34 protein-coding genes (2 of these 34 running past the window's edge) are annotated in these 57,671 nt (G+C 72.5%); 11 read left to right on the plus strand and 23 right to left on the minus strand.

The features are described 5' to 3' along the window. The 3 genes in view from ACIOD2_RS04445 to ACIOD2_RS04455 are tightly spaced (at most 49 nt apart) and all read right to left on the minus strand, a layout consistent with a single transcriptional unit that may run on beyond the window. A protein-coding gene (locus ACIOD2_RS04445; RefSeq protein WP_400534303.1) for a DNA topology modulation protein FlaR crosses the window boundary here: on the minus strand, positions 1-241 show its 5' portion. 215 nt of this gene lie to the left of the window's left edge; 241 of the gene's 456 nt are visible here — the first part of the coding sequence; it begins with the start codon at positions 239-241; its stop codon lies off the left edge, out of view. A 7-nt stretch (positions 242-248) separates the two neighbouring features. Beyond that, on the minus strand, positions 249-893 hold the full coding sequence (locus tag ACIOD2_RS04450) for a DUF1345 domain-containing protein (protein WP_400534305.1): 645 nt from the start codon (positions 891-893) through the stop codon (positions 249-251). A gap of 49 nt (positions 894-942) precedes the next feature. Further along, positions 943-1,500, minus strand: a complete 558-nt coding sequence (locus tag ACIOD2_RS04455) for a helix-turn-helix domain-containing protein (protein ID WP_400534308.1) — start codon at positions 1,498-1,500, stop codon at positions 943-945. Between the two features lie 42 nt (positions 1,501-1,542). Here ACIOD2_RS04455 and ACIOD2_RS04460 point away from each other — a divergent pair, with 42 nt between their 5' ends. Then, entirely contained in the window at positions 1,543-2,058 is a 516-nt protein-coding gene (locus ACIOD2_RS04460; RefSeq protein ID WP_400534311.1) for a GNAT family N-acetyltransferase, read from the plus strand. Positions 2,059-2,616: 558 nt separating this feature from the next. Continuing rightward, entirely contained in the window at positions 2,617-3,579 is a 963-nt protein-coding gene (locus tag ACIOD2_RS04465; RefSeq protein WP_323328175.1) for a tyrosine-type recombinase/integrase, read from the plus strand. A 28-nt stretch (positions 3,580-3,607) separates the two neighbouring features. On the opposite strand, the gene ACIOD2_RS04470 is transcribed toward ACIOD2_RS04465, so the two are convergent. Continuing rightward, positions 3,608-3,994, minus strand: a complete 387-nt coding sequence (locus ACIOD2_RS04470; RefSeq protein ID WP_400534314.1) for a hypothetical protein — start codon at positions 3,992-3,994, stop codon at positions 3,608-3,610. A 66-nt stretch (positions 3,995-4,060) separates the two neighbouring features. Here ACIOD2_RS04470 and ACIOD2_RS04475 point away from each other — a divergent pair, with 66 nt between their 5' ends. After that, the gene (locus ACIOD2_RS04475; protein WP_400534317.1) at positions 4,061-4,843 is read left to right on the plus strand and encodes a glycerophosphodiester phosphodiesterase; all 783 of its coding nucleotides are present in this window, start codon (positions 4,061-4,063) and stop codon (positions 4,841-4,843) included. A gap of 12 nt (positions 4,844-4,855) precedes the next feature. Here ACIOD2_RS04475 and ACIOD2_RS04480 read toward each other — a convergent pair whose 3' ends face one another. Beyond that, positions 4,856-5,524, minus strand: a complete 669-nt coding sequence (locus ACIOD2_RS04480; RefSeq protein ID WP_400534320.1) for a transglycosylase family protein — start codon at positions 5,522-5,524, stop codon at positions 4,856-4,858. Positions 5,525-5,768: 244 nt separating this feature from the next. Here ACIOD2_RS04480 and ACIOD2_RS04485 point away from each other — a divergent pair, with 244 nt between their 5' ends. From ACIOD2_RS04485 to ACIOD2_RS04495, 3 genes are all read left to right on the plus strand, one after another. Then, the gene (locus ACIOD2_RS04485) at positions 5,769-7,169 is read left to right on the plus strand and encodes an MFS transporter (protein WP_400534323.1); all 1,401 of its coding nucleotides are present in this window, start codon (positions 5,769-5,771) and stop codon (positions 7,167-7,169) included. A gap of 22 nt (positions 7,170-7,191) precedes the next feature. Further along, positions 7,192-7,956, plus strand: coding sequence for a thymidine kinase (locus ACIOD2_RS04490; protein ID WP_400534325.1), 765 nt, complete (start codon positions 7,192-7,194; stop codon positions 7,954-7,956). Positions 7,957-8,182: 226 nt separating this feature from the next. Then, positions 8,183-8,530 (plus strand): RNA polymerase-binding protein RbpA, encoded by a 348-nt coding sequence (locus ACIOD2_RS04495; protein WP_003081521.1) that lies wholly within the window; start codon positions 8,183-8,185, stop codon positions 8,528-8,530. Positions 8,531-8,782: 252 nt separating this feature from the next. Here ACIOD2_RS04495 and ACIOD2_RS04500 read toward each other — a convergent pair whose 3' ends face one another. Beyond that, positions 8,783-9,451, minus strand: a complete 669-nt coding sequence (locus tag ACIOD2_RS04500; protein ID WP_400534330.1) for an NUDIX domain-containing protein — start codon at positions 9,449-9,451, stop codon at positions 8,783-8,785. A 48-nt stretch (positions 9,452-9,499) separates the two neighbouring features. On the opposite strand from ACIOD2_RS04500, the gene ACIOD2_RS04505 reads away from it, so the two are divergent. Together ACIOD2_RS04505 and ACIOD2_RS04510 are read left to right on the plus strand one after the other, a co-directional pair. Next, on the plus strand, positions 9,500-10,255 hold the full coding sequence (locus ACIOD2_RS04505) for a DeoR/GlpR family DNA-binding transcription regulator (protein WP_400534333.1): 756 nt from the start codon (positions 9,500-9,502) through the stop codon (positions 10,253-10,255). Between the two features lie 8 nt (positions 10,256-10,263). Next, positions 10,264-11,013 carry a class I SAM-dependent methyltransferase gene (locus ACIOD2_RS04510; RefSeq protein ID WP_400534335.1) on the plus strand — a complete coding sequence of 250 codons (750 nt, stop codon included), beginning with the start codon at positions 10,264-10,266 and terminating at the stop codon, positions 11,011-11,013. On the opposite strand, the gene ACIOD2_RS04515 is transcribed toward ACIOD2_RS04510, so the two are convergent. The 3 genes from ACIOD2_RS04515 to ACIOD2_RS04525 are packed head-to-tail and all read right to left on the minus strand — an operon-like array spanning position 11,000 to position 15,038. Beyond that, entirely contained in the window at positions 11,000-11,767 is a 768-nt protein-coding gene (locus ACIOD2_RS04515) for a polyprenol monophosphomannose synthase (RefSeq protein WP_400534338.1), read from the minus strand. The two genes, ACIOD2_RS04510 and ACIOD2_RS04515, sit on opposite strands and share 14 nt — an antisense overlap. Positions 11,768-11,793: 26 nt before the next feature. Continuing rightward, positions 11,794-13,422 carry an apolipoprotein N-acyltransferase gene (gene lnt, locus ACIOD2_RS04520; protein ID WP_400534340.1) on the minus strand — a complete coding sequence of 543 codons (1,629 nt, stop codon included), beginning with the start codon at positions 13,420-13,422 and terminating at the stop codon, positions 11,794-11,796. 11 nt (positions 13,423-13,433) lie between these two features. Beyond that, on the minus strand, positions 13,434-15,038 hold the full coding sequence (locus ACIOD2_RS04525) for an amidohydrolase (protein WP_400534343.1): 1,605 nt from the start codon (positions 15,036-15,038) through the stop codon (positions 13,434-13,436). Between the two features lie 132 nt (positions 15,039-15,170). On the opposite strand from ACIOD2_RS04525, the gene ACIOD2_RS04530 reads away from it, so the two are divergent. Then, the gene (locus ACIOD2_RS04530) at positions 15,171-16,553 is read left to right on the plus strand and encodes a KamA family radical SAM protein (RefSeq protein WP_400534346.1); all 1,383 of its coding nucleotides are present in this window, start codon (positions 15,171-15,173) and stop codon (positions 16,551-16,553) included. A 176-nt stretch (positions 16,554-16,729) separates the two neighbouring features. Here the strand turns inward: ACIOD2_RS04530 and ACIOD2_RS04535 are convergent, their stop codons facing one another. From ACIOD2_RS04535 to ACIOD2_RS04545, 3 genes are read right to left on the minus strand one after another with little or no spacing between them, the layout of a single operon-like run. Then, positions 16,730-17,344, minus strand: coding sequence for a hypothetical protein (locus tag ACIOD2_RS04535; protein ID WP_400534349.1), 615 nt, complete (start codon positions 17,342-17,344; stop codon positions 16,730-16,732). 7 nt (positions 17,345-17,351) lie between these two features. Beyond that, positions 17,352-18,128: a hypothetical protein gene (locus tag ACIOD2_RS04540; RefSeq protein WP_400534352.1), complete on the minus strand. Its 777-nt coding sequence runs from the start codon at positions 18,126-18,128 to the stop codon at positions 17,352-17,354. 32 nt (positions 18,129-18,160) lie between these two features. After that, positions 18,161-18,646, minus strand: a complete 486-nt coding sequence (locus tag ACIOD2_RS04545; protein WP_400534355.1) for a nucleoside 2-deoxyribosyltransferase domain-containing protein — start codon at positions 18,644-18,646, stop codon at positions 18,161-18,163. A gap of 194 nt (positions 18,647-18,840) precedes the next feature. Here ACIOD2_RS04545 and ACIOD2_RS04550 point away from each other — a divergent pair, with 194 nt between their 5' ends. Together ACIOD2_RS04550 and ACIOD2_RS04555 are read left to right on the plus strand one after the other, a co-directional pair. Further along, a complete protein-coding gene (locus tag ACIOD2_RS04550; protein ID WP_400534358.1) occupies positions 18,841-23,076 on the plus strand; it encodes a glycoside hydrolase family 3 C-terminal domain-containing protein in 4,236 nt (1,411 codons plus the stop codon). Beyond that, the gene (locus tag ACIOD2_RS04555) at positions 23,073-25,958 is read left to right on the plus strand and encodes a family 78 glycoside hydrolase catalytic domain (protein WP_400534361.1); all 2,886 of its coding nucleotides are present in this window, start codon (positions 23,073-23,075) and stop codon (positions 25,956-25,958) included. Before ACIOD2_RS04550 ends, ACIOD2_RS04555 begins: the two co-directional genes overlap by 4 nt. A 27-nt stretch (positions 25,959-25,985) precedes the next feature. On the opposite strand, the gene ACIOD2_RS04560 is transcribed toward ACIOD2_RS04555, so the two are convergent. The 11 genes from ACIOD2_RS04560 to ACIOD2_RS04610 form a co-directional block, all read right to left on the minus strand. Then, complete coding sequence (locus tag ACIOD2_RS04560; RefSeq protein WP_400534364.1) at positions 25,986-26,486, minus strand: carboxymuconolactone decarboxylase family protein; 501 nt, start codon at positions 26,484-26,486, stop codon at positions 25,986-25,988. A 604-nt stretch (positions 26,487-27,090) separates the two neighbouring features. Next, entirely contained in the window at positions 27,091-28,206 is a 1,116-nt protein-coding gene (locus tag ACIOD2_RS04565) for a GntG family PLP-dependent aldolase (RefSeq protein WP_400534366.1), read from the minus strand. Positions 28,207-28,217: 11 nt separating this feature from the next. Beyond that, positions 28,218-29,705 (minus strand): argininosuccinate lyase, encoded by a 1,488-nt coding sequence (argH, locus tag ACIOD2_RS04570; RefSeq protein WP_400534369.1) that lies wholly within the window; start codon positions 29,703-29,705, stop codon positions 28,218-28,220. Next, a complete protein-coding gene (locus ACIOD2_RS04575; protein WP_400534371.1) occupies positions 29,702-29,830 on the minus strand; it encodes a hypothetical protein in 129 nt (42 codons plus the stop codon). The genes argH and ACIOD2_RS04575 overlap by 4 nt, the downstream gene beginning before the upstream one ends. After that, positions 29,827-31,026 carry an ATP-grasp domain-containing protein gene (locus ACIOD2_RS04580; RefSeq protein ID WP_400535402.1) on the minus strand — a complete coding sequence of 400 codons (1,200 nt, stop codon included), beginning with the start codon at positions 31,024-31,026 and terminating at the stop codon, positions 29,827-29,829. The genes ACIOD2_RS04575 and ACIOD2_RS04580 overlap by 4 nt, the downstream gene beginning before the upstream one ends. Beyond that, on the minus strand, positions 31,026-32,054 hold the full coding sequence (locus ACIOD2_RS04585) for a pyridoxal-phosphate dependent enzyme (RefSeq protein ID WP_400534374.1): 1,029 nt from the start codon (positions 32,052-32,054) through the stop codon (positions 31,026-31,028). The genes ACIOD2_RS04580 and ACIOD2_RS04585 overlap by 1 nt, the downstream gene beginning before the upstream one ends. A 5-nt stretch (positions 32,055-32,059) precedes the next feature. Beyond that, positions 32,060-32,992: a kinase gene (locus ACIOD2_RS04590; protein ID WP_400534377.1), complete on the minus strand. Its 933-nt coding sequence runs from the start codon at positions 32,990-32,992 to the stop codon at positions 32,060-32,062. A gap of 11 nt (positions 32,993-33,003) precedes the next feature. Next, complete coding sequence (locus ACIOD2_RS04595; protein ID WP_400534380.1) at positions 33,004-36,993, minus strand: amino acid adenylation domain-containing protein; 3,990 nt, start codon at positions 36,991-36,993, stop codon at positions 33,004-33,006. Beyond that, entirely contained in the window at positions 36,990-57,023 is a 20,034-nt protein-coding gene (locus ACIOD2_RS04600) for a non-ribosomal peptide synthase/polyketide synthase (protein ID WP_400535404.1), read from the minus strand. Before ACIOD2_RS04600 ends, ACIOD2_RS04595 begins: the two co-directional genes overlap by 4 nt. Before the next feature lie 25 nt (positions 57,024-57,048). Continuing rightward, positions 57,049-57,255: an MbtH family protein gene (locus ACIOD2_RS04605; RefSeq protein WP_400534383.1), complete on the minus strand. Its 207-nt coding sequence runs from the start codon at positions 57,253-57,255 to the stop codon at positions 57,049-57,051. After that, positions 57,252-57,671 carry the 3' portion of an MFS transporter gene (locus ACIOD2_RS04610; protein WP_400534386.1) on the minus strand. The gene runs 1,050 nt beyond the window's last position, so only the last 420 of its 1,470 coding nucleotides appear in the window; its start codon lies off the right edge, out of view; its stop codon occupies positions 57,252-57,254. Before ACIOD2_RS04610 ends, ACIOD2_RS04605 begins: the two co-directional genes overlap by 4 nt.

A 57,671-nucleotide genomic window follows, 5' to 3' on the forward strand; every position in this document is an offset into this window, starting at 1 on the left:
CCGCACCGAGCCGGACCTCCAGCACGTCGTACGGCCCCAGGTCGCCGTCCAGCACCCACCGCGGACCCGCCACCAGCTCCCGCTGCCGCGCCACCCACTCCGCCCGCGACAACCCCGCGAGCCCGGCCGCCCAGAACACCGCGTCCAGCTCCACCACCGGCGCCCCGATCACCACACCGAGCCGCCGCGCGAACACCGACTTCCCGGCCCCACCACGCCCCAGCACCAGTACCCGATCCACCCCGCCATCATTTCCCGGTGATGACGCCCACCGCGATACCCAGGATCGCCGTGTTGTAGACGAACGACAGCACGCTGTGCGTCAGCACCGTGTACCGGATCGGCCGCGCCCGGACCTCCACATCGGACGTCGCGAACGACGTCCCCACCGTGAACGCGAAATACGCGAAGTCCAGCAGGTTCGGCCGCTCGGTCGCCGGGAACCGCAACCCCGGCCCGGGAGCAGCCTGGTAGTGCAGGTGCGCATAACGGTCCGCGTACCCGAAGTGCAGCAGGATCCACGCCGCCAGCACCGCCGGCACCCCGCTGATCTGCAGCACGGACGCCATCTCGTCGTCCTCTTCGGCGATCGTGTTCGCCACCAGGATCAGCCCACCCGCCGTCATCCCGACCACGCTCACCACCAGCGTCGCCGCGAAATTCCACCGGCGCCCCAGAAGACTGTGCAGCCACGACGGCTCGGCCTCGTCCGCCACCAGCCGGTACCGCCGGATCCGCACCCACCGCGCCACGATCGCCACCAGCGCGAACACGTCCCACGCCAGCAGGAAAACCACGTCCAGCCCGGTGTTCGGCGCGATCAGCCACCCCAGGCCCAGCAGCACCAGCAGGAACTCCGCACCCTGGATCCAGACCCTCCGCAGACGCCGCATCGCGCGAAGCTAGCGGCCCCGCGCGCCGACGGCACCCGGGATCACCTGGTCAGGTGGCCCGGGGGACCAGCGCCACCAGGTACCGGCAGGGGAGCGACCCCGGGTTCGCGAACACCCGGTCCCGCGCGGACCCCAGCACCAGGCAGTCCCCGACGTCCAGCTCGTGCACCTCGGCACCCTCACGCATCCGCAGCCGCCCGTCCAGCACCCAGATCTGCTGGTGCAGGAACGTGCTCGCCAGCAACGGCACCTCCGCACCCGCCGGCAGCTCGATCTCCACCAGCTCCAACGGCCGCCCGGACGCGGGGGAGAGCGACCGCCGCCGGTACCCGCTGTCCGGATCCACCCACACCGGCTGCTCCGCCGCCCGCACCACCCGCCGCTCGTCACCCTCGGCGCGCGCGATCAGCTCCGACAACGTCAGCCCCAGCGCGGACGACAGCTTCGCCAGCAACGCGGCCGTCGGCTGGACGTCACCCCGTTCGATTTTCCCGATCATCGCCCGGGACACCCCGGAATTCTCGGCCAAGGCGGCGGAGGAGAGGCCTCGCGACGTCCGCGCGGCGTGCACGGTCGCCGCCAGGCGAACGGTTAAGGGATCAGTCATGGGGTTGATACTATACGACTATCTATGGCTACCATATGAGCCATGAAGATTCGAGACGCCACCGAAGACGACGCGGCCGCCTGCGCCGCCATCTACGCGCCGTACGTCACCGACACCGCCATTTCCTTCGAAACCGAACCACCGGACACCGACGAGATGGCCCGCCGCATCGCCGACGCCCACGCCTGGTTCGTCCTCGAAGAAGACGGACAGGTAGCGGGGTTCGCCTACGCGCGCCCGTTCGCCGAGCGCGCCGCGTACCGGTGGTCGTGCACGACGAGCATCTACCTGGAAGCCGGCCGACGCCGTACCGGCGCGGGTCGTGCGTTGTACGAGACGTTGTTCGAGAGACTGCGGGAGCGCGGGCTCCGGCAAGCACTGGCCGGGATGACGTTGCCGAACGACGCGAGCGCCGGACTCCACCGCGCACTGGGCTTCGAACCCGCGGGCGTCTACCGCAGGGTCGGCTGGAAGCACGGAGCCTGGCGAGACGTCGCCTGGGTCCAGAAGGACCTCTCGGACGACGAGGGAGCCCCGGATCCCGATTGCTTGACATAATGTACATTATCGGCACTAAGGCACACGCTGCGAAGATCACCCAAGAGGGGTGAAAGATCCGGAGTGCGCGGGAGTTCTTCGTCAGGACGGCTTCTCCCGGGAGAACACTCGGGAGCGGACGCGTCGCCCGGGCGCATCGCAGGACGGGAACCCTCAGGGAGCCAGGCCAGGAGGCTGACGGAGGTCCCGGAGAACATCCCCTGGAGCTGCGGATTCGAGGTCCTACCACTCGACCTCAATACGTCACGGTGACGAAACTAGATGGTGCAAGATGCGCCGAACGCGAGCCGACAGAGCTTCGACGCCGCCACCACACGACGCCTCAGCTTCCGGCCCGCCTGGAGTCGTCCTAGGTAGCCACTCGAACATGTGTGCGCATGCCCCGCCGCGCGCCGGTTGGACACCCAAAGGCCTCAAATGGCCGTCAGGCGGGATCCCGGATCCCCCGGGAGTGGATTCCCGGCGATTCCGACATTTCATGCATAATTGCCATTATGCATGAAACCGGCCGGTACCCGGTGAACGGAATTGTCGGTGCCGTACGGTACAAGATCCACCATGAAGGTTTCCGAGGCCCAGCAAGCCTTCTTCGCCGCGCGCCGGCCGCGCAAGGACTCGCCGCACACCACTGACGCCTACCGGCGGGATCTGGCCGGGATCACCACTCTCCTGGTTTCGGAGCTCGGGCGTCCGGCCGAGGATCTGGAGGTGGCGGAGCTGACCGGGCAGGCGCTGCGGTCGGTGTTCGGGGTGTTCGCGGACGGGCACGCGAAGAGCTCGGTGCTGCGGGCCTGGTCGACGTGGAACCAGTTCCTGACGTTCTGCGTGGCGGACGGGCTGCTGGCGGGCAATCCGATGGGTGCGGTGGCGCGGCCGCGGACGCCGGCGTTGACGCCGAAGCCGTTGCGGGGTGAAGAGACGCCGGAGCAGCTGCTGTCGGCGGCGGCCGCGGGCTCGCGGAAGGCGCGGGACCCGTGGCCGGAGCGGGACGTGCTGGTGATCGCGCTGGGGCTGGTGGCGGGGTTGCGGGCGGCGGAGATGCGGGCGCTGACGCCGCGGTCGCTGGTGGGGCGCGCGGGTGAGCTGCGGTTGCACGTGAAGGGGAAGGGCAGCCGAGATCGGTCGATTCCGGTGCAGCAGGTGCTGGCGGAGCTGATCGAGCGGTACCGGGAGTCGTGCCGGGTGCGGTTCCCGAGTGTGCGCTTCTCCCCTGGTTCGCCGTTGCTGCTGGATCGGTCGGGTGAGCCGATCGGGCGGGGTGCGCTGGAGTACCTGGTGAAGTCGTGTTACCGGGGTGCGGGGTTGCACGACCGGGTGCCGGCGGGGGCGAACCTGCACGCGTTGCGGCACACGTTCGCGACGCGGCTGGCGGAGGACGGGGCGACGGCGTCGGAGATCATGGCGTTGCTGGGGCACGCGAGCTTGGCGACGAGCCAGAACTACATCGAGGCGACGGGGCGGGAGCAGCGGGCGGCGGCGGCGAGCAACCGGACGTACCGGGCGCTGGACGGGCTGGGGTGAGCGGGGTCGCGTGCGACTTCGGTCACGGTCAGCGGAGTTGTTCGAGGTCCTTGGCGGCGCGGGCGATGTCGTCGGCGAGGCCGCGCAGCTCGGCCGGGTCGGCTCCGTCGTCGGCGGCGGTGACGATGTCTTCGGCGGCGCAGCGGAGCTGGAAGAGGCGGTCCTGGAGGGCGGCGATCTCGGTGTCGGAGAGGACGACGGCGTCTTCGGGGAGGCCGCTGCGCTGCAGGGCGGTGCGTCGTTCGTAGGCGCGCTGGCGGCAGGACTGGCCGCAGTAGCGGCGGCGGCGGCCGACGTTGCCGCCTTCGGGGAGGCGGCGGCCGCACCAGCCGCAGTGCTTGGGTGCGCCGCGGCGGGCCGGGACGAGGTCCTCGGCGGGCGGTGCTGGCTGGGCTAGTTCGGCGGCTTCCCTCACCCGGGAGACCCTAGCTGGCCACCGCTTGCTCATGCCGGGGCCATGCCGGGCGTGCACACTTGGGGCATGGGCTCGTCTTTTCCGTATCTCGCCGATCCGCTCCCCCGTGCGTTCGCCCACCGTGGGTGGCACCTGGACGAGCTGGCCGGGCTGGAGAACTCGTTGCCGGCGTTCCGGCGGGCGTTCGCGGAGGGGTACCGGTACATCGAGACGGATGTGCACGCGACGGCGGACGGTGTCGTGGTGGTGCACCACGACACGCACCTGGACCGGACGACGGACGGGTCGGGGGCGATCGCGTCGCAGACGTGGGAGCAGCTGAAGGGCGTCAAGATCGGCGGGAAGGCCGCGCTTTCGCGGCTGGAGGACGTCCTCGAGGAGCTGCCGGAGGCGCGGTTCAACATCGACGTGAAGGCCGATCAGGCGACGGCGCCGTTCGTGGAGGTGCTGGAGCGGACGGGGGCGCACGACCGGGTGGCGGCGGCGTCGTTCTCGGACGCGCGGCTGGCGCGGTTGCGGAAGCTGGCGGGGCCGAAGCTGGTGACGGCGGTCGGGCCGCGGTCGGTGCTGGCGCTGTGGGCGCGCGGGAAGCTGCCGGTGCTGCCGTTGCGGCGGCTGGTGGCGGGGGTGATGGCGCAGGTGCCGGTGCGCCAGGGTGCGTTGCGGGTGGTGGACAAGGCGTTCGTGTCGATCGCGGGGCGGTCCGGGATCGAGGTGCACACGTGGACGATCGACGACCCGGCGGAGATGCGGGCGCTGCTGGACCTCGGGGTGCACGGGATCGTGACGGACCGGCCGGACCTGCTGCGCGAGGTGCTGATCGAGCGGGGCACCTGGCAGCAGGCCTGACGGGCCGGTGGGTCAGCGGGGTGGTTTGCCGCTCCAGGCGGCTTCCCAGGTCTTGGGGCCGAGGAGGCCGCTGTCCTTGATGCCGTTGGCGCGCTGGAGGGCGAGGACGGCTTCCTTGGTCTTCTCGAGGTAGCAGCCGGTGCCGGTGAAGCCGTAGCCGAAGGCGTTCATGCGGAGCTGGAACGTCTTGAGCGGGGCGGCGCAGTCGCCGTAGGCGTAGACGACGCCGGGCCACGGCGGTTTGCCGCTCGGGGGCGGCGGGGTGGGTGCGGGGGCCGGTCCCCCGCCGATGTAGGCGGATTCGGCGTAGGTGGGGACGCGCTTGCTGCGGGCGTCGCCGTCGCCGGAGAGCTTGAGCATGCCGGCGCATTGCCAGGGCTGCCAGCCGCGCATCCGGTAGAGGTAGAGGGCGCGGTAGTCCTGTTCGCGGGGCGCGGCCTGGTCGGGGCGGCCGGCGCCGCCGACGCTGCGCCAGGTGGAGAGGTCGAACTGGTAGGCGCCGTAGTAGCCGTTGCCGGTGTTGGTGGCGTAGCGGCCGCTCGACTCGCACATGCGGAGCTTGGCCCAGGCCGTCGTCGCGGGGTCCGCGGAGGCGACGGCGGGGACGGTCAGCTGCAGACCCAAAGCGGCGATGGCGAGGAGCAGGAGCCTCGCGACGGTACGTCTCCGGTTGTGGATCATGCGAGCACAGTAGGAGTGCGTCCCTCTGACCACAAGAGACACACTGCGCGCTCCAGTCTCACACGAAACACTGTTCACGCTTGTCAGCGACACGCGGCGAGAACGTGAACCGTGATTGACCACGGAAGTGGCGGATGACCACGATGCGACAAACCGGACAGTTTCGGTGTTGCGGTGATCGTCGGCGCCTCCTCCCCGTAGTCTCCGCGCTGACCTGGACGTTCTTGACCTCGAGGAGCCGTGGATGACGCTGGCCGGGACGCGCTCGACGAAGCGCGAGCGCTGGGGCTGGTATTTCTACGACTGGGCGAATTCGCCGTTCTATTCGTCGACGACGACGGTGTTCGGCGCGCTCTCGATGAGCACCATCGCGGCCTCGGACGCGAAGTCGAACATCACCCTTAACGGGGACCGTGCGTGTCTCGACGCGTCGGGTGCGGCGGACACCCTCCACCACTGCGACGTGACGTTGTTCGGGCTGCACTTCCCGGCCGGGTCGGTGTGGGGTTACCTGCTGTCGGTCGCGACGGTCGTGCAGGTGCTGGTGCTGCCGATCGCCGGCGCGGTGGCCGACCGCAGCCGCAACAAGCGGCGGATCCTGGGCGGGTTCGCGTTCCTGGGCGCGGCCGCGGCGGCGGCGATGTTCTTCTTCGCCGGGTCGGACTGGCAGCTGGGTGTGGTGCTGTTCATCGTGGCGAACATCGGTTACGGCGGTTCGCTGGTCGTCTACTACTCGTTCCTGGTCGACATCGGCGGGCCGGACGAGCGGGACGACATCTCGGCGAAGGGCTGGGCGTTCGGGTACCTGGGCGGCGGGCTGGCGCTGGCGTTGCAGCTGGGGTTCTACCTCGGCCACGACGCGTTCGGCGTGTCGAAGGGCCTGGCGGTGCAGATCTGCTTCCTGACCTCGGGACTGTGGTGGGCGCTGTTCACGTTCCCGGCGGTGCGGGCGCTCCCCCGCGACCACACGCCGGTGGACGTGGCGCCGGGGAGGTCGGTGCTGCGGGCGGGGTTCGGCGAGCTGCGGCAGACGATCGTCGCGGCGAAGGCGTATCCGTTGACGCTGGCCTTCCTGGGCAGCTACCTGGTCTTCACCGACGGCATCAACACGGTGGTGACGGTGTCGGCGCAGTACGGCAAGGACGAGCTGAAGTTCGGCGACGAAATCCTGATCGTCACGATCCTGGTGATCCAGTTCGTGGCCTACCTGGGCGGGACGCTGCACGGGATGGTGGCGCGGCGGATCGGGGCGAAGCGGACGATCCTGGGCAGCCTGGTGCTGTGGATCGTGGTGCTCGTGGGGGCGTACTTCGTCCAGCCGAAGCAGATCGTGCAGTTCCTGGCGGTGGCCGTCGGGATCGGGCTGGTGCTGGGCGGGACGAACGCGCTGTCGCGGTCGCTGTTCAGCCAGATGATCCCGGAGGGCAAGGACGCGCAGTACTACTCGCTCTACGTCGTGGGCGAGCGCGGGACGTCGTGGCTGGGGCCGCTGCTGTTCGCCGGGGTCGGGCAGGCGACGGGGTCGTTCCGGCTGGCGATCGTGGCGCTGGTGATCTTCTTCGTGGCGGGTCTGGTGCTGGTCCGGCTGGTCCCGGTGCGGCGGGCGATCGAGGCGGCGGGCAACCGTCCGCCCGCGGTGCTGTAGCTCCCCGATAGGGTCGGCGGTCGTGACCTTGCTGAACGACCGGGCCGCCGGCCCCGACCCCACCGATGCGCTCTCGTCGGTCCCCGCGGCCGGCTCGCGCCGCGGTACGCCGCCGGTGGGCAAGCTGAAGTTCTGCTACGGGCCGATGGACTGCGGGAAGTCGACGCTGGCGCTGCAGATCGACCACAACCACGCGCGCCAGGGCAGACGGGGACTGGTGCTGGTGCGCCACGACCGCTCGGGCGCGCCGCAGATCTCCAGCCGGATCGGGCTGAGCCGGCAGGCGGTGGAGGTCGGCGAGGAGACCGACGTCCGGGACCTCGTGCGCCAGGAGTGGTCGCGCGGGCAGCACGTGGACTACGTGGTGGTGGACGAAGCGCAGTTCCTCTCCCCCGGGCAGGTCGACCAGCTGGCCGAACTGGCCGACGAGGTCGAGATCGACGTCTACTGCTTCGGGATCGCGACGGACTTCCGCAGCCGGCTCTTCCCCGGAGCCGCTCGTCTGTTCGAACTGGCGGACGAGCTGCAGCCGGTTCAGGTGGAGGTGCTGTGCTGGTGCGGACTGTCCGGGCGGTTCAACGCACGGGTGCTCGACGGCGAGGTTGTGCGCGAAGGCGATACGGTGGTCGTCGCAGATACCGAACAATCCGTAGTTGAAACTTCAGCTTCAGCACGTTTTGAGGCCGAATCTGCTACTTTGCGTTATCAGGTATTGTGTCGCCGCCACTATCGAGCGGGTGACCTGGGGCCCGTTACGGCTCATCACGGTCAGTTACGGTTGACCTGAGCGAGGCGCGAGTAGCCCATCCGGGGGATATCAGCACTAAGAAGGCCGTATTGACGTCACGCCGGAGCGCGAAACGCCTCCTACTAGAGGAAGCTGATCCCGGCGGGTGACGCAGCTCATCGTGAGCAACGACATGGTGAACCGGGAATCCCCGGAGCCCCTGAGTCGTTGCATAGGGTGAGCACCACCCTGGCTCCACCCCGGAGCTGACTGAAAGGACCCCATCATGGCCGACCGTGTTCTTCGTGGAAGCCGGCTGGGAGCGGTCAGCTACGAGACCGACCGCAACCACGACCTCGCCCCGCGACGCACCGTGCGCTACGCCTGCCCCAAGAACCACGAGTTCGAGGTGCCGTTCTCCGACGACGCCGAGATCCCGACGGTGTGGGAATGCCGGCTGCACGGCAGCGAGTCCGAGATCGTCGATGGCGGGCAGCCCGAGCAGAAGAAGGTCAAGCCGCCGCGGACCCACTGGGACATGCTGCTTGAGCGGCGCACCATTCCCGAGCTCGAGGACCTGCTGAACGAACGTCTCGCCGAGCTGAAGGGCCGCCGGACCTCCCGGTCCGCGTGACCCCTTCGGGACTCGGCTCGTAGCCAAGCTCCCACCACAACGGAAAGGCCCCCGCGACCTCCCCCCGCGGGGGCCTTTCGTATGCCCTCACTCCGCTGCCCGGCCTTCGCCGGTCGTGAGGGGCACCCTCATGCCTTTTAGGACCATGAGGGTGCCCCTCACGACACCGGTGCCCCTCCTCGGCCGCCTGCGCGCCGCCGGGTTGGCCGACAGCTCACCTGACGTCCTGAGGATGCCCCTCACGGCGTACGGCTATCGGCTGAACGGGCCCTCCAGGGCCGCCCACTGCAGCAGCATGATGGTCTTGGCGTCGGCGATCTCCCCCGTGCTCACCATGGCCAGGGCCTTCTTGAACGGCAGCTCGACCACATCGATGTCCTCCCCCTCCTCCGCGAGCCCGCCGCCCGCGCCGCGCTCGGACGGGCGGTAGGGCGCGGCGTAGCAGTGGAGGCGCTCGGTGACCGAGCCCGGGCTCATGAAGACGTCGAACACGTGCTCCAGCTCCCCGATGCGGACGCCGGTCTCCTCCTCGGCCTCGCGGCGGATGGCCGTCTCCGGGTCCTGGTCGTCCAGGAGCCCGGCCGCGGCTTCCAGCAGCATCCCGTCGGGGTGGTCGTTGACGTAGACCGGGTAGCGGAACTGCCGGGTCAGCAGCACTGTTTCGCCCTCCAGGTCGTAGAGCAGCACGGTGGCGCCGTTGCCGCGGTCGTAGGTCTCGCGCTGCTCGGTGGTCCACTGCCCGTCGCCGTGCTCGTAGTCGAACGTCGTGCGGCGCAGCACGTGCCACCCGGCCGCCAGCAGCTCGACGCCGGTGACGCGCACCCGCGGGTTCCGGTCCAGGTCGTGGCCGGCCCGGTCGAGGCCGGTGCGGCCGCGGTGGTCCGGGACGTCGATCCCGGGAACGCTTGTCGAAGTGGTCATGCCGCGACCATAATGTGCACGACTCGGCAGAAACAAGGAGGACCGTGCATGCTGGTCGGGGAACGACGGGAACTGCTACTCGGCCGCCTGGCCGCCGAGGGCAAGGTGCTGGCGAAGGACGTCGCGGCCGAGCTCGGCGTCTCCGAGGACAGCATCCGCCGCGACCTGCGGGACCTCGCCGCGGCCGGCCTCTGCCAGCGCGTCTACGGCGGGGCGCTGCCCGTCTCCCCCGCGGTCGCCGACTACACGAGCCGGACCTCGATCGCGGTCGGTGGCAAGGACCGGGTGGCTGCCCTGGCCGCCGGGCTGGTCCGGCCCGGGTCCACCGTCATCCTCGACGGCGGGACCACCACCCTCGCCGTCACGAAGGCCCTGCCCCGCGACCTGGAGGCGACCGTCGTGACGCACAGCCCGACCGTCGCCGCCGCGCTGCTGGACCACCACGGCATCGACGTCTTCCTGCTGGGCGGACGCCTGTTCCGCCACTCCGCGGTCACCTGCGGCGCCGCCGCGGCCGAAGCCGCCCAGGCGATCAGCGCCGACGTCTTCCTGCTCGGCGTCACCGGCGTCCACCCCGAGGCCGGCCTGACCACCGGCGACGCCGACGAAGCCGCCATGAAACGCACGCTGGCCCGCCGTGCGGCCGACACGTACGTGCTCGCGAGCGCGGAGAAGATCGGCGCGGCCTCCCGCTTCACGGTGTTGCCCTTCACCGGCGTCGCCGGAATCATCACCGATGCCGACGAGCGCGACCCGATCGTGCAGAAACTTGCAGGCATGGGGGTCGACCTGCGAACCGGCTGAGGAGGGGCATGAGCGAGCACCGGGTCAAGTTCGCGGCGTTGTTCGACGCCGAGGTCCGCCCGCACAACGAGCGGTTCCGGGTCGCCGCGGCGATCACGCGGGGCGAGGACGTGCTGGACGTCGGCTGCGGCACCGGGGAGTCCACCCGAGAGGCGGCGCTGGCGTCGGAGACCGGGCACGTCCTAGGGGTCGACGTCTCGGGGGCGGCCATCACCCGGGCGCGCGAGCTGGGTGGCGCGGCGTTCGAGGTCGCCGACGCGCAGACCCACCCGTTCCCGGCACGAGGGTTCGACGTCGTGCTCAGCCGGTTCGGGGCGATGTTCTTCGCCGACGCGCCGGCCGCCTTCACCAGCCTCGCCCGCGCCCTGCGGCCCGGTGGGCGCCTGGTGCTGCTCGTCTGGCAGGAACGTGCCCGCAACGAGTGGTACGCCGTCCTGCACGACGCGGTCGCGCCCGGCACGACGCCCCCACCCGCCGGACCGCACTTCTCTCTCGGCAACCCGGAGGCGACACGCGCGCTGCTCGAGGGCGCGGGCTTCACCGGCGTCACGTTCACCGACGTCGACGAGCCTGTCTGCTACGGACCCGACAGCGCGACCGCCACCGAGTTCGCCCTCGGCCTCAAGGACGTCGAGGAACTGGCCGGCACCACAGACGCCGCAGAACGGCTACGCGTGGCGTTCGCCGCACACGAGACCGACGACGGCGTCCTTCTCGGCTCCCGAGCGTGGATCGTGACGGCGGTCAGCCGCGGTTGAACAGCCGCTTCAGCTGCTGAGTGCGGCGCTGCACGCCCCACGACGCCACGCGCAGGAACGCCTCGCGGATGATCGAGCCGTCCATCTTCGACTCGCCGATCTCGCGCTCGGTGAACGTGATCGGCACCTCGACGATCTCGAACCCGGCGTCGGCCGTGCGCAGCGTCAGGTCGATCTGGAAGCAGTAGCCGTGCGAGTTGACCTCGTCCAGCGCCAGCTTCTCCAGCACCGGACGGCGGTAGGCGCGGAACCCGGCCGTGATGTCCCGGGTCCGCATGCCCAGCGCGAGCTGCGAGTAGACGTTGGCGCCGCGCGAGAGCACCTGGCGCTTGAGCGGCCAGTTGACCACGCTGCCGCCGGGCACGTACCGCGAGCCGATGGCCAGGTCCGCGTCGCCGACGGCGTCCAGCAGCCGGGGCAGGTCCTCGGGCGCGTGCGAGCCGTCGGCGTCCATCTCGACGATCGTGTTGTACTCCCGCGCCAGGCCCCAGCGGAACCCGGCGATGTAGGCCGCGCCCAGCCCGGCCTTCTCGGTCCGGTGCATGACGTGGACGTTCTCGTTCGCGGCGGCCCGCTCGTCGGCGAGCTCACCGGTGCCGTCCGGGCTGCCGTCGTCCACCACGAGCACGTGCACGTCCGGAAGTGCCTTGTGCAGGCGGTCCAGGATCGGCCCGAGGTTCTCCCGCTCGTTGTACGTCGGGATCACCACCAGCACCGGCTCGATTCCCCGGGCCCCCCGCGGCGCCTGCGACATCCGTGCTCCTCCGATATCCCCGGCGGTCAGTCCGCCGTGTCCCCTGCCGTGCCGGCGCTGGTGCGCCGGGTGCGAAAACGGAGTACGAGCCCGCCGGCGACCCCGGCGATCGCCAGTGCCAGCAACCCGTACTCCGTCCACGCACCGAGTCGATCCGACAGCGTAGTCTGCGTGCGCAGCGGCACGCGCCCGACCAGGGAGTCGGCGGTGAAAAGGCCGGTTGAGCTGGTGATCGTCCCGTCGGGTGCCACCACGGCGCTGACGCCTGAGACGGCGGACACCACGACCGGGCGGCTGTGCTCGACCGCGCGCAGCCGGGACATGGCCAGCTGCTGCACGCTCATCTCGCTCTCGCCGTACCAGGCGTTGTTGGTCGGCACCACGAGCACCTCGGCGCCGTCGCGCACGGCGTCGCGGGCCGGGTAGTCGAACGCCGCCTCGTAGCAGACGAACACGCCGACCTTGGTGCCCGCGGCGCTCAGCGTCTGGTTGGCGCCGTCGCCGGGGACCATGTCGACGGTCTCCTGGTCGACGAACGGCGTGACGAGCGCCGCGAGCTTGCGGGCGGGCACGTACTCGCCGAAGGGCACGAGCTGCTGCTTGGCGTAGCGCTGGCCCGGGCCGGTGCGCGGGTCCCAGACGATGACCGAGTTCTGGATGTGCCGGTCGGGCAGCACGTAGAGCGCGCCGACCAGGGCGGGCACGCCGAAGTTCGCGACGAGCTGGTCGACCTGCGGGTCCGGCCCTTCGACCGTGGTGGCGCTCTCCGGCCACAGGACCAGGTCCGGCTTCGGGACCTTCCCGGCGCGGATCGCGTCCAGCAGCCGCTGGCTCTCGGCGAGGGTGTTGCGGCGCAGCAGGTCCCGCTCGCCTTGCAGGGCGAGCCCGATGTTGGGCGCGTTGCCCTGGACGGTGGCGATCGTGCGCTCGCCGTCCTGCGCGGCGGTCCCGATGGTCGGCCACAGCGCCAGGCCCGCGACGACGGGCAGCACCGTGCCGAGGGCGGCCAGGACGGTCCGGCGGGCGCGCAGAGCGGGCCTGAGCGCGCCGCGGGCGTCCCAGAGCCGTCCGGCGAACGCGGCGAGGCAGAACCCGCTCAGCACGACCGCGAGGCCGACCAGGGGCGCGCCGCCGATCGAGGCGAGCGGCAGGAACGCGCCTTCGGGCTGGCTGAACGCGACGCGGCCCCAGGGGAAGCCGCCGAAGGGGAACCACGCGCGGGGTGTCTCCATCGCGATGAAGATCAGCGCGCCCCACAGCGGCGCGAGCGGCAGCCGGGACACCCAGGTGATGAGCCCGCCCGCCAGGCCGTAGTAGAGCGCCAGCGCGAACGACAGTCCCAGCCACGGCCATGGGCCGAAGTCCGGGCCGAGGAAGTCCAGCAGCCAGGTCAGCAGCGGCAGGAAGAACACGAACCCGAACGCGAAGCCGTACCCGAACGCGCCCCGGAAGCTGCGGCCGCGCAGCACGAGCGCGAACCCGGCGAACGCCAGCGGGGCCAGCCACCACAGCGGGCGGGGCGCGAAGCTCAGGTAATAGGCGAACCCGGACACCAGCGCCGCGGCCAGCCGCAGCAGCCACATCCGGGGGAAGCGCCTGGTACGGGCGGGTTTGTGCGAAGCGCCCGGTTCGGGGTCCGCCACGGTGACTGCCACAGGTGATGACTCTAGGTGCCCGGCGTGAAGTCGTCGTAGACGACCTCACCCGCGCGCACCGTGCGCAGGCAGCGCGGCAGCTCCGCACCGGGCTCGAGGCGCGGCAGCGGCGGCACGCCGGCCCGCGGATCGGTGGACCAGCGCTGCACCCGGGTGTCGGGGGTGGCGACGACGAGGTCCGTCGCGTCCCAGATCGCGTAGTGCGCCGGCGCGCCCGGGGCGAGGCTGCCGGTGACACCGTCGTTGACGCCGGCGGCGCGGTGCCCGGCCCGGGTGTGCGCGGTGAACGCCGCGCGCGGGGACAGGCCCGCGCCCGGCGTCCGGTGGTAGGCGGCCGCGCGGACGCTCGCCCACGGGTTCAGGGGTGTCACAGGCGCGTCGGAGCCGAAGGCGAGCATGACGCCTTCGGCGGCCAGCGCGGAGAACGGGTTGAGGCCGGCCGCGCGGCCGGTGCCGAGCCGTTCGGCGTACATGCCGTCCGCACCACCCCAGGCGGCGTCGAACAGCGGCTGCATCGAGGCCACGACGCCCCAGCCGGCCAGGATCTTGGCCTGCTCGGCGGTGACCATCTCCAGGTGTTCCAGCCTGTGGTGGCAGGCGGTCAGGGCGCGCTGCCCGACCTCCTTCTCGGCCAGGCGGAAGCCTTCGAGCACCTCGGCGGTGGCGGCGTCGCCGATGACGTGGAACCCGGCCTGCAGCCCGGCCTCGGTGCACGTGGCGAGGTGCTCGGCGATGCCGTGGGCGTCGAGGTAGAGCGTGCCGGATCCGTCGTGGTCGGCGTACGGCGTGGTCAGCGCGGCGGTGCGGGAGCCGAGGGCGCCGTCGACGAAGAGGTCGCCGGCCAGGCCGCGCGCGCCGAGCTCGCGGGCGGTCTCGACGGCGCCGAGCTCACCCCAGTAGCCGACGACTTCGGGGTGGCCCGGTCCGGCGAGGGCCAGGAGCGCGGCGAGGTCGTCGCGGCCGGAGATGTCGGGCCCGGCGCACTCGTGGACGCTGACGATGCCCTGTTTCGCGGCCTCGGCGAGGAACGCCCGCTGAGCGCGGTCACGCTGCTCGGGGGTGACGGCGGCGCGCACGGCCGCGCGGACGGCGTGGTGGGCGGCGCGGGTCAGCGGGCCGTCGGGCGACCAGCCGTCGGCGCCGCGGGCGGCCGGGGCCAGCTCGACCAGCGCGGTGGAGACGAGCGCGGAGTGGACGTCGACCCGGCTCAGGTAGACCGGGGCACCGCCGGCGGCGTCGTCGAGCTCGGCGCGGCTGGGCAGCCGCGGGTCGGTCCAGGCGGTCTCGTCCCAGCCGTGGGCGAGCAGGACCTGCCCGGGGACGACGGCCGCGCGGACGCGGCTCAGGAGCTCGGCGCGGTCGTGGACGGCGGTGAGGTCGAGGCCGGTCAGGTGCAGGCCGGTGGCGGTGGCGTGGACGTGCGCGTCGACGAACGCGGGAGCCACGAAGGCGCCGCCGAGGTCGACGATCTCGGCGCCGGGGTGCAGCGCGCGGGCCGGGCCGTCCTGCCCGGCCCAGACGACGGTGCCGCCGGTGATCGCGAGGGCCGTGGCGTCCGGGCCGGCGGGGGTGTAGATGCGCCCGCCGAGCAGGAGCGTGGTGTGTTCGTCCGTCACGCCCCTGAGTCTGCTCCGCCCCTCGACCCCCTCCTCCACCTGGGGGAAGGTCCGCTAGCAAGCAGGAAGATTTACAGCATGAGAACGTTATGACAGGATATTTTGACGCCAAACCGACGACTGGGAGTACAAGTGACTGCGATCCAGGAACCTGTGACGCCTGCCGCCGCGATCGACCAGCCCTACGAGTACGCCCGCGCCGAGCTGGTGGAACCCGACTGGCGCCGCTTCCCCGGCTGGCACGACGTGACCGACGCCGAGTGGCGCGACGCGCAGTGGCAGCGGGTCCACTGCATCCGCAACGCCAAGCAGCTGCGCGCCCTGATGGGCGACCTGCTGGAGGAGCGCTTCTACGACGACCTGGCCGCCGACCAGCGCGAGATGGCGACCATGTCGATGCTGCTGCCGCCGCAGATGATCAACACGATGGCGCCGACCGCCGGCACCGATCCGGCGAAGGTCACCGAGGCGTTCTACGCCGACCCGATCCGCCGCTACATGCTCCCGGTCAAGAGCGACCGCGACACGACGTGGCCGAGCCACCCCCACTCGGAACGCGACTCGCTGCACGAGGCGGAGATGTGGGTCGTGGAGGGCCTGACCCACCGCTACCCGACCAAGGTGCTGGCCGAGATGATCTCGACCTGCCCGCAGTACTGCGGCCACTGCACCCGGATGGACCTCGTCGGCAACTCCACCGAGCAGGTCGAGAAGCACAAGCTCTCGCTCAAGCCGGTCGACCGCCAGGACGCGATGATCGCCTACCTCAAGAAGACCCCGGGCGTGCGCGACGTGGTCGTCTCCGGCGGCGACGTCGCCAACGTGCCGTGGCCGCAGCTCGAGTCGTTCCTGATGCGCCTGATGGACATCGAGACGGTCCGCGACATCCGCCTGGCGACCAAGGCACTGGCCGCGCTGCCGCAGCACTGGCTGCAGCCGAAGGTCGTCGAAGGCCTGGAGCGCGTCGCCGTCACCGCCCAGCGCCGCGGCGTCAACCTGGCGATCCACACCCACGTCAACCACGCCCAGTCGGTGACCCCGCTGGTGGCGGAGGCGGCCCAGACGGCGCTGAACGTCGGCGTCCGCGACGTCCGCAACCAGGGTGTCCTGATGCGCGGCGTCAACGCGACGCCGGCCCAGCTGCTGGACCTGTGCTTCGCGCTGCAGGGCGAGGCGAACATCCTGCCGTACTACTTCTACATGTGCGACATGATCCCGAACGCCGAGCACTGGCGGGTTTCGGTGCACGAGGCGCAGGAGCTGCAGCACGCGATCATGGGCTACCTCCCGGGCTACGCGACGCCGCGCATCGTGTGCGACGTGCCGTACGTGGGGAAGCGGTGGGTGCACCAGCTGGCCGACTACGACCGTGAGCTGGGCATCTCGTACTGGACCAAGAACTACCGGACGGGCATCGAGCTGGACGACCCGGAAGCCTTGAACCGCCGCTACCCGTACTACGACCCGATCTCGACGCTGCCCGAAGCCGGGCAGGCCTGGTGGAACAACCAATAGAGCTGAGTTGTGCCGAAGGGGTGCCGCGGAGCCTGATCGGCGCCGCGCGCACCCCCTTCGGCCTCGTCAACCCCTGACCCGGATCGGCTGTGCGTCCGATGTGGACGGTGCTCGCCGCCGCGTTTCCCGTCAGGCCGGCGTCGGCAAGAGCCGGCTCGTGCAAGAACAGCGCCCGGTCACCGCGCCAGTGCGAGGATCCCGTCCGTGTCGCAGGCGACGAAGTCGCCGAACGGGACCGGGGCCCGTAGCTCCGGGTGCCGGCGTGCGACCTCGGGCCGCAGCACCAGCAGTTCCGGAGTCACGGTCACCGGTGTGGGACCGCCGGTCACGATGTCGTCGAGGTCCGTGTCGAGGGACGGCCCCCAGCGGTCGACGACCAGGCCGGCCGCGGCGGGCCCGGTCGCCCGGAACTCGGCCAGCAGGCGGCGGATCACCTTGTCCTGCCCCGTGCGCGCGATCGGACCGCCGAGGCCGTCGAGGCCGTACTCCTCGACCACCACGTCGTCGTCGGCCCGGCTCAGCGTGCAGATGACGTCGCTGTCCTCGTCGTCGGTCAGCCAGTACTGGAAGGTGAACTGCTTCTCCCCCAGCCCGGCCATGGCGGCGAGCAGGTCGTCCCGCGTCAGCTCGACCTGCTCGCCGATGGTCTCCGGATCCGCGCTGAGCGCGGTGATCCGGCCGGTGCCGGGATGACCCAGCACCATGCCGGTCGCCGCCAGCGAGCCCACCCGCCGCAGCGCCTGCTCCGGTGACCAGTCCCGCCGGTACAGCCGCACGAATCCGTCTGACATTTCCTGCCTACTTCGGGAAGGAGATCACGTTGGCGTCGCCGAGCCACTTCTTGGCGATGTCGATCGCCTCCTGCGGCGTGCCGGCCTCAAAGTACGCCTGGGCCGTGACGCCGGCCTGGTCGGCGCCCCACTTGAGGATCTTCATCTGGGATCCCAGCTTGGTGGTGTTCAGCGCCTTGCCGGGGCCGCCGACCGCGATGTACTCGCCGTTCGGCCCGAACACGTCCACCCCGGTCTTGCCGACGCCCGGCTGCACGATTTCGAAGTCCTGGCCGTTGTTGGTGAGCTCCTTGGTGCGCCTGCCGCCGACGATGTCGGCGACCTTCACCTCCCGAGCGTTGCCGACCGCGTTGCCCGAGTTCTCGGAGAGGTTCTTGATGTCGTCGGCCATGCCCTCCATGCCCTGCTGGGCCATGGCCAGGCCGCCGATCATCTCCGTGACGCCGGCGTAGATCGCGGGACCCGAGGTGAACACGCACGCGATGGCGCCGACGAGCGCGCCGCCGATGCCGCCGGGCACCGCGCCGATGCCGGCGAAGAACGCGCCGCCACCGGCACCGACCGCCGCTCCCGCACCGACTTCCTCGGCGCACGCCGCGATCGCGCCGCCGGAGACCGAGGCGCCGCCGAGCGCGGCCTCGTCCGCGGAAGCCCGGGCATCGGCGGCCGAGCCGGCGGCGTTGGCCGCGTATTCGGCGGCGAGGGCCGCCTGCTGGTGCGCCAGGGCCGCGGATTCCCGCGCGTTGGCGACGTACTCAAGGTCACCGGTTCCTGCCCGGACCACCCGGCCGGCTCGGCCGCGCCGACCGGACCCGATCAGCCGTGTGCGGCTTCGATCGCCGCGGTGAGGGTGTCGTCCACGGTGGACCACACCGGCATTCCCGGGCGGTTGATCCGGCACAGCAGGTGGACGTCGAGCTCGCGCGGGTAGCCGGGGTCCGCGCCGACGACGATGTGGCGTCCCTCGCCCAGTGCCTGCCCGAGCTCGAACAGGGCGATGGGCTGTGTGGTCTTCGCCGCGTCCGAGCGCGGGAACCAGAACAGGGTCAGCTTGGCCAGCCGCAGGTGGTGCTGCTCCCAGCTGACCTGCTCGAACGCCGCGCCGGGGTCGTGGATCGGGAAGTCCGCCCGGCACGGGTTGAACACGACCAGCGGCCGCGGCGCGCCCAGCAGCGTGCGCACCGCGTGCTCGTGCCACGGCTCGGCCACCGCGGTGATGCCACCGGCCAGGAACACCGACGGCGGCTCGCCGGGCCGGGGACGGTGGTAGGTGGGCGCCTCGACGTACCGGTCGGCTTCCATGTGCTCCCCCTTCTGCAGGACGGTCGTCAGCGTGACGCTGTCCGTGGCTGTCCGCTTTTCTGACAAAGGCTGGTGACCAGCGTGTCTTGACCCTGCGCTCATCCGGATCGTAGGCTCAGCGGACTTCGATTGAAACGTTATAAGTCCCGTCTGGACGCAGATTGTCGCGCCAAAAATGTCCGAGAGGATGACGCATGCCCCTGCTCACCGGCGAGCACCGGCCCGGCCGATCACGGCGACGTTGGACCGCCGGGGTGACGGCGGCGTTGCTCCTCACGATGGCGCTGCCCACCGCGGCGACGGCAGCCGCCCCGGGGACGGCGGCGTGCCCGTGGCTCGGGTCGAAGGCCGCGCCGGCCGAGCGGGCCGCCCAGGTGCTGGCGCAGATGACCACCGACGAGAAGCTGTCGATGACGCACGGCTCCCAGTTGCCCGGGTACGCCGGCGTGGTCGCGCCCATCCCCCGGCTCTGCGTCCCCGCGCTGAACCTCAACGACGGCGGGGCCGGCGTGGTCATGGGCGGGACGACGGCGATGCCGGCGCCGGTGGCCGCCGCCGCCAGCTGGGACCCGGACGCCGAACTGTCCTACGGCAAGGTCGTCGGTGCCGAAGCCAAGACCAAGGGGATCGGCGTCAACCTCGGGCCCGACGTCAACCTCGTGCGCGACCCGCGCGGCGGCCGCGTCTTCGAGATGGCCGGTGAGGACCCCTACCTGGCCGGGGCGATGGCGACCCAGTACGTCAAGGGCGTCCAGTCCAACTCCGTGATGACCGACCTCAAGCACCTGGTCGCCAACGACACCGAGCAGAACCGCAACAACGCCGACGCGGTCATCGACGAGCGCACGCTCAACGAGATCTACTACCCGGCCTTCAAACAGGCCGTGCAGCAGGGGAACGCGGCGTCCATCATGGCCGCCACCAGCCTCGTGAACGGCGTGCACGCCAACGAGAACCCCACCCTGCTCAAGGACACCGCCAAGCAGGACTGGGGCTTCGACGGGTTCGTCGTCACCGACTGGGACGGCGCCCGCAGCACCGTTCAGGCCGCGAACGCCGAGCTCGACCTGACCATGCCGGCGCCGGGCAACTTCGGGCAGCCGCTGGCCGACGCCGTCCGCTCCGGACAGGTGAGCATGGCCGTGCTCAACGACAAGGTGGCCCGGCTGCTGACCGAGGAGTTCGCCTACGGCCTCTTCGACACCGCCGCCGGGTCGCCGTCCGCGACGGCCACCACCGCCGAGCACGTCGCCACCGCCCGCGACATCGCCGCGGCGGGCACCGTCCTGATGAAGAACCAGGGCGGCATCCTCCCGCTGAACCCCGCGGCGACGCCGTCGGTAGCGGTCATCGGGGCGGCCGCGAAGGACGCGCCGATCACCGGCGGCGGGGGCAGCTCGCACGTGCCGGTCGACCCGGCTTCGGTCGTCACCGTCGCCGACGGCATCGCCGGCCGGCTGGGCACCGCGAGCCGGGTGGACTACGCCGGCTCCTGGACGGCGAACGCGTCGTCCTCGGCGAGCGCGGGCGACCAGCCGCGCAACATGGTCGACGGCAACCCGGCCACCCGGTGGTCCAGCGGCGTCCCGATGGCCGCCGGGCAGTGGGTGAGCGTCGACACCGGCGGGCTCCACCCGATCGACAAGGTCACCCTCGACGCGGGCAACGGCACCGACTACGCCCGCGGGTACGAGGTCTACCTCTCCACCGACGGGACGTCGTGGGGCAGCCCGGTCGCGACCGGCACGGGCACCGGGCAGCTGGTCACGGCGACCTTCCCGGTGCAGCAGGCGCGGTACGTCAAGGTCGTGCAGACCGGCACGGACGCCAGCTGGTGGTCGATCACCGAACTCACCGTGTCCGCGAACGGCGTCCCCTTGGCGCACACGGGCCTGACCGTCCCGGGGGTGACGGACAAGCTGCCGACCGTGCCGGCGGCCCAGTTCACGACGGCGGGCGGGCAGCCGGGCCTGACCACCGAGTACTTCAACAACCTCGACCTGTCGGGCAAGCCGGCGCTGACCCGCGTCGAGCCGAACGTCGACGACCACTACACGCAGGCGCCGGGTCCGGGGGTCAACCCAGCCGGGTTCTCCGTGCGGTGGAAGGGTTTCCTCACCGCACCCGTCAGCGGCACCTACACCTTCTCGATGGCCAACACCGGCGGTGTCCGGATGACGGTCGGCGGCCAGCCGGTGTTCCAGGACTGGGCGCAGTACGGCCCCGGCGTCTCCGCGATCCGCCTGCAGGGCGGGGTCAAGACGCCGATCACCGTGGAGAACTACCAGCCGGTGAACGGCCCGACCGGGCCCGTGGCCGGCACGCCGACCAGCCCGCCCGGCAACGGCTCGGTCACCCTCGGCTGGCAGGTCCCCGACGTCAAGGCGATCGAAGCGGCCGCGGCGCTGGCCAAGCAGGACAGCGTCGCCGTCGTCGTGGTCAACGACGACGAGAGCGAGGACGGCGACCGGCAGAACCTCACCCTGCCCGGCGCGCAGGACGACCTGGTCGCCGCCGTCGCCGCGGCCAACCCGCGCACGATCGTCGTCCTCAACACCGGTGCGCCCGTGCTCATGCCCTGGCTCGACTCGGTCGGCGGCGTGCTCGAGTCCTGGTACGGCGGCCAGCAGAACGGCGCGGCGCTGGCGTCCGTGCTCTTCGGCGACGTCAACCCCTCGGGCAAGCTGCCGCAGACCTGGCCCGCGAGCATGGCGCAGCTGCCGACCGCCGATCCCGCCCGCTACCCCGGGACCGTCGACGTCTCCACCAACACGACGTCGCTGAACTACAGCGAAGGCCTGAACGTCGGCTACCGCTGGTACGACGCCCACAACCTGACACCGCTGTTCCCGTTCGGCTTCGGCCTGACGTACTCGTCGTTCTCCTTCAGCGACCTGGACGTCTCACCGCGTCTCGCCGTCACTTCGGGCCCGGTGAAGGTCACCGCGACGGTGAAGAACACCGGCACGCGCACGGCGTCCGAGGTGGCGCAGCTCTACGTCGGCGATCCGGCGAACTCCGGCGAGCCGCCCAAGCAGCTCAAGGGTTTCCAGCGCGTCACCCTCCAGCCGGGCCGGTCCCAGCGCGTCACGTTCACGGTCGCGCCGTCGGACCTGCAGACCTGGGACGGCAAGGCCCACACCTGGACGACGAACCCCGGCACCTACCGGCTGTTCGTCGGCGACTCGTCCCGGAACCTGCCGCTGACGTCGTCCTACACGCTGCTCCAGTCGACCGGCGCGCGGACGGTCACGGCGTCCGCGCCCCAGGCGCTCGATCCCGGGCACGGCAACGTCGTCACCACGACCCTCACCCCCGGCGGCACGCAGCTGCTGACCCACGTCCAGCTCGGCCTCGACCTGCCGAGCGGCTGGCAGGCGAAACCGCTGACCCCGGCGACGTTCGCCCTGGCCCTGCCGGGCGCCCGGCTGCAGACGTCGTGGCTGGTGACCCCGCCGGCCGACGCCCAGAGCCGGTTGTGGCGCCTGGCCGCCACGGCGACCGCGAACGGGGGTTACCGCGCGAGCAACGGGCTGCAGGTCACCGTGGGCCCGCTGGTGGCGGCGCAGTTCACGTCGGCGACCAAGATGGCCCAGCCGGGCACGAGCTTCGGGGCCACGCTCACCCTGCGCAACACGACCGACGCGCCCGTCACGGTGGCCGCCCACGTCGACGCCCCGGCCGGGGTGACCGTCACGCCGGCGCAGGTGTCGGTGGCACTGCGCCCGCGAGCGACGTCCACCACCCAGCTGACCGTCGCCGTCGGCAGCGGGGCGAAGTCCGCGTCGCTCGACCTGTCCGGCACCGTCAGCTCGTCGGGACGGGACCGGCCGCTGCAAGGAAGCTCCCTCGCCCTGCCGCTGCTGTTCGGCACGCTCGCCGACGCCTACGACAACACCGCGGTGAGCGACGATTCGGCACCGCAGACGGCGAACTTCGACGGCTCGGGCTACAGCTACTCCGCCCAGGCCCTCGCCGACGCCGGGATCTCGGCGGGGAAGCCCGTCACGCACGGACCCGTCACCTTCACCTGGCCGTCGGCCACACCCGACAACGTCGTCGCGGCGGGACAGCACATCGCGGTCGGCAAGAGCGGCTCCCAGCTGTGGTTCCTGGGGGCGGCCAACAACGGGAGCGGCTCGGGCGCCGGGACGATCACCTACACCGACGGCAGCACCGCGCCGTTCACGCTCGGGCTCACCAACTGGACGCCGAGCACGCCCCTGCCCGGCAACGAGCTCGTCGCCGCCACCGGCCGGTGGAACCGGCCACCAGGGAGCCCGTACCCGGCGGAGACCGCGGTGAGCGTCTACGCGACGCAGGTGCCGCTGACCGCGGGCAAGACGGTCGCGTACGTGACCCTGCCGGCCGCCGTCACCGGCGACCAGGCCGGCACCCGCCTGCACGTGTTCGCCTTGGCCGTCGCATGACGCGCCGGACGTCCGCGACCGCGGCCCTCGTCGTCCTCCTGCTCGCCCTGGTCCAGCCGCCGGCGTCGGCCGCTGGCAAGCCGTCAGGCCCCGACCTCGGCAAAGGTGACTGGGTCGGGCTGGCCGACCCGGTGTGGACCGACTACACCGTCGACGTCGACCTCACGGTCGTGCGGGAGGCGGCGAGCCTGTACTTCCGCACCCAGGGCAACGCCGGGAACTCCTACATGTGGCAGATCAACGTCACCGGCGCCGTGCCCGTGCTCAAGAAGCACGTCTGGGCCGGTGGGGGTGTCGCCTCGGTGTCGGAGACGCCGCTGGACATCGGACCCGGCGCGATCCACGCGTCGCACCACCTGCGTGTCACGGCGGCCGGGAGCACGATCACGACCGCCGTGGACGGGGTCACCGTCGACACCACCCAGGATTCCACCTACACCCAGGGAAGCATCGGCTTCCGCGAGTCGCCGACGGAGGACGCGACCTACCGCGGGCTCACCGTCACCTCGTCCACCGGGCAGCAGCTCTTCCACGACGCGTTCACCCCCGGCGAGCCCAACGCCTTCAGCGGCGGCACGATCGGCGCCGACGGCCTGGACGTCACCAACGGGGACGCGTTGCTCAAGCCGGACGGCGGGACGCCTCGCGTGCGCGACGAGTTCAGCCTCCGGAAGAAGGTGAAGAGCGCCCAGCTGTACTCCTCGGCGCTGGGCATCTACGAGATCAGCATCAACGGCAAGCGCGTCGGCGACGACTTGTTCGCCCCCGGCTGGACCAACTACCGGACGATGGTCCAGTACCAGAGCCAGGACGTCACCAGCCTTCTCGGCAGGGGCGCGAACGCGATCGCCGCCCAGCTCGCGCCCGGCTGGTACGCCGGGGACGTCGGCTGGTTCGGGCCCGGCCAGTACGACGGCACGGCGCCGGCGCTCTGGGCGCAGCTGCGGATCACCTACACCGACGGCTCGGCCGAGCTCGTCACCACGGACAACTCCTGGCAGGCGTCGAAAACCGGGCCGGTGACCGCGGCCGACAATTACCAGGGCGAGTCCTACGACGCCCGCAAGGAGCAGCCCGGCTGGGACCGGCCCGGATTCACCGGCGCCGGCTGGTCCCCGGTCACGGTGCTGCCGAGCCGGTCGAGCAGGCTGGTGCCGCAGATCGGGCCGCCGGTGCGGGTCACCGGCACAGTGCGGCCCATCGGCGTCAGCCAGCCGAAGCCCGGGACGTACGTCTTCGACCTCGGCCAGGACATCTCGGGTGTGGTGCGGCTGCGGCTGACCGGCGCCGCCGGGACCACCGTCACCCTCCGGCACGCGCAGGCGGTCAACCCGGACGGATCGCTGTACACGGACAACCTCGCCGCCGGGCCCGCGCCGTACCGCTACGCCGCCCAGACCGACACGTTCACGCTGCGCGGCGGCGGTCCGGAGGCGTTCCAGCCCGACTACACCTACCACGGCTTCCGGTACGTCGAGGTGACCGGCTATCCCGGCAAACCGGCCCTCGCCGACGTCACCGGCGTGGTCGAAGGCACCGACGCACCGGTGATCGGCGACTTCTCGACGTCCGACCCGATGATCAACAAGCTCCAGTCGAACATCACCTGGAGCGAGCGGGACAACCTGTTCTCCGTCCCGACCGACACCAACGCCCGCACCGAACGCCTCGGCTGGGCGGGCGACGCCGACTTCTTCGCCCCGACCGCGACGTTCAACCGCGACCTCGACGGCTTCTACACGAAGTGGGAACGCGACCTGATCGACAGCCAGACCGCGGACGGGGTGTTCGGCAACGTCGCTCCACTGTGGACCACGGCGGGCGGGTACGGCGGCGGGTGGGGTGACGCGGGGGTGGTGATCCCGTACGTCACCTGGCAGAGCTACGGCGACCTCGACATCGTCCGGACCAGCTACCCGGCCATGCGGAAGTACGTCGACGCCATGCGGGCGAAGAGCACCGGCCTGATCCTGCCCGCCGACTTCGCCCCGGCCGGCGACTGGATGAACGTCGGCCAGCCGACACCGAACGACCTGATCGCGACCGCCTACTTCGCCTACGACACGCGGATCCTGGCGCGCATGGCCGACGCGATCGGCAACCACGACGACGCCGCGGCCTACGACGACCTGGCCGACCAGGTCACGGCCGCGTGGAACGCCAGGTACGTCGCGGCCGACGGCTCGATCGCCGGGACCAGCCAGACGGCGTACGTGCTCGCCCTGCACCTGGGACTGCTGCCCTCCCCGCAGCGGCCCGCGGCGGCCGACCGGCTCGTGGGCCTGATCCACGCGGCGGGCGACCACCTCACGACCGGGTTCGTCGGCACCCAGTGGCTGCTGCCGGTCCTGTCCGGAACCGGGCACACCGACGTCGCGTACACCCTGCTCGAACAGACCACGTATCCGTCGTGGGGCTACGAAATCGCGCACGGGGCGACCACGGTCTGGGAACGCTGGGACGGCATCCTCCCCGGCGGCGGCTTCAACCCGAACCTGAACGGCAACTCGTTCAACCACGCCGTGGACGGCGCCGTCGGCACCTGGATGTACACGACCGTCGCGGGCCTCACCGGCGACCCGGCACACCCCGGCTACCAGCGGTTTTCCGTGCACCCGCAGCCCGGCGGCGGCCTCACCCACGCGAACGCGAGCCTGCGCACGCGGTACGGGACCATCGGCAGCGGCTGGCGCATCGAAGGCCGCACCCTCGTGCTGGACGTGACCGTGCCGCCGGGCACGACCGCGACGATCGACGTCCCGGCGGTGGCGGCGAACCGGGTGAGCGGCGGCCGGGGCGCGCGGTTCGGGAAGTTCGCCGACGGCTACGCGACCTACACCGCGACCGGCGGGCACTACACGTTCGTGGCGTCTCAGAGGTGAGGTGTGCTCACCCCTGAGACGTGCCGGTCAGTCCCGCCACTGCTCCGCGGGTGAGACCCCGGGAAGCGGCTTGCCGATGAGGGCCAGCGGGATGAAGAAACCGACCTGCCCGAGCCCGATGGCGAGGGTGGCGATCGCCTTCTCGTCGTAGTGCGCGGACAACCGCGCGTACAGCTCGTCGGGAACGCGCTCGCCGTGCGGGCTGGCGGTGAAGACGGCTTCCGCGGCCGCCAGCGCGGCCCGTTCGGCGTCGGTGAAGTGCGGCGCGTCCCACCAGGACGCGACGGCGTTGATGCGTGCCTCGGGCTCCCCGGCCTTGCGGAGGTTCGCGGTGTGGAAGGCGGTCAGGTAGGTGTTGCCGACGATCTGCCCGGCCCGCAGCTGCACCAGGCTGATGGTGGTCTGCGGGATCGCGCCGTTGCCGGTCGCCGCGAACAACGCCGCGCCGATCTTCCCCAGCTCGGGCACGAGCCTGGCGGGGTTCGCCAGGCGCGACTGAAGGGTTTCCTGGGTGGTGGAGGTCTCCACGGTGGCTTTCCTTTCCGGATCTTGGTCTTGCCACCGCTATGACGCACCCCGGGCCGCGGTTGTGACCGGCATCGTCCGAGCGGACCAATTGCCTGGTGGAAGGCATGAAAGGTGATTGACTCCCGCAGCGGCTGGGTACTTCTGCGACACAGCGAAACCCCACCGGCCGCGGCGCTCTCGCCGGACTGCCGCACGCCTCGCCCACCCGGAGAAGATCATGAACGACTCAGGAGCTTGGCACGACAAGTTGCAACGTCAGCAGGAAGCCATCCAGCGCAAGCGCCGGGAAGCCGCCACCACCGGCACACCCGCCCGGTGACCGGCCGTCCCACTCGGACACGCACCACGAGGCCCGCCTTCCCTTGTCCGCCAAGGGGTACCGGCGGGCCTCGTTCGGTTTGGGGCGAGTGACGTCTTTTGTGGGTCATTAAGCGGGGACCGGGTCGTTGTTGGTCCGCTCCCGGAACCTGCTCCGCCCCTGCCGTAGCTGAACAGCACCACCGCAAACTCCGCTGCGACGAGCCTGGCGCCAGCCCGTTCGAAGCCCGGCGTCGATGCACGTGACCGGCGGCCCGCGGGGCCGGCAGACCCCGCGGGCGGATCCTCACCGCAGGCCGGCGGACGGGCCGAGCAGCTCGCCGAACACCGTCACCGCGCGGTCGATCGCGTCGTCGTCGACTCCGGCGTGGGTGACCGCGCGGATGCGGTCGGTGCCCAGCTCCTCCACCTTGATGCCGCGGCGGCGAGCCGCCTCGATCAGGGTGCGGGTCGTGTAGCGGTCGTCGCGGACCTTGAAGAAGACCATGTTCGTCAGCGGCGGGCCCGGGTCCAGGCGGACACCCGGGACGCGCGAGAGACCGCGGGCCAGCCGGGCCGCGCGGGCGTGGTCGTCGGCCAGGCGTTCGGTCATCTCGGTCAGCGCGACGATGCCGCAGGCCGCGATCATCCCGGCCTGGCGCATGCCGCCGCCGAGCATCTTGCGCATTCGGCGGGCCGCCGCGATCGTCACGCGGTCACCGACCAGTACCGAGCCGATCGGCGCGCACAGGCCCTTCGACAGGCAGATCTGCACCGTGTCCGCGTGCTTGGCGATCTCCGCCGCGCTGACGCCCAGCGCCACCGCGGCGTTGAACAGCCGCGCGCCGTCGAGGTGCAGGGCGACGCCGTGCGAGCGGATCAGCCGCGAGACCTCGCTGAGGTAGTCCAGCTGCAGCGGCAGCCCGCCGCACCGGTTCTGCGGCGTCTCCAGGCTCAGCACCGCCGGCGGCGCGATCTGCGGGTCGGTGCGGTCCACCGCGCACGCCTCGGCGATCGCGGCCGGGTCGATGGTGCCGTCGGCGAGGTTGGGCAGCGGGTCGTAGACGATGCCGCCGCACAGGGACGCGCCACCCGCTTCGTAGACGTACACGTCGGACTCGTGGCCGACGATCGCCTTGCCGCCGCGCGGGCAGTGGGCCAGCAGCGCGGTCAGGTTGGCCATCGTGCCGCTCGGCATCAGGCAGCCGGCCTGCTTGCCGAGCAGCTCGGCCGCAAGCTGCTCGAGGCGGTCCACGGTCGGGTCCTCGCCGTAGACGTCGTCGCCGAGCGGGGCGCGCGCGGCGGCTTCGAGCATCGCCGGGGTGGGCAGGGTGAAGGTGTCGCTGCGGAGTTCGACGTGGGTGTCCTGGACCGGCACGGTCTCCGGGCGCAGGGTCGCGAGGTCGTCGGCGAAAGTGGTCATGACTGGGCTCCTCAGGGTCGGTGGGTGTCGATCAGCGAGCGGACGGCGTCGTCGAGGCCGACCTCGGCCTGGCTCCAGCGCCAGCGGCGTTCCTCGACGTCGGCGCGGATACGGGCGAACGCCGTCTCGGCCTCGGTGACGGCGGCAAGCACGGACTCCCGTGCCGGTCCCCCGCCGTGGGCCGCGTGCTGCGCGACCTCGGCCGGGTCGAGGGCCGCGAGGACGTGGCCGGGCTGCCCGGCCAGCCGGGTCCGGGCGACTTCGTGCAGCGGCAGCCCGGCTTCGAGGGCTTCCTTGGCCACGGCGCCGACCTCGTGGTGCGCCTGCCGGAACGGCATCCCGGCGTCGACGAGCCGTTCGGCCAGGTGCGTGGCCGCGGTCTGGCCGTCGACGGCGCGCTCGTACATCCGCTCGGGCACCGGCTCGGCCCCCTCGACGACCAGCCGCAGCAGGACGACGGCGTCGGTCGCCGCTTCGAGAGCCGACCAGGCCGGGGCGACGGCTTCGGTGCCGACGGCGATGGCGTTGGTGAACCGTGCGGTCGCCATCGCGCTCGCCGACGCCGTGAACGCGCCGAGCGGTGCCAGCGCCCGGCCCTGGACGTGCTCCAGCAGGAACGGGTTCCGCTTCTGCGGCATCATCGAGCTGGACCCGACGACGTCGTCGGCCAGCCGCAGCAGCCCGGCCTCGGCGCTGGTCCAGGCCTGCAGGTCGTGCGAGACGCGGCACAGCAGCACCCCGAGGACGGTGGCCGCGGACAGCTGCCGCAGCACCAGGTCCCGCGACGCGACGGCGTGCAGCGAGTTCGCCAGCGGCGCCGCGAAGCCGAGCAACGCCGTCGTGCGGTGCTGGTCGACCGGCAGCGAGGTGCCCCCGACCGCGCCCGCGCCGAGCGGGTTCTGGTCGAGCTCCGCCCCGGCCTGCCACAGGCCTTCGACGTCACGCACCAGCGCGCTCGCCACCCCGGCCAGGTAGTGGCCGTAGGTGATCGGGACCGCGGGCTGGTGGTGGGTGTAGGCGGGCATGGTGACGCCGGCCCAGCGCCGCGCGCGCTCCAGCAGGGCGCGGCCGAGCGCGTCGGACTCGGCGAGCAGCCGCTCGTGCGGCTCCCGCAGCCGCAGCCGCACGACGGTGGCGTTGAGGTCGTTGCGGGACCGTCCACTGTGGAGGACGCCGCCGATCTCGGCGCCGAGGGTGTCGATCAGGTACGACTCGTAGGCGAGGTAGCGGCCGCGGGGTGCGGGGACCTCGTGCAGCGGCGCGAACCGGTGCGCCCGCAGGTTTTCGATGCCCGCGAGGAGCTCGGCGGCGCGGCCGGCGTCGACGATGCCGCGTTCGGCGAGCATCACGACGTGGGCGCGGTCGACCTGGCTGATCAGGTCGAGCTCGGCGGCGATCGGGTCGGGAGCGGGTGCGGTGTCGCGGTCGAAGAGGATTTCCCGGGCCGCGGCGGCGACCGGGCTGCTCAGTCGTCCGGTGCCGCTCTTGGCGATGGTCATCGGGGTGCTCCTTCCGGGGTGTCCGGGTGGGGTTCGGGACGGTCCGGCTCCCGGTCGTCGCGCGCGCGGTCGGCGCGGGCTTCGGTGGTCCGGGCGACGGTGGTGATGAGGAACCGCAGGGTCATCGGGTTTCCCTTTCGGGGATCAGGGCTTCGCGCAGCACGTTCAGTCCCGCCACCGCGGCCGCACGGCCGGCGCGGGGCCGGTCCGCCACGGCCAGGACGTGCCCGGCCCGGTCGCGGTAGTCCCGGGCCGGCCGGACGACAGTGCCGTCGGGCCGGTACAGGCGGGCCTGCACGACTCCGGGCACCGCGGCGGCCGCAGCGATCGTGTCGCCCGCCGCGAGCACCGAGGCCGACGACGCGGTCAGGAACCGCAGCGAGGCGCACGCGCGCCGGTCCGGCCGCAGGTCGGGCTCGAGACCCAGCACCGCCGCCACCTGCGCCGCCACCAGGTCGACGCCCGTCGCCGCGCGGACCAGCTCGGGGATCATCCCGCCGGCCAGGCGCGGGTTGACCTCCATCAGGCGCGGGCCGTCCGGGGTGAGCCGGATTTCGACGTGCGCGGCGCCGAACCCGAGCCTGAGGGCGCTCACGGCCGCCCGGGCCGTGTCCGCCAGCGCCGTCTCGTCGGGCGGCGGCAGCGCGGCCGGGGTGTCGTGACCGACCTCGACGAAGAACGGGGCCGGGCCGAGGCGCTTGCGGACCACCGCCACGACGACGTCGCCGAACAGCTCGATCGAGTACTCCGGCCCGCTCGCGTACGGCTCCACCAGCACCTGGGCCGGCACCGGCAGGCCGCGTTCGTTGTGCGTCACCGAAAGCAGGGCCGCCGCCTGGGAGGCGACCGACTCGGGTGTCTCGCACCGCAGCACCCCGACACTGCCCGAGCCCTCCGCGGGCTTGAGCACCACCGGGAACTCGGTGGCCGCCGCGACGGCCGCCGCCACCGACGTCACGACCGTGCACTTCGGCGCCATAGCCGCCAGGGTGGCGCGCTGATAGGCCTTGTTGCGGCAGTCGGTGACGGCGTCCGGGTCCGGACCGGGCAGGCCCAGCTTCGCCGCGATCCGGGCCGCGACCGGGATGAAGTACTCCGAGCTGGTCGTCACGCCGGCCGGCTGGCCGATGTCGGCGGCGAGGACCGCGCACGGGTCGGCGGTGTCGGCCTGGACGACGCGGACGCCGTCCTCGGCCGCGTACGGGTAGCGGTCCGGGTCGGCCGCCGCCAGCACCGGCTCGTAGCCGAGCTCGCGGGCGCGGCGGGCGAACAGCCGTCCGGTGCCGGTGGTGTTGCTTTCGACGAGCAGCAGGGTGCGCATCACGCCGCCACGACGGGGGCCAGGCTGCGCCGGCCCCAGTTCAGCCACGTCCACGAGCCGCCGGGCTCGGCCGGGGCGACGACCTCGTACGGCTCGGCCGCGCCCGGGTGCGCCAGCCCCTGGGCCTGCAGCCACTCGTCGGAGTAGACGGTGTCCTGGTAGCGGTAACCCTCGTCCGGCAGCAGCGCGACGACGGTGGCGTCCGGGTGCTGCCGCGACCACCAGTCGGCGACCCGGAAGGACGCACCGCTGGTCGGGCCCATGAACAGGCAGTGCCGCGCGTACAGCTCGCGAGTCGCGGCGAACGCCTCCGCGGCGCCGATCCAGTGCACCTGGTCGTAGCTTTCGTGGGCCACGTTCGGCGGCACCAGGCTGTTGCCGAGCCCGCGCAGCACCCGCGGGCCGTCCGGCTGGCCGAAGATCGCGCTGCGCTGGGTGTCGACGCCGATCAGGTTCAGCTCGGGGGCGAGCATCCGCAGGAACGAGCTGGTGCCGGACGTCGACCCGCCGGAGCCGACCGCGCCGACCAGGCAGTCCGGCACGCCGATCGTCTCGGCGAGCTGCTCGGCGACCAGCGCGTAGGACGCCGGGTTGTCGGGGTTGCTGTACTGGCCGGGCACCCAGTGGTTCGGGTACTCGGCACGCAGCTCCTCGAGACGGTCGAGCCGGGCGCGCTGGAACCCGCCGACCGGGCTGGGCTTCGGGCAGATCTCGACGCGGGCACCGAGGTGCTCGAGGCGGCGCTTCAGCGGCGCGTCGATCGCCGGGTCGCCGACGATGGTGAGCGGGTAGCCACGAAGTCGGCAGACCATGGCGAGGCCGAGGCCGAAGGTGCCCGACGACGTCTCGAGGATGGTCGTGCCGGGGCCGACATCGCCGCGCTCCTCGGCGCGGTCGAGCATGAACCGGGCGGGCAGCAGCTTCATCAGGCCGAAGGCGGCGACGTGGAAGTTGGGCCGGATGCGGATGATCCGGGGCAGCTCGGTGGCTTCCACCACGGACCGGCTGACGGGGGCGGCAAGGGTCATCGGACTCACCTCTCGGTTTCGAACTGCCAGGTCTCGGTCACGCCCAGCGCGGCCAGCCGCGTCGCGGCGAACTCCAGCCGGGCCGGGGTTTCGGCGTCGGCGGTGTCGAACAGCAGGCCCGCGACGTCGCCGCTGTGGGCCACCTGGACCCCGGTGGCGCCCGCGGCCCGGGCGGCCGCGAGGACGTCGTCGAGGCCCGGGATGGGCAGGTGGCGCTGGTTGAGCAGGGTGCTGGCGGTGGCGACGCGGCCGAGCAGCCGCGCGTCACCGTCGTGGATGGCCCGGCGCAGCAGGCCGCGCAGCGGACGGAACGCCTCGATCTCCCACGACGTGTAGCGCGCGGGCGGGAGCTCCAGGGTTTCGACGCCGCGGCCGCCGGGACTGGTGCCGAAACCCAGCACGGACAGCGGCATCAGCTCGCCGAGGTCTTCGATCGGCTCGCCTTCCCGGTGCGCGAAGACCACCGCGCGGCCGCCGTACATCAGGGAGTCGGACGCGGTTTCGGCTTCGACGGCGAGCGCGCCGACCTCGGCCGGGGCGAGCCGGCGGCCGGTCGCGGCGAGCACCGCGCCGATCGCCGACGTGACGTCCGCCGTCGACGACCCGAACCCGCGGCACAGCGGGATGTCGCTGGTGATGTCGAGCAGCCCGCCCGGGACCGGGTACCCGAGCCGGGCGAGTGTCAGGTCGGCCGCGCGGCGGGCCTTGCTGCGCCACGCCGGCCGGACGGTCGTACCGGTGTCTTCGGTGGGCAAGAAGGTGGCGCGGGTGCTGTAGAGCGGGCAGGGCAGCGTGACCAGGCCGCGGCGCAGCTTGTCGCCGGTGACGAAGACCCCTTGCAGGATCTCGCCGTGGTGGGCGTCGACGCGGAAGCTGCCCGCGCGGGGGTCGGTGACGGTGGCGGGGGCCGGTGCGGCGACCGCGAGGTCCTCGGTCATGGCGTTCTCCTTCACTCGTCGGCGGTCACGGCCAGCCCGGCCAGCACGGCCCGCGCCAGCTCCGCCACGTGCGGCGGTTCGACCATGTCCCAGTGGTGACCCGGCACCGGCGTCACCGTGAGCTCGCCGCGCGTGCGGGCGCGCCAGCTCTCCGGGCGCACCTCCGGGCGGCCCTTCACCGGGTGGGTGCCGGTGGAGGTGATCAGGTGGATGCCGGTGTCGACGACCGCGCGGCAGCGGTAGGCCTCGACCGCGTCCTTGCCGGCCAGGTAGACCCGGGCCATCTGCTCGACGACGGCGTTGCCCGCGACCTCCGAGACCATCCCGCGGTCGCGGGCCTCGGCGAGCATCTCGTCCAGCGTGTCTGTGCTTGCCGCTCCCGGTTCGAGCTTGAGGATGGCCTCGCCGAACCAGGCCAGCGGGTCGCTGGTGTCGATGTCGGGCAGCGGGTTGCCGTAGTCGTCGACGCCCAGGACGGTCGCGTCGATGACACACAGGTGCTCGACCGCGCGGCCCGCGGCTTCCAGCTGCGCGGCCATCTCGAAGGCGACCGAACCGCCCTGCGACCAGCCGGCGAGCCGGATCGGGCGGTCCCCGGCGACGGGCAGGAGGTCGGCGACGAACCGGGCGGCCAGCTCCTCGATGGTGTGCACCGGGTCCTCGCCGGGCGCGAAGCCGGGGGCCTGCAGGCCGAGCACCGGCAGCGCCGGATCCAGCTCGGCGACCAGCTGCAGGTAGGGGAACGGGCTCCCCGCGGTCGGCGGCAGCAGGAACAGCGGCGCGACGCCGGCGCGTCCCGGAGAGAGCGGCACGACCAGTCCCCCGCCGGTTTCCCCGCCGCGGATGTGGTCGGCCAGGGCCCGGACGGTCGGCGCGCGGAACACCTCGGCCAGCCCGACGGTGGCACCCAGCTCGGCCTTGATCCGGTCGACGAGCACCACGGCCAGCAGCGAGTGACCGCCGACGTCGAAGAAGCCGTCGGTGACGCCGACCCGGCGGCCGAGCAGGTCTTCCCACAATTTCGCGAGCGCCATCTCCAGCTCGTCGCGCGGGAGCACGCCGGACGTCGCGACCGGCGTGGCGTTGGGGGCGGGCAGGGCGACGCGGTCGATCTTGCCGTTGGACGTCAGCGGCAGGGTGTCCAAAGTGGTCAGGGTGGACGGGACCATGTACTCCGGCAGCCGCTCGGCGAGGTGGGCGCGCAGTTCCTCGGCGTCCACTGTGGACGGCGCGACGTACCCGGCGAGGGCGCCGTCGCGGACCACCGCGACCGCCTCGGTGACGCCGGGGCCGCCGACCAGCGCGGCCTCGATCTCCCCCAGCTCGATGCGGTAGCCGCGGACCTTGACCTGGTGGTCGGTGCGGCCGACGAACTCCAGCCGCCCGTCCGGCAGGTACCGGGCCAGGTCGCCGCTGCGGTAGAGGCGGCCGGGGCCGAACGGGCTGGCCACGTACTTGGCCGCGGTCAGGCCCGGGTTGCCGGCGAAGCCGCGTGCGACCCCGGCGCCGCCGGCGTACAGCTCGCCGGTGACACCGACCGGCACCGGGCGCAGGTGCTCGTCGAGGAGGTAGACCTCGGTGTTCCAGATCGGCCGGCCGACGGAGATCGGCGTGGTGACGCACTCGGCGGCGGGCAGCAGGTTGATCACGTTGGCCACGGACGTCTCGGTGTGGCCGTATTCGTTGGCCACCACGACGTCCGGTGCGTTCTCGCGCCAGAACTCCAGGGCCTCGGCGGTGAGTTGCTCGCCGCCGACGACCAGGTGCGCGGCCGCGGCCGCCGCCGCGGGTTCCAGACAGCGGCGCAGCGGTTCGAGGTGGGCCGGGGTCAGCTTGACGAAGCTGAACTGGCGGCCGCTCGACAGCACGTCCGCGAGCCCGGCGACCGGGTGCTCGTCCTCGGGGATCAGCGTCACGGTCGTGCCGCACAGCAGCGGCAGGAACAGGCCGGTGACGGTGAGGTCGAAGGCGAGCGAGGAGTGCACCGGCGCGCCGTCACCCTCGTCGGCGCGGTAGGCCTGGCGGCACCAGTCGAGGTAGTGCAGCACCCCGCGGTGGCTGATCATCACGCCCTTGGGGCGGCCGGTGGAGCCGGAGGTGTAGATGACGTAGGCGAGGTTCTCCGGGTCGACGACCGGGCCGGCCCACGGCACGGGGTCGTCGGCCACCGGCTCGTCCGCGAAGACGACCACCTCGCCGAGGTTCTCGCTCGCGTACCGGCGGGTGGTGACGAGCACCCGGGCGCCGGCCTGGCGGAGCATGTACTCCTTGCGGTCCTGCGGGTAGGCCGGGTCGAGCGGGATGTAGTGGCCGCCGGTCTTGAGGATGGCCAGCAGCACCGGCAGCAGCAGCGGGCCGCGTTCGCAGAGCACGCCGACCGGGGTTTCGACGCCGACGCCGTGCGCGCGCAGCCGCTGGGCGATCCGGGTCGCGCGGGTTTCCAGGTCGGCGTAGGTCAGCTCGGCCGGGCCGCAGCGGACGGCGATCGAGTCCGGGTTGGACGCGGCCTGCTCGGCGATCCGGCCGTGCAGGGTGCCGCGCAGATAGGGCTCGGCCGTGGCGTTCCAGGTATCCAGGAGCAGCGTCCGCTCGTCGGCGCCGAGGACGTCCACTTCGGACAGCCGGGCGCCGGGGCGGGCGGCCAGCTCGGTGAAGAGCCGGACGAAGTGCTCGCCCATCCGCTCCATCCGGACCTGGTCGAACAACGCGGTCGCGTACTCCAGCACCCCGGCCACGGAGCCGTCGGCCTGGCGGACGAAGGAGATCATCAGGTCGAACTTGGCCGTCGTCGACTCTTGGTCCACCGAGGACACCGCGAGGTCTCCCAGCGCGCCTTCGCCGTCGGAGGAGTCGTAGACGGCGAACATCACCTGCACGACCGGCGTGTGCGCGAGGTCGCGTTCCGGGGCGAGCTCCTGGACGAGGCGTTCGAACGGCAGGTCCTCGTGGGACTGATCGGCCAGCCGTGCCACCTTGACGCGGTCGGCCAGGGTCGCGAAGTCCGGGTCACCGGAGAGGTCACCGCGGGCGACGACGGTGTTCACGAAGAACCCGACCATGTGCTCCAGTTCGGCCCGCGAGCGACCGGCGACCGGGGTGCCGACGGCGAGGTCCTCGCGGCCGGTGTGGCGGCCCAGCACGACGTACGCGGCGGCGAGCAGCGTCATGAACGGCGTCGCGCCGACCGCCTTGCCCTGGTCGAGCACCGCTTCCGCCGCGGGCGCCGGGATGGTGAACCGGACCGACGCGCCGTGGTGGTCACGGGTGGCCGGACGCGGCCGGTCGGCGGGCAGCTCGAGGGTCTCGAGCCCGGCGAGCCGGTCCTTCCAGTAGGCGAGATCCGCGTCGTGGACGTCCACCCGGGACTGTTCCCAGACGGCGAAGTCCGCATAGGACAGTTCGATCGGCGGCAGTTCGGCGCCGGTGTAGAGCTTGCGCAGGTCGTCGAGCAGGATCGGGAGGGACCAGCCGTCGCAGGCGATGTGGTGGACGTTGAGCGCCAGCACGTGCCGCCGCGGCGCCTCGCGGACCAGCATCGCCCGGAACACCGGGCCCGCCGCGAGGTCGAACGGGCGGCCGACGTACTCCGTCAGCACCGCGTCCAGGTCGCCGTCGACCACCGGCAGGTCGACCGGGGCCGGGGCACCGATCACCTGGCGCGGCTTGTTGTCCTCGGCGACGTAGGTGGTGCGCAGGATCTCGTGCCGCGCCACCAGGGCGTCGAGGGCGCGCTGGAGGGCGTCGACGTCGAGGTCGCCGTCCAGGCGGAGCAGCAGCGGCACGGCGTACTCGGCGCTGTCCGGGTCGAGCCGGTCGAGAAACCACAGGCGCTGCTGGCCGGCCGAGAGCGGCAGCGGGACGTCGCGGTCGGCGCGGCCGAAGGTGCGCACCGGCGCGGTGGCGCGTCCGCGCAGCCGCCGGGCGAGCACCGCGGCCCGCAGCCGCGCCGCCCGGTCGGCGTCAACAGCGTCGCCGGCGGGGCGGGTGTCGAACGTGGTCATGCGCTGGCCTCCTCGGTGAGGGAGTCGAGGAGCTCCTGCTCGGACATGCCGGCGAGCTCGGCCTCGATCTCGGTGTGGACCACCGCGGCGAGCGCGGTGACCGTGGTGGTCTGGAAGAGCACGGGCAGGGACAGGTCCACCCCGAACGCGGCCTGCAGCCGCATGCGGACCTTGGCGGCGAGCACGGAATGCCCACCCAGCGCGAAGAAGTCGTCGCCGAGCCCGACGCGGGGCACGCCGAGCACCTCGGCCCAGATGTCGGCGATCAGCTGCTCCTCGGGACTGCTCGGGGCGACGTAGTCCGCCGTCTCTTCGGCCGGTTCGGGCAGCGCGGCCCGGTCGAGCTTGCCGCTGGCGTTGACCGGCATGGCATCCAGCACCACGAAGGCCGACGGCACCAGGTGGTCCGGCAGGCGCCGGCTCAGATCGGTGCGCAGCTCGGTTGCGGTGACGTCACCGACCACGTAGGCGACCAGGCGTTTCTGCCCGGCTGGGTCGGGTTTCGCCAGCACCACCGCCGCGGTGAGCGCCGGGTGGGCCCGCAGCGCGGACTCGACCTCACCGAGTTCGATGCGGAAGCCGCGGATCTTGACCTGGTCGTCGGTCCGGCCGAGGAACTCGAGGTTCCCGGCGCGGGTGCGGCGGACGAGGTCGCCGGTGCGGTACATCCGCCCACCGGCCGGGTTGGCGACGAACCGGCTCGCGGTCAGCCCCGGACGGCCGAGGTAACCGCGCGCCAGGCCCGGGCTGGCGACGTACAGCTCCCCCGCGACGCCTGGTGGCACCGGCTGGAGCCGGTCGTCGAGCACGTAGGCCTGGGTGTGCTCGAGTGCACGGCCGATGGTCACCTGCTGTCCCGGCACCAGGGGTTCGCTGACCGTGGAGACGACCGTGGCTTCGGTCGGGCCGTACATGTTGAGCATCCGGCGGCCCGGCGCCCACTTCGCGACCAATTCCGGCGGGCAGACGTCGCCGCCGACCACGACCGTCCGGAAGTCCGGCAGGTCCGGATCCTCCACAGTGGCCAGAGCCGCGGGCGGGATCAGCGCGTGCGTAACGCGGCCCTGGGCGAGGACGTCTCGCAGCTGGTCACCGAGCAGCGGTCCCGGCGGGGTGACGACCAGCGCGGCGCCCGTCAAGAGGGAGGCGCACAGTTCCAGCACCGAGGCGTCGAAGCTGGGTGAGACGTACTGCAGGACCCGGTCGCCCGGGCCGACCTGGTAGGCGTCGACGGTGTTGGCGACCAGCGTGGCGAGGCCGGCATGGCTGACGACAACACCCTTCGGCCGTCCGGTGGAGCCCGACGTGTAGATCACGTACGCCGCGTTCTCCGGCTTGACCTCGACGTCCAGCGGGCCATCGTCCATTGTGGACGTCGGCAGCTCCCGGAGGGTGAGCACCGGGTCGGCGTCGTCGAGCATGTACCGGATGCGCTCGTCCGGATAGCTCGGGTCGACCGGCAGGAAGGCCGCGCCGGTCTTGACGACCGCGAGCTGCGCCACGACCAGGTCGGCCGAGCGCGGCAGCAGCAGCGCGACCACCGTCTCCGGCGCGGCACCGCGGCTCTGCAGGACCCGCGCCACGCGGTTGGCCGCCGCGTCCAGTTCCGCGTAGGTGAGCGAGTCCGGTCCAGCCAGAACAGCCGGGGCGTCCGGATCGCGTCGGACCTGGGTTTCGACCAGCTCCGCGAACGTCCCGCCGGGGGCGTCGTCGTCGAGCGGGGCGACCTCGGCCGCGTCGAGCATCGTGACGCGGTCCACCGGGCGGTGCGGGTCGGCGGCGAACCCGGTCAGCAGCCGGACGTACCGCTCGGCGAACGCGGCGACCGTCTCCTCGTCGAAGAGCGCGACGGGGTATTCGAGGACGCCGTCGACCGCGCCGGAGGGCTGCTCGCGCAGCACCATGGCGAGGTCGAACTTGGCCGCGCCGGTCTCGACGCCCAGCGGCTCGCAGTCGAGGTCGCCCAGTTCCCAGCCGCCTTCGGACACCGTCTGCAGCGCGAACATCAGCTGGACCAAGGGGTTGCGGCTCGGGTCGCGTTCGGGCCGCAGCTCGGCTACGACCCGGTCGAACGGGACTTCCTGGTGGCTGAAGGAGTTCAGCGCCGTCTCGCGGACGCGTTCCACGAGTTCGGTGAAGCCGGGCGAGCCCGTCAGGTCCGCGCGCAGGGCGAGCGTGTTGACGAACTGGCCGATCAGCCGTTCGGTGTCCGGGTGGTCGCGCCCGGCGACCGGGCTGCCGATCGCGAACTCACGGAGCCCGGTGTGCCGGGAGACGAGCACCTGGAACCCGGCGAGCAGCGTCATGAACAGGCTGGCCCGAGCCTCGGCGCCCAGCTCGCCGAGCCGGGTGGCCAGCTCCGCCGGGACGCTGAACTCGTACCGCGCGCCCCGCGGATCCCGCACCGCCGGCCGGAGCCGGTCGGCGGGCAGCTGCACGACCTGCGGGACACCGGACAGCTGCGTCCGCCAGAACTCGACGTCCGCCTCGGTGGGCTGGGACCAGGCCGCGACGTCGGCGTACTGCACCGGCAGCGGCGCCAGGTCGACGCCCGCGTAGAGGTCGCGCAGCTCCTCGGCGAGGATGCCTTCGGACCAGCCGTCGAGCACGATGTGGTGCGCCGACAGGACCAGGACGTGGTCGTGCTCGGCCAGGCGTCCGAGCGCCGCCGAGAACACCGGTCCGGTTGCAAGGTCGATGGGCCGTGCTTCGAGGAACGGCTCGACCGCGTCGATGTCGGTGACCGGCAGCGGGACCGGCCCGGCCGGGTCGACGACCTGCTTGGGCTCGCCGTCCAGCTCGACGAACCGGGTCCGCAGGATCTCGTGCCGCTCGACGAGCTTCGTCAGGGCGGCGGCGAGGGCATCGACGTCCAGGGTGCCGCGCAGGCGGACCGCGTTCGGGACCAGGTATTCCGCGCTCGACGGCGCCATCCGGTCGGCCAGCCACATGCCGACCTGGACGCCCGCGAGGGGCGCGGGACCGTCGGGCCGCTTCGGGATGGCCTGGAACTCGCGGCGGGTGGCGCGGGTGACGGCGTCGGCGAGTTCCGCGACCGTGGGCGAGTCGAAGATCAGCCGGATCGGGATGTCCGCCGAGAGCCGCTTGCGAAGCTCGGCGACCACCCGCACGCCCAGCAGGGAGTGCCCGCCCAGGTCGAAGAAGTTGTCGTCCGCGCCGACCCGCTCGACCCCGAGGACGTTCTGCAGCACCTCGGCGACGAGTTCCGCGACCGGACCTTCCGGTGCGCGGTACTCGGCCCCGGCAGCGGCGGGCGCGGGCAGCGCCTTGCGGTCGATCTTGCCGCTGGTGGTGGTCGGGAACTCCGGCAGCACGCTCAGCGCCGTCGGCACGAGGTAGACGGGCAGCCGCTCGCGCAGCTGCTCGCGGACCTCGGCCTCGGTGAGCGTGACGCCGGCCTGCGCGGTGACGTACCCGGCGAGGCGCTTGTCGCCCGGCGACGGCTGCCACACCGTCACGGCCGCTTCACGCACCCCGGGCAGCTCCAGCAGCACCTGCTCGACCTCGCCGGGCTCGACGCGGATGCCGCGGATCTTGACCTGCGAGTCCTGGCGGCCGAGGAAGGTCAGCGCGCCGTCGGGGGTGCGCAGGCCGCGGTCGCCGGTGCGGTAGAGGCGCTCGCCGGGCACGAACGGGCTGGCCAGGAACGCGGCCGCCGTCTTGGCCGGGTTGCCGAGGTAGCCGCGCGCCAGGCCGACGCCGCCGATGTAGAGGTCACCGGGGACGCCGACCGGGACCGGCCGGAAGTGCTCGTCGAGGACGTGGATCTGGTTGTTCGCGATCGGCGACCCGACGCTCACCGAGCCGGCGCCGTCGAGGTCGGACCGGAGGCACGTGCGCATGGTCGAGTCGATCGACACCTCGGTGGCGCCCCACTGGTTGTGCAGGGTCGCCTGCTCGCCTAGCCGGTCGAAGAACAACTTGAGCAGTTCCGGCTGCAGGGCTTCACCGCTGGTGATGACGTTGCGCAGCCGGGACAGCGCGGCGCGGTCGGCCGGGGTGAGCTGCTCCAGGAACAGCGTCAGCATGCTCGGCACGAACTGCAGGTTCGACACCTGGTGCTTGACGGCACCGGCCAGGATCGCGGCCGGGTCGCGGTGCAGGCCCGGCGGGATCAGCGCGACGCGGCCGCCGACGACGAGCGGCCACAGGCATTCCACGGCCGCGTCGTCGAACACCAGGGTCGTCTTCTGCAGGACGCCTTCGCCCGGCTGGAGGCGGTAGGTGTCCTGGTGCCACCGCAGCCGGTTGACCCAGCCGCGGTGGGTGCTGGCGACGCCCTTGGGCTTCCCGGTGGAGCCGGAGGTGTAGTAGATCGAGACCAGGTTGTCCGGGTGGGTGGTGTCCGGCAGCTCGGGTGCTTCTCCGTCCAAACCGGACACTTCAAGGAAGACGACTTCGCTGTCTTGCGGCGTTTTTGCGCCTTCGTTGACCAGGCAGACCGGCGAATGGGCGTCGCCGAGGATGCCGAGGACACGCGGTGCGGGCGCGTCGGTCTCGATCGGGACGAACGCGCCGCCGGCCTTGAGGATCGCGACCAGGCCGACGATCAGGTCGATCGAGCGGTCCATCCGCAGTCCGACCGGGACGTCCGGGCCGACACCGTGCTCGGTGAGCCGGGCGGCGAGGACTCCGGCCCGGCGTTCCAACTCGGTGTAGTCGATGTGCTCGTCCAGGTACTCGACGGCGGTCGCGTCCGGGGTCTTCCGGGCTTGCTCGGTGATGAGCTGGTGCAGGCAGACGTCCTCGTTGTAGGCGACTTCGGTGTTGTTGACGCCGTTGATCAGGTGCTCGCGTTCAGTGGTACTGAGGAGGTCCAGCTCGCCGACCGGGGTCTTCGGCGCGTCGGCGATCCGCTGCAGGAGCGTCGTGAAGTGCCCGGCGAGGCGCTCGATCGTGGTGGTGTCGAACAGGGCGGTCGGGTACTCGAAGATGCCGGTCAGGGCGCCGTCGGCGTCCTGGGCGAGGGCGAGTTCGAGGTCGAACTTGCTGACGTGGGTGTCGACGGCGAGCCGCTCGACGTCCAGGCCCGGCAGGGCCCACCCAGCCTCGTCGTTGTTCTGCAGGGCGAACACGATCTGCACCAGCGGGGTGCGGGTGAGGTCGCGTTGCGGGCGGAGGAGCTCGACGATCCGGTCGAACGGGACGTCGTCGTGGTCGAACGCGGCCAGGGTGCTCGTCCGGACCCGGCGCAGGAGTTCGGTGAAGGCCGGGTCGCCGGTCAGGTCCGCGCGCAGCGGCACGGTGTTGACGAAGTGCCCGACCAGGGCCTCGGTCTGCGGGTGGCTGCGGCCGGACACCGGGGTGCCGATCGCGAAGTCCCGCATGGCGGTGTAGCGGCCGATGAGCACCTCGAACGCGGCGAGGACGGTCATGAACAGGCTCGCGCCGTGCTCGGCCCCCAGCGCGGCCAGCTTGCTGACGGTTGCAGCGGGCACGTGGACCGGAGTCTTGGCCCCGGCGATGTCCCGGACCAGGGGCCGTGGGCGGTCGGCGGGCAGTTCCGCGACGTGCGGCATCCCGTCGAGAGCCTGCTGCCAGAAGGCGAGCCCGGCGTCGTCGGACGCGGCGGCCTGCCACGCGGCGACGTCGCCGAACTGCACCGGCAGCGCGGCCGGCCGGATCCCCGCGTAGTGGTCCCGCAGCTCGGCGGCCAGCACGCCCATGGACCACCCGTCGGCGACGATGTGGTGCAGGCACAGGACGAGCACGTGCTCGGTGGCCGAGATCAGCCCGAGCGCGGCCCGGAAGACGGGCCCGTTCTCGAGGTCGAGCGGAGTGTCCACCTGGGACCGGACGAACACGTCGACGTCGGTCACGTCGGTGACCGGGAGCGGCATCGGCCGCACGGCGTCCACGACCTGGGCGGGCTCGCCGTCGACCTCGACGAAGCGGCTTCGCAGCACCTCGTGCCGTGCCGCCAGCGCCGACAACGCGCCCGTGAGCGCCTCGATGTCCAGGTCGCCGCCGATGCGCAGGGCCAGCGGCACCAGGTACTCCGCCGACCCGGGAGCGAGCCGTTCGGCGAACCACAGTCCACGCTGGACCGGCGACAGCGGCGTACGAGCGTCGCGGTCACGAGCCGGGATCGGCTCGAAGTCCACTGTGGACGCCTCCGGCACGAGCCGCGCGAGCGACGCGATCGTCGGGGCTTCGAACAGCGCCCGCACCCCCAGCCGGACACCGAACTCGGTGCGCATCCGGCCGCTCACCTTCGCCGCCAGCAGGGAGTGGCCGCCCAGGGCGAAGAAGTTGTCCTCCACACCAGGCTCGGGGATGCCGAGGACGTCGGCCCAGATCGCGGCCAGCGCGACCTCGGTCGGTGTCCGCGGGGCGACGTGACCGGCGCTGACCCGCTGCGGAGCGGGCAGGGCGGCGCGGTCGAGCTTGCCGTTGGCCGTCCGCGGCAGCGCTTCCAGGGGCACGATCGCCGACGGGACCAGGTGGTCCGGCAGCTGCGCGGCGGCGTACTCCACGACCGCGGCCGGGTCGGCGGTGCCGACGACGTAGGCGACCAGCAGGCCGTCGCGGGCCACCACCGCGGCCTGCGTGACTCCCTCGTACCGGGCCAGCACGGCCTGGACCTCGCCGGGCTCGACGCGGAAGCCGCGGATCTTGACCTGGTCGTCCGCGCGGCCGGCGTACTCCAGCACACCGCCCGAGTTCCACCGGGCGAGGTCACCGGTGCGGTACAGCCGCTCCCCTGCGCCGAACGGCGAGGCGACGAACCGCTCGGCCGTGGCGGCGGGCTGCCCGAGGTAACCGTGGGCGGTGCCGACACCGGACAGGTACAGCTCACCGACGACGCCCGCCGGTACGGGCTGCAGAAGCGCGTCGAGGACGTAGGCGTGCTTGCCGGTGAGCGGTCGTCCGATCGGGACCGGGCCGTCGACCTTCGTGACCGCGTGGAAGGTCGTGAAGCCCATGGTCTCGGCCGGGCCGTACCCGTTGATCACCGCGACGTGCGGGTACTCGCGCAGGACCTTGTCCAGGTGCGCGGGTGAGGCCGCCTCGCCGCCGGTCATCGCGCGGCGGACCGTCGCGAACACCGCCGGGTGCTCGTCGACCAGGAAGTTGAACAGGCTGGCCGAGACGTCCACGACCGTGACGTCGTGGGCGAGCACCAGCTCCTCGATCAGGGCCGGTTCGGGACGCTGGCCGGGCTGCAGCACGACCGTGCCGCCCGAGAGCAGCGGGCCGAGCAGCTGGGTGCCGAACGCGTCCCAGGACACGGGTGCGCACTGCAGCCAGACGTCGTCCGGGCCGAACCCGGCGTAGTCCTGGCCGGTGAGGGTGCCCACCACGGCCCGGTGCGGGGCCGCGACGGCCTTCGGGACGCCGGTCGAGCCGGAGGTGAACATGACGACGGCGAGGTCGTCCGGGCTGCCGGGCAGCCCGAGAACACTCCCGTCGCGGACGGCGATCGCGGCCGCGTCGGCCACGACGTCGACCTTGCGACCTGGCAGCGCACCGCCCTCGGTGAGCACCAGCGCGGCGGACGTCCGGCGCAGCGCCCCGGCCAGGCGTTCGGCCGGGAAGTCCGTGTCCAGCACGGTGTAGGCGGCGCCGGCCTTGAGCACGGCGAGCAGCGCGACGGCCAGCCGCGGGCCGCGTCCGATGTGGACACCGACCACGTCACCGCGGCGGACGCCCTCGGCGATGAGGTGCCGGGCGAGCCGGTTGGCCTCGGTGTCGAGGTCGCCGTAGGAGAACCGCGAGCCCTCGAAGACGAGGGCGGTCGCGTTCGGTGCCCAGGCCGCCTGACGCTCGACCAGCTCGTGCAGCCGCATCGCGGGCGCGGTCACCTCAGTCGTGCCCTGAGCCAGCAGCGAGGCACGCTCGTCGGCAGTGAGCAGGTCCAACGCGGTCACCGGAACGTCCGGCGTGGACACGGCGGCGGTCAGGAACCGGGCGAACCGGGCCGCGATCGACTCCGCCGTCGACGCGTCGAACAGGTCGGCCGCGTACTCCAGCTGGCCGGTCAGGCCGGCCGGGGTGCCGTCGGCGGTGCGGTTCTCCTCGATGCCCGCGGTCAGGTCGAACTTCGCGACGTCCCGCTGCACGGTGACGGCCGAAGCGGTCAGGCCGGGCAGTCGCAGCTCGCCGGCGACGTTGTTCTGCAGCACCAGCATCACCTGGAACAGCGGGTGCCGAGCCGCCGAGCGGGCCGGGTTCAGCTCTTCGACGACCCGCTCGAACGGGACGTCGGCGTGGGCCAGCGCGGCGAGCCCGGTGTCGCGGACGCGGTCCAGGAGCTGCCGGAACGTCGGCTGCCCGGAGACGTCGGTGCGCAGCACCAGGGTGTTGACGAAGAACCCGGCCAGGTCGTCGAGTGCGGTGTCCCCGCGACCGGCGACGACCGAGCCGAGCGGGACGTCGTCCCCGGCACCGAGCCGCGAGAGCAGCGCGGCGAACCCGGCCTGCAGCGCCATGAACAGCGTCGCTCCGCTGCCGCGGGCCAGGTCGGCTAGCGCCGCGTGGACGTCGGCGCCGAGTGTGAAGTCCACGGCACCGCCACGGTGGGTCGCGACGGGCGGGCGGACGCGGTCGGCGGGCAGCGCGATCTCTTCGGGGGCGCCGGAGAGAGAGGACCGCCAGAAGGCGATCTGCCCGGCCAGCTCGGTCTCGTCGAGGACTTCGCGCTGCCAGAGCGTGTAGTCCGCGTACTGGACCGGCAGTGGCGCCCAGTCCGGCGCGGCACCGTCGAGGCGCGCGGCGTAGGCCGTCGAGAGGTCACGCAGCATCGGCGCGGCCGACCAGCCGTCGCTGGCGATGTGGTGCAGCACCAGCAGCAGGACGTGGTCATCGGCGGTGATTTCGACCAGGTGGGCCCGCAGCGGCAGCTCGGTCCGCAGGTCGAAGACGTGCGACGCGGCCGCCGAGAGCACCTCCGGCAGCTCGTCCTCAGTGGACCGCGTGACCGTCCACGGCACCGAAGGCGCGGCCAGGATCTCCTGCCACGGCTCACCCTCGTGCGACGGGAACACCGTCCGCAGCGCCTCGTGCCGCTCGACGACGTCCGCCAGCGCGTCTTGCAGGGCAGCCACGTCGAGGGAGCCGCGCAGCCGCAGGGCACGCGGGACGTCGTAACCGGCGTTGGCCTCCTCGGCCTGGTCGACGAACCACAGCCGCTGCTGCGCGAACGACAGCGGCAGCCGCTCGGGACGTTCGCGGCGGGTCACCGGCGGCCGCGCCGGGGCCGCGTCCCCGAGCACCTCGGCCAGACCGGCGACGGCGGGCGTCCGGAACAGGTCGCGAATGCCCAGCTCGACGCCGAGGACCGCGCGGACGCGGCCGATCAGCCGGGCGGCCAGCAGCGAGTGCCCGCCCAGGTCGAAGAAGCCGTCGTCGACGCCGACCTCGGGCAGCCCGAGCACCTCGGCGAACAGTCCACAGAGGACGTTCTCGGTGATCGTCCGCGGGCGCCGCGACGACGACGTGAAGTCCGGCGCGGGCAGCGCGCGGCGGTCGAGCTTGCCGTTGGCCGTCCGGGGCAGTTCGGCCAGCGGCACGATCGCCGAGGGCACCAGGTAGTCCGGCAGCCGCTCGCCCAGGTAGGCCCGCAGCGCGGCGGGTTCGGCGTCGCCGACGACGTAGCCGAGGAGCCGGCCGTCGCGGACGATGACCGCGGCCTGCTCGACCCCGTCGTGTCGGGCCAGCACGGCCTGCACCTCGCCGGGCTCGACGCGGAAGCCGCGGACCTTCACCTGGTCGTCGGCCCGGCCGACGTACTCGAGGACGCCGTCGGCGTTCCACCGCACCAGGTCGCCGGTGCGGTACATCCGCTCGCCCGCGGCGAACGGATTCGCCACGAAGCGCTCGGCCGTGGCGCCGGGGAGGCCGCGGTAGCCGTCGGCGAGGCCGTGGCCCGACAGGTACAGCTCACCCGTGACGCCAGGGGCGGCCAAGGCGAGGTGCGCGTCGAGGACGTAGGCGCGCTTGCTCGCGACCGGGCGCCCGATCGGGATGGCCTGGCCGCCGAGGTCGGCGGCGGTGATCGGGTGGAACGTCGTGTAGCCCATGCTCTCGGCCGGGCCGTAACCGTTGATCAGCGCGACGTCCGGGTGCTCGCGCAGCGCCTTGGTCACGTGGGCCACCGACGCCGGCTCGCCGCCGGTCATCGCCCGGCGCAGCACGCCGAAGACCTGGGGTTCCTGGTCGAGCAGGTAGTTGAACAGGCTCGCCGAGGCGTGCAGCACGGTGACGCCGTGCTCGACGACGAGCGCGGCGATGCGGTCCGGCTCGGGGTTCTGGCCGGGCTGCAGGACCGTGCGGCTGCCGTAGAGCAGGGCGCCGAACAACTGGAGCGCGAAGCCGTCCCACGACACCGGGGCGCACTGGAGCCACACCTGGTCGGCGTCGAAGGTCGCGTAGCCCTGGCCCATGGTGGCGACGACCCCGCGGTGGGAAGTCGCGACGCCCTTGGGCACACCGGTCGAGCCGGAGGTGAACATGACACAGGCCAGGTCGGCCGGGGTCAGCTCAACGTCCGGGTTCGTCATGTCCGGGTGGCTCGGCGCGGTCCTCAGGACCCGCTTCACCCGCGCCTGCTCGGTGACGGCGGCCAGGCGCTCGGCCGGGTAGCTCGGGTCGAGCAGGGTGTAGGCGGCGCCGGACTTGAGCACGCCGAGCACCGTGACGGCGAAGTCGAAACCGCGGTCCAGCAGGACACCGACCACCTCGCCGCGCTGCACGCCGTCGTCCAGCAACCGGTGGGCGACCTGGTTGGCGCGAGCGTTCAGCTCGCGGTAGGTCATCGAGGAGCCGTCGAACAGGATCGCGACGGCGTCGGGTTCCTGCCGTTCCACGATGGTGTGCAGGCAGTCCTGTGGCGTCGGCGCGAGGTCGAGGGCGTGGCCGGCGGTCAGCACGAGGTCGCGCTCGGCGCCGGTGAGCACGTCGAACGCCGCGACTGAAGTGGTGGGTGCGTCGGCGATCTGCTCCAGCAGCGAGACGAACGCCGTGGCCAGGCGCTCGGCGGTCGTGGTGTCGAACAGGGCGGTGGCGTACTCGAAAGCACCGGTGAGCCCGTTGCCGTGGTCCTCCAGGGCGACGGTGAGGTCGAACTTGGCGACCACCCGTTCCACCTCGTACGGCTCGGTGTCCACTCCGGACAAAGCGATCGGCGGGTTGTCCTGCTGCAGCACCAGCATCACCTGGAACAGCGGGTGCCGCGACGCCGACCGGGCCGGGTTCAGCTCCTCGACCAGCCGCTCGAACGGGACGTCGTCGTGCTCGAACGCGCTCAGGTCGGCTTCCCGGACGCGGTCCAGCAGCTCGGTGAACGCCGGGGCGCCGCTGACGTCGGTCCGCAGGACGACGGTGTTCACGAAGAACCCGACGAGGTCGTCGAGCGCCGGGTCGGGCCGGCCGGCGACGGGGGTGCCGATCGGGACGTCGTCGCCGGCGCCGAAGCGCGCCAGCAGTGCGGCGAGGGCGGCCTGCAGGACCATGAACAGCGTCGCGCGGTGCCCGGCCGCCAGCTCCAGGAGCCGCGTGTGCAGCTCGGCCGGGATCTCGATCGCCGCCGAGGCGCCGGTGTGGTCCGCGGTGGCGGGCCGCACGCGGTCGTACGGCAGGGCCAGTTCCTCGGGCAGACCGGCCAGGGCGTCCGCCCAGTACGCGACGTCGCTGTCGAGTTCTCGTTGCCACAGCGTGTAGTCCGCGTACTGGACCGGCAGCGGCTCCCACTCCGGGACGCGGCCGTCGAGCCGGGCCGCGTAGGCGTCGGCCAGGTCGCCCAGCAGGACCGGGATCGACCAGCCGTCCCCGGCGATGTGGTGGGTCAGCACCAGCAGGACGTGCTCGTCGCCCTCGCTGAACAGCCACGACCGCACCGGCGGCGCGGCGGCCAGGTCGAACGGCGTGCGCGCGGCGTCGGCGACCGAGCCGGTGCCGACCTCGAACGGGACCTCGAAGGAGTCGAGGATCACCTGGTGCGGGCCGGATTCGTCCTCGTCGTAGTACGTACGCAGGGCTTCGTGCCGACCGGCCACATCGGACAGTGCGGCGGCGAGCGCGGAGGCGTCGACGTCGCCGCGCAGGCGCAGGGCGATCGGCATGTGGTAGGCCGTGTCGTCGGCGTCGAGGCGGGCGAGGAACCACAGCCGCTCCTGGCCCGGGGCCAGCGGCAGCCGCTCCGGCCGGGGCCGGGCGACCACAGCCGGGCGCGCGGCCACCGCGTCACCCAGGCTTTCACTCAGCCCCGCCACGGTCGGGTTCGCGAACAGGGCCCGCACGGTGACGTCGAGGCCGAGCGCGGACCGGATCCGCCCGGCGAGCCGGGTGGCGAGCAGAGAATGCCCGCCCAGGTCGAAGAACCCGTCGTCGATCCCGACCTCGGGCACACCGAGGACCTCGGCGAACAGCTCGCACAGCGCGTGCTCGCGGGCGGTCCGCGGGACCCGGCCGGTGGTGGTCTCCACGGCCGGCGCGGGCAGGGCCTTGCGGTCGAGCTTGCCGTTCGGGGTCCGCGGCAGCTCGTCGAGCAGCACGAACGCCGACGGCACCATGTACGCGGGCAGCGCGGCCGCGACGTGCCGTCGCAGCGTCTCGACGTCCGCGGTGCCCACGACGTAGGCGACCAGGCGCTTGTCACCGGGCCGGTCCTCGCGGACGACGACGGCACGCAGCGCGACCTCGGGGTGGGTGGCCAGCACGGCCTCGATCTCGCCCAGCTCGATGCGGAAGCCGCGGATCTTGACCTGGTGATCGACGCGGCCGAGGAACCGGATGTCGCCGTCGCGGCGGCGGGCGACCAGGTCGCCGGTGCGGTACATCCGCTCGCCGGTCGCGAACGGGTTCGCGACGAACCGGTCGGCGGTCAGGTCCGGGCGGCCGAGGTACCCGCGCACCACACCGTCGCCGGCGATGTACAGCTCACCCGGGACACCCGGCGGCACCGGCCGCAGCGCGCGGTCCAGCACGTAGACTTGGGTGTTGGCGATCGGGGTGCCGATGGTCGGCGAGCCCTCGCCGACGCGGGCGGTGGTGGACCAGATGGTCGTCTCGGTGGGGCCGTACATGTTGGTGACCGACGCCGCCCGCGCCCGCAGCGCGACGGCGAGGTCGTCGGGCAGGGCCTCGCCGCCGACCAGGACGTGCACGGCGGTGAGGTCGGCGGGCTCGGCCAGCAGCGCGTGCCAGAGGCTAGGCGTGGCCTGCATGAGCGTGACGCCGTCCTCGGCGAGCGCCGCCAGGGCGCGGCTGTCGCGGACGGTGTCCCGGCCGGCGAGCACGACGGTCGCCCCGGCCAGCAGCGGCGCGAAGATCTCCAGCCCGGCGATGTCGAACCCGACGGTCGTGACGGCCAGCAGGCGGTCGCCTTCGGTGATGCCGAAGCGATCGACCATGTCCAGCAGGAAGTTCAGCAGCGGACGGCGCGGGACGACAACACCCTTGGGGCGGCCGGTCGAGCCGGACGTGAAGATCACGTACGCCGGGCTGTCCGGGGACGTGGTGTGGACGGGGTTGCACGCCGTCCCAATCTCCGCTTCGGCCAGCAGGACGTGCCGGGCCGGGTCGCCCGGCACCGCGCCTGCTTCAGTCACGAGCACCAGCGCCGGGTCGGCGTCCTCGAGCATCGCGGCGAGCCGGTCGGCCGGGTAGTCCAGGTCAAGCGCGAGGTAGCCGGCGCCGGTCTTGAGGACGGCGAGCATCGCGACGATCAGCTTTTCGTCGCGCGGCAGGGCCAGGGCGACGTACCGCTCGGGTCCGGCACCGCGCTCGGCGAGGTACTGCGCGAGCCCGTTGGCCCGGTCGTTCAGCTCGCCGTAGGTCAGCTTCGCGGCACCGAACTCCAGCGCGGGAGCGTCCGGCATGCGGGCGGCCTGGGCTTCGAACAGCTCGATCACCGAGGTGTCGGGCAGCGACACAGCCGTGTCGTCGTTCGCCGTGTTGATCGCCGTGGCTTCCGCGGCGGAGAGCAGGTCCACTGTGGACAGCGGTGCCGCGGGAGCGTCGACGGCGGCCGTGAGCAGCCGGACGAACCGGTCCGCGAGGTCGGCCGCCGTGCCCGGGTCGACCAGGTCGGTCGCGTACTCGAGGTACCCACCGATCCCGGCCGGGGTGCCGTCGGCGGCGGTGTTCTCCTCCAGGTTGAGGGTCAGGTCGAACTTCGCCGTCGCGGTGGCCACCGGCACGTCCACCGCGGTCGTGCCGGGCAGGGCGAGGTTGGCCGCGACGTTGTTCTGCAGCGCCAGCATCACCTGGAACAGCGGGTGCCGGGCGGTGGAGCGAGCCGGGTTGAGGCGTTCGACGACCCGCTCGAACGGGACGTCGGCGTGGTCGAACGCGGCGAGCGCGGCCTCGCGGACCCGGCCGACCAGCTCGGTGAAGCCGGGGTCGCCGGAGAGGTCCGTGCGCAGCACGAGGGTGTTGACGAAGAAGCCGACGAGGTCGTCGAGCGCGGCGTCCGGCCGGCCCGCCGACGGGGTGCCGACCGCGACATCCTCGCCCGCGCCGAGCCGGGACAGCAGGGCCGCGAACCCGGCCTGCAGCACCATGAACAGCGTCGCGTGCTCGCCGCGGGCGAGGTCGAGCAGCCGGGTGTGCAGGTCCGCGTCGAGGCTGATCGCGACGGTGGCGCCGCGATGGCTCGCGACCGGCGGGCGCGGGTGGTCGAAGGGCAGGGTGATCTCGTCGGGCAGGCCGGCGAGGGCACCGGCCCAGTAGTCCGCGGAGTCGTCCAGGTCCTGCTGCCACAGCGCGAAGTCCGCGTACTGCACCGGCAGCGGCGCCCAAGCCGGCGCCTGGTTTTCGACGCGGGCCGCGTAGGCGGTGGACAGGTCGCGCAGCAGCGGGGCGAGGGACCAGCCGTCGCTGGCGATGTGGTGGGTGACGATCACCAGCACGTGGTCGTCGTCGGCCCGCCGCAGCAGCGCGGCCCGCACCGGGAGGTCGGTGGCCAGGTCGAACGCGCGCGAGGCGAACTCGTCGACGTCCGTGACGTCCGCGGCCCAGGGCAGCTCGGTGACCTGGCGGATCTCCTGGCGGGGGACGCCGTCGGTGCTCGGGAACACCGTCCGCAGTGACTCGTGGCGTTCCAGGACGTCGGCGAACGCGGCCCGCAGCGCGGCGACGTCGAGCGGGCCGGTCAGGCGCAGGGCCCGTGGCACGTTGTACGCGGCACCGGCGGCGTCGAGCTGCTCGACGAACCACAGGCTCCGCTGCGCCGCGGACAGCGGCAGCACCTCCGGACGCGGGCGAGCGGTGACGGCCGGGCGGGCCGCACTGGCGGTGTCGAGCACCGTGGCCAGCGCGGCCACGGTCGGCGCGCGGAAGACGTCCGCGACACCGATCCGGGCACCCAGCACCGAGCCGATCCGGGCGACGAGCCGCGCGGCCAGCAGCGAGTGCCCGCCGAGGGCGAAGAAGCCGTCGTCGACCCCGACCGTCTCGACGCCGAGGACGTCGGCGAAGAGTCCGCAGAGGACCTCTTCCCGCGGAGTCCGCGGCGCGCGGTTCGTGCTGACCCGCTCCGGGGCGGGCAGGGCGCGGTGGTCGAGTTTCCCGTTGGGCGTCAGGGGAAGAGCGGGCAGCAGGACAAACGCCGACGGCACGAGGTGCTCGGGCAGCCGCTCGGCCAGGTAGCTGCGGAAGTCGGCCGGCGCACCGACGACGTAGGCGACCAGCAGCTTCTGTCCCGGCCGGTCCTCGCGGACGACGACGGCGGATTCGGTGACGGCCGGGTGGGTGCCCAGCGCCGTCCGGATCTCCCCCGGCTCGACGCGGAAACCGCGGATCTTGACCTGGTCGTCGGCGCGGCCGGCGTACTCCAGGACGCCGTCGGCGCGGCGTCGGACGAGGTCGCCGGTGCGGTACATCCGCTCCCCCGGCGCGAACGGGTTCGCGACGAACCGGGCGGCGGTGAGGTCCGGGCGGCCGACGTAGCCGTCGGCGATGCCGGCACCCGCGGCGTACAGCTCGCCGACGACGCCGGGTGCGACCGGCCGGAGCCGCTCGTCCAGGACGTAGGCACGCTTGCCGTGCAGCGGCACGCCGATCGGGATGGGCGCGCCGGTGAGGTCGGCCGCCGTGATGCGGTGGCAGCTGACGAAGATCATGTTCTCGACCGGGCCGTAGGCGTTGACGACCGTGAGGTCCGGGTAAGTCGTCAGTGCCTTGGTGATGTGCGCGACCGAGGCGACCTCGCCGCCGGTGTAGACGTCGCTGACCTGCGTGAACACGCCCGGGTACTCGTCGAGCAGGAAGTTGAGCAGGCTGGCCGAGGCGAACATCGTGGTGACGCCGTGGCGCTCGACGAGCTCGGCGATGAGCGCGGGCTCGGGCTTCGGGCCCGGCTGCAGCACGCAGGCGGCGCCGCTGAGCAGGGCGCCGAACAGCTCGAACGCGAAGGCGTCCCAGGAGACGGGTGCGGTCTGCAGCCAGACGGCACCGCCGTATCCCTGCCCGAGGATTGTCGTGGCGACGGCTTCGTGGGAGGCGATGACGCCCTTCGGGGTGCCGGTGGAGCCCGAGGTGAACATGACGCAGGCAGGCCCGGTGACCGGCACGGTGAGGCCCGGGGCGGCGGCCTGGGCGTCCACAGTGGACAGGTCGTCGAGCACCAGAGGCGCGTCGACCTGCTCGGCCAGCAGCGCACGGCGCTCGGCCGGGAAGGACGGGTCGAGCAGGGTGTAGCCGCAGCCGGCCTTGAGCACGCCGAGGATCGCGGCGACCAGGTCCGGTCCGCGGTCGAGGCAGATCGCGACGATCCGGCCGGCCGGGACATGACGAAGGAGCGCGGCGACGCCGTTGGCGCGGGCGTCCAGCTCGGCGTAGGTGATCGCCTGGTCCTCGAAGAGCAGCGCGGTGCTCTCGGGCGTCCGGCGGGCGTGGCCCTCGACGACCTCGTGCAGCGTGACGCTCGCGGCGGCGGGCCGGGTCATGCCACCCGCGACGGCCTGGGCGGTCTCGGTGGTGTCGAGCAGGTCGAGGTCGCCGATTCGGACGTCGGGTGTCTCGGCGACGGCGGCCAGGACGCGCAGCAGCCGGGCGGCCAGGGTGGCGGCGGTGTCGCGGTCGAACAGGTCGCTCGCGTACTCCAGCAGGCCGGTCAGCTCGCCGTCGCGTTCCTCGAAGATCGCGGCCAGGTCGAACTTCGCGTAGCCGATGTCGACGCGCTCGCCGGTCGCACGCACGCCGGGCAGGTCCAGTTCGGCGGCGAGGTTGTTCTGCAGCACCAGCAGGACCTGGAACAGCGGGTGCCGGCCGAGCGAGCGAGCCGGGTTCAGCTCCTCGACGACCCGGTCGAACGGCACCTCGGAGTGCTCGAACGCGGCCAGGCACGTCTCGCGGGCGCGGCCGAGCAGCTCGCGGAACGTCGGGTCGCCGCCCGTCTCCGTGCGCAGCACGACGGTGTTGACGAAGAACCCGACGAGGTCGTCGAGGGCGGCGTCACCACGGCCGGCGACCGGGGAGCCGACCGGGACGTCGTCGCCGGCGCCGAGGCGGGTCAGCAGGGCGGCGAAGGCGGCCTGCAGGACCATGAACAGCGTCGCGCCGGACTCGGCGGCCAGCTCGGTGAGCTTCGCGCGCACGTCGGCCGGGACGTCCATCGGGACGACGCCACCACGGTGGCTCGCCACCGGCGGGCGGGGCCGGTCGGTCGGCAGCGGCAGTTCTTCGGGCAGCCCGGTCAGGGCGTCGCGCCAGTACACGAGGTCGCGGTTGACGGGCAGTTCTTGTTGCCACAGCGTGTAGTCCGCGTACTGGACGGGCAGCGGCGCCCACGCCGGGGTTTCGTGACGGGCGCGGGCGGTGTAGGCCTCGCCGACCTGGCGCAGCAGCGGCGCCATCGACCAGCCGTCGCAAGCGATGTGGTGCACGACCAGCAGCAGGACCGACCCGCCGGTGGCGAGGGTGAACAGCGCGGCGCGGATCGGGAGTTCCCGGCCGAGGTCGAAGCTCTCCTCGGTGGCGGCGGCCAGATCGGCGCCGAGCGTGTCCTCAGTGGACTCCGCGAAGGTCCACCGGACGTCGCCCGTGGGCCGGATCTGCTGCACCGGCTCGTCGCCGTGGCTGACGAACACCGTGCGAAGGGCTTCGTGGCGGGCGACGACGTCGTCGACAGCGAGGCGCAGCACACCGGTGTCGACCGGGCCGTCGAGCCGGACGGCCTGCGGGACGTGGTAGCTGGCGTTCCAGGTGTCGGCCTGGTCGAGGAACCACAGCCGGCGCTGGGCCGAGGACAGCGGCATCGGCTCGGGGCGGGTTCGCGGGGTAAGCGGCAGGCGGGCCGGCGCGGCGTTTTCGAGGAGTTCGGCCAGGCCGGCGGGGGTCGGCGCGCGGAAGACGTCCCCGATCGCGGCCTCGACGCCGAGCGTCGCGCGGATCCCGGAGACGAGCTTCGCGGCGAGCAGTGAGTGGCCGCCGAGGGCGAGGAAGCCGTCGTCGATGCCAACACCGTCGACCCCGAGGATCTCGGAGAACAGCGTGCACAGCGCGGCTTCCCGCGGGGTGCGCGGGGCGCGGCCGGCTGCCGTCCACTCGGGTGCGGGCAGGGCCTTGCGGTCGAGCTTGCCGCTCGGGGTCAGCGGCAGTTCGGTGAGCACGACGAACGCGGCGGGCACCATGTACTCCGGCAGGTCCGCGGCCAGGGCGGTCCGCAGGGCCTCGACGTCCGGGGCGGCGCCGTCGGGGACGACGTACCCGACGAGACGCTGGTCGCCTTCGCGGTCTTCGCGGGCCAGGACGCACGAGCCGCCGACACCGGGCTGGCGGTCGAGGACGGTCTCGATCTCGCCGAGTTCGACGCGCAGGCCGCGGATCTTGACCTGGTGGTCGGTGCGGCCGAGGTAGAGCAGGGCGCCGTCGTCGGTCCAGCGGGCGAGGTCGCCGGTGCGGTACATCCGCTCCCCCGGCGCGAACGGGCTCGCGACGAAACGTTCGGCGGTCAGGCCGGGGCGGAGGTGGTACCCGCGGGCCAGCTGGATCCCGGCGAGGTACAGCTCCCCGGCGACGCCGGGCGCGACCGGCCGCAGCTGGACGTCCAGGACGTAGGTCTGCGTGTTCCAGACAGGACGGCCGATCGGGACCGGGCCGCCGTCGGCACGGCAGGCCCAGGACGTGACGTCGACGGAGGCTTCGGTGGGGCCGTACAGGTTGTGCAGCTCGACGCCGGGGAGGGTGCCGAAGAACCGGGACTGCAGCTCGGCGGGCAGGGCTTCGCCGCTGCACAGCACGCGGCGCAGGCCGGTGCAGGTCGCGGCGGCCGGGTCGAGCAGGAACGCCTGCAGCATCGACGGCACGAAGTGCAGCGTGGTGATCCGCTCGGCGCGGATCAGCTGGGCCAGGTAGGCGGGGTCGCGGTGGCCGCCGGGGCGCGCGACGACGAGCGTGGCGCCGGTCAGCAGCGGCCAGAAGAACTCCCAGACCGAGACGTCGAAGCTCGACGGTGTCTTCTGCAGGACGCGGTCGGCGGCGGTGAGGCCGTATTCGGCCTGCATCCACGCGAGCCGGTTGACGATCCCCTCGTGCGGCACGAGCACGCCCTTGGGGCGGCCGGTCGAGCCGGAGGTGTAGATGGCGTAGGCGAGGTCCGTTGTGGACGTCGTGGTTTCCGGCTCGGTGGCGGGGTGTCCGCTCAGGTCGGCGTCGTCGAGGAAGCTCTGGGTGAGCACGACGGGCGCGGCGCTGTCGTCGACCATGAAGGCCAGCCGGTCGGCCGGGTAGTCGGGGTCGAGCGGGACGTAGGCGCCGCCGGCCTTGAGCACGGCCAGCAGGGCGATGACCAGGTCGAGGGAGCGGTCGACGCAGACGCCGGCGAGCACGCCCGGGCCGACACCGCGGTCGATCAGGAGGTGGGCGAGCCGGTTGGCCCGCTCGTGCAGGGCGCGGTAGGTGAGGGTTTCGCCCTCGAAGACCAGCGCCGTCGCGTCCGGGGTGCGGGCCGCCTGCTCGGTGAGCAGCCGGGTGAGCGTGCGGCCCGCCTCCGGGACGTCGGTGGTGGTGTCGTTCCAGGCCGCCAGCAGCTGCCGGGCGTCGTCGTTCACGGTGATCAGCTCCAGTTCGGTACTGCCGGCGGGTGGGGGGTCAGCGCATCGAGGCGACGAGGCTGGCCGGGCGCAGGTCGGTCCAGTGCGTCTCGACGTACTCGAGGCAGGCGGCGCGGGTGTCCGTGCCGTGCACGGTCCGCCAGCCGGCGGGGACGTCCACAGTGGACGGCCAGAGCGAGTGCTGGTTCTCGTCGTTGACCAGGACCAGGAACGTGCCGTTCTCGTCTTCGAAGGGGTTGCTCATGACTTCTTCTCCTCTGTGAGGGCGGCCCGGCCGAGTGCCGGGGTGGCGACGAGCAGGGCGAACGCGACGAGCGCGACCGCGGCGTGGGCGAACATGGTGAGCGGGACGCCGAGGGCTTCGACCATGACGCCGATCAGGAGGTTGCCGATCGGGGTGGCGGCCAGGGTGAACAGCGCGAGGATCGACATGACCCGGCCGCGCATCTCCGGCGCGGACCAGCGTTGGGCCAGCGACACCAGGACCAGCGCGGTGAGCCCGGCGACCAGGCCGAGTGCGAAGAACGCGGCGATGCTGACGGCCAGGGAGCCCGTGGCGAGCAGCGCCAGGCAGCCGACCTGGGCGCCGAGCCCGCAGGTCGCCAGCAGTCCGGCGCGTTCGCGGGGCGGCCACTTGACGGAGACGATGAAGGCCAGGGA

This window comes from Amycolatopsis sp. NPDC088138 (assembly GCF_044741685.1).
In the GTDB taxonomy this organism is placed as follows: domain Bacteria; phylum Actinomycetota; class Actinomycetes; order Mycobacteriales; family Pseudonocardiaceae; genus Amycolatopsis.

What these genes read in the sequence shown, in the direction of transcription:
- ACIOD2_RS04550 (WP_400534358.1), top strand. Translation starts at nt 18,841, where the DNA reads ATGCCCCTGCTCACCGGCGAGCACCGGCCCGGCCGATCACGGCGACGT.
- ACIOD2_RS04455 (WP_400534308.1), bottom strand. Translation starts at nt 1,500, where the DNA reads ATGACTGATCCCTTAACCGTTCGCCTGGCGGCGACCGTGCACGCCGCG.
- argH (WP_400534369.1), bottom strand. Translation starts at nt 29,705, where the DNA reads ATGACCATCGCCAAGAGCGGCACCGGACGACTGAGCAGCCCGGTCGCC.
- ACIOD2_RS04460 (WP_400534311.1), top strand. Translation starts at nt 1,543, where the DNA reads ATGAAGATTCGAGACGCCACCGAAGACGACGCGGCCGCCTGCGCCGCC.
- ACIOD2_RS04515 (WP_400534338.1), bottom strand. Translation starts at nt 11,767, where the DNA reads ATGTCGCAGGCGCCGCGGGGGGCCCGGGGAATCGAGCCGGTGCTGGTG.
- ACIOD2_RS04585 (WP_400534374.1), bottom strand. Translation starts at nt 32,054, where the DNA reads ATGACCCTTGCCGCCCCCGTCAGCCGGTCCGTGGTGGAAGCCACCGAG.
- ACIOD2_RS04480 (WP_400534320.1), bottom strand. Translation starts at nt 5,524, where the DNA reads ATGATCCACAACCGGAGACGTACCGTCGCGAGGCTCCTGCTCCTCGCC.
- ACIOD2_RS04465 (WP_323328175.1), top strand. Translation starts at nt 2,617, where the DNA reads ATGAAGGTTTCCGAGGCCCAGCAAGCCTTCTTCGCCGCGCGCCGGCCG.
- ACIOD2_RS04510 (WP_400534335.1), top strand. Translation starts at nt 10,264, where the DNA reads ATGAGCGAGCACCGGGTCAAGTTCGCGGCGTTGTTCGACGCCGAGGTC.
- ACIOD2_RS04495 (WP_003081521.1), top strand. Translation starts at nt 8,183, where the DNA reads ATGGCCGACCGTGTTCTTCGTGGAAGCCGGCTGGGAGCGGTCAGCTAC.
- ACIOD2_RS04590 (WP_400534377.1), bottom strand. Translation starts at nt 32,992, where the DNA reads ATGACCGAGGACCTCGCGGTCGCCGCACCGGCCCCCGCCACCGTCACC.
- ACIOD2_RS04575 (WP_400534371.1), bottom strand. Translation starts at nt 29,830, where the DNA reads ATGACCCTGCGGTTCCTCATCACCACCGTCGCCCGGACCACCGAAGCC.
- ACIOD2_RS04450 (WP_400534305.1), bottom strand. Translation starts at nt 893, where the DNA reads ATGCGGCGTCTGCGGAGGGTCTGGATCCAGGGTGCGGAGTTCCTGCTG.
- ACIOD2_RS04605 (WP_400534383.1), bottom strand. Translation starts at nt 57,255, where the DNA reads ATGAGCAACCCCTTCGAAGACGAGAACGGCACGTTCCTGGTCCTGGTC.
- ACIOD2_RS04475 (WP_400534317.1), top strand. Translation starts at nt 4,061, where the DNA reads ATGGGCTCGTCTTTTCCGTATCTCGCCGATCCGCTCCCCCGTGCGTTC.
- ACIOD2_RS04565 (WP_400534366.1), bottom strand. Translation starts at nt 28,206, where the DNA reads ATGACCACTTTCGCCGACGACCTCGCGACCCTGCGCCCGGAGACCGTG.
- ACIOD2_RS04535 (WP_400534349.1), bottom strand. Translation starts at nt 17,344, where the DNA reads ATGTCAGACGGATTCGTGCGGCTGTACCGGCGGGACTGGTCACCGGAG.
- ACIOD2_RS04580 (WP_400535402.1), bottom strand. Translation starts at nt 31,026, where the DNA reads ATGCGCACCCTGCTGCTCGTCGAAAGCAACACCACCGGCACCGGACGG.
- ACIOD2_RS04485 (WP_400534323.1), top strand. Translation starts at nt 5,769, where the DNA reads ATGACGCTGGCCGGGACGCGCTCGACGAAGCGCGAGCGCTGGGGCTGG.
- ACIOD2_RS04545 (WP_400534355.1), bottom strand. Translation starts at nt 18,646, where the DNA reads ATGGAAGCCGACCGGTACGTCGAGGCGCCCACCTACCACCGTCCCCGG.
- ACIOD2_RS04500 (WP_400534330.1), bottom strand. Translation starts at nt 9,451, where the DNA reads ATGACCACTTCGACAAGCGTTCCCGGGATCGACGTCCCGGACCACCGC.
- ACIOD2_RS04505 (WP_400534333.1), top strand. Translation starts at nt 9,500, where the DNA reads ATGCTGGTCGGGGAACGACGGGAACTGCTACTCGGCCGCCTGGCCGCC.
- ACIOD2_RS04555 (WP_400534361.1), top strand. Translation starts at nt 23,073, where the DNA reads ATGACGCGCCGGACGTCCGCGACCGCGGCCCTCGTCGTCCTCCTGCTC.
- ACIOD2_RS04595 (WP_400534380.1), bottom strand. Translation starts at nt 36,993, where the DNA reads ATGACCACGTTCGACACCCGCCCCGCCGGCGACGCTGTTGACGCCGAC.